This window comes from Haloferax sp. S2CR25 (assembly GCF_031624535.1).
In the GTDB taxonomy this organism is placed as follows: domain Archaea; phylum Halobacteriota; class Halobacteria; order Halobacteriales; family Haloferacaceae; genus Haloferax; species Haloferax massiliensis.
This window is the reverse complement of sequence record NZ_JAMQOO010000001.1, coordinates 112,352-167,316: the sequence shown is the minus strand read 5'-3', so window position 1 is coordinate 167,316 and position 54,965 is coordinate 112,352. Positions and strand designations below refer to the sequence as shown.

The window sequence follows — 54,965 nt, the reverse complement described above, 5'->3', positions numbered from 1 at the left end:
CTGTCGAGACGCTTTTGCCCCGCGCGGCGATACCCACGGACGATGCAGTTCGCCGAGTTCGCCGCCCGCGCCGCCGAGATAGAAGCCGAGCCAGCGGACCTCGCGGTCGTCTCGCTCCTCTCAGACCTCTTTTCTGACGCCGGCGACGACCTCGACACGGTCGCTCGGTTCGTCCAGGGCCGGGTCTTCCCGGCGTGGGACTCGACCACGCTCGACATCGGCCCGCGGCTCTGTCACGAGGCCATCGCCCGCGCCGCCGGCCCGAACGTCTCGGCCGACGACGTGGAAGACCGCCTCGCCGACCGCGGCGAAATCGGCGCGGTCGCCGCGAGCTACGACTTCGGCGGCCAGCGCGGCCTCGCCGCCTTCGGCTCTGGCGGACAGGACGGCCTGACCGTCGCCGAAGTCGATTCCGAACTCCGGGCGCTCGCGGCCGCCTCCGGTTCGGGGAGCGAGGAGACGAAGCTCAAGACGCTCTACGGCCTGTTCAACCGGACCGACCCCGACGAGGCGCGCTTCCTCGCGCGACTCGTCCTCTCGGAGATGCGCATCGGCGTCGGGGAGGGGACCGTCCGCGACGCCGTCGCCGAGGCGTTCTTGGTCGACCCCGCGGACGCCGCCGCCATCCGCGACGACGACGCCGACTCCGAGACTGAAGCCGCCGCCCGCGACCGCCGGAACGACGCCATCGCCGCCGTCGCCCGCGCCCTGCAGGTGTCGAACGACTACGGCATGGTCGCAGAACTCGCCCGCGACGAGGGCGAGGCCGGTCTCGACGGGGTCCGCCTCGAAGTCGGCCGCCCCGTGCAGGCGATGCTGGCGCAGGCCGGCACCGCCGCCGACGCGCTCGACGAGTGGGACACCGCCGCGGTCGAGACCAAGTTCGACGGCGCGCGCGTGCAGGTCCACCGCGACGCCGACGGCGAGGTCTCGCTGTTCTCGCGCAACATGGAGGACGTGACCGACGCGCTCCCCGAGGTGGTCGAGTTCGTCGCGGACGCGGTCGACGAACCCGTCATCCTCGACGGCGAGGTCGTGGCGATGGACGACGACGGCGAACCCCTCCCGTTTCAGGAGATTCTCCGGCGCTTCCGTCGCAAGCACGACGTGGGGCGGATGCGCGAGGAGGTCCGCGTCGAACTCCGGGCGTTCGACTGCCTGCACGCCGGCGGCGACGACCTCCTCACCGACCCGCTTTCCGCCCGCCACGATCGACTGACCGCGGTCCTCGGCGGCGACTCGGCGGCCGTCTCGGACCTCCTCCTCTCGGACGATCCGGACGAAATCGCCGCCTACGAGGCCGACGCCCTCGACGCCGGCCACGAAGGCATCATGCTGAAGAACCCCGACGCGCCGTACTCGCCGGGCGACCGCGGGAAGAACTGGTTGAAGCGCAAGCCCGACGTGGAGACGCTGGACCTCGTCGTCACCGGCGCGGAGTGGGGCGAGGGCCGCCGCGCGGAGTTCCTCGGGACGTTCCTGCTTTCGGCCCGCGTCGAAGCCGACTCGGGCGACGACGCCTTCGAGACCATCGGCAAGGTCGCCACGGGCATCACCGACGAGGAGTTGGCCGAGTTGACCGACCTCCTCGAACCCGAAATCGAACGCGAGGCGGGAAAGGAGGTCGACATCCGCCCGTCGGTCGTCTTCGAGGTCGGCTACGAGGAGATTCAGGCGTCGCCGACGTACTCCTCGGGCTACGCGCTTCGGTTCCCGCGGTTCGTCACCGTCCGCGAGGACAAGACCGCCGAGACGGCCGACTCGCTGGACCGCGTGGAGCGACTGGCCGACTCGCAGTGAGCGACGCTCGCCCCGGGTCGCGCCCAAAGGGATTTACTGTCCCAACAGACACGTTTTCAGACGGTTCCTACCATGAATCTCGACGCCCTCTGGAGACCGACCCTCCTGTATACGGGTCTCCTCGGACTGCTCACGGTCGGCGCGGTGTATCTCGCGACGCACTCGGGGATGTACATGCTGGCGTTGCTGGGGGCCGGCGTGCTGCTCGTCGTACTCGGCGGCGGGGCCGTGGGTCAGATGGGCCCCAGCAACGTCGAACACGCGGGCGAGAAAGGCGGGACGAACCGGGTCGTCTCGAACGCGGGGCTGTGGTCCCCCGTCGAGACGGACACCTCGCTCCGACTCGCCCTCCTGTTCTACGGGGCCGGCGTGTTCCTGTGGAGCCTCGTCGTGTTCGGCGTCCTGCGGGACACCCTCGTCTGAGTCGGACCCCCGCCGCGCACCCGCCACGTCACTCGTCCTCGCCCGAACCGGCCGATTCGCCCCGAGAGCCGCGCTTTTTACCCCTCGGTTCGAGGTGTCGCGTATGACCATCAAACACGACGGCCTCGACGTGTCGTGGCTCGGCTACGCGACCGTCAGAATCGAGTCGCCCGACGGCTTCGTCGTCTACTTCGACCCCGGCCGCTACGGCGTCCTCGACGACTACTACGCCCGCGACGGCGACCTGATTTTGGTCACGCACAACCACCACTACGACTCCGACGCCATCGAGCAGGTCGCCGACGCCGACGCGACCGTCGTCGCCTTCGAGGGCGTCGACGCCGCGACCATCGACCGCGACGTGGTGCCGGTCGAAGACCTCCCCTACGAGACGGTCCGCGTCGGCGAGGAGGACCACCTCACCGTCGGCGAGGTCGACGTGTGGTCGCTCCCGGCGTTCAACGACCCCGACGGCCCGCACCTCCGCGACGGCGACGTGGTCCACCCCCGCGGGTTCGGCTGTGGCTTCCACATCTCAATCGCCGACCGAACCGTCTTCTGGCCCGGCGACTCCGACGTGCTGGCGGGCCACGAACACCTCGAAGTGTCGCTGTTCCTCGCCAACATCGGCGGGTCGGTCGTGATGGACCGCCGCGAGGCCGCCGACCTCGCTGAGACGCTCGACCCCGACCTCGTGCTCCCGATTCACTACGACACCATCCCGCTTCTCGAAACCGACCCGGACGCCTTCGTCGTGGACGTGGCGAACCGCGGCATCCCGGTCGTCCTCGACGACCCCGACCAAGTCTGAGGGGGCGACCGCGGGACGGACAGCCGAACAGCCGGACGGGCTAGCGAATGGACAGAACGATTTTGCCGCGCCGGGCCGTCGGTTCGGGTATGGACCTCGACTACGGCATGCTCGGCGGCCGGCGGCCCTACTACCGCTTCGGCGACGCCGACGCCGACCCGCTCGTGGTGCTTCCCGGCCTCTCCGACGCCTTCCAGCGCATCGACCCGAACCGCGGAACTGCGGCGGCGCTCGCCGGTCTGTTCCGCGAGTTCGACGACCGCGACGTGTGGGTGGTCGGCCGGCCGCGACACCTCCCGGTCGGGTCGACCACGCGCGACATGGCCGCGGGCTACGCGGGCGTCATCGACGAACAGGACCTGTGGCCGGCGGACGTTATCGGCGTCTCGATGGGCGGTCTCGTCGCCCAGTACCTCGCCGCCGACTACGGCGACTACGTGGACTCGCTGGCGGTCGTCTCCGCCGGGACGCGACTCGGCGGCCACGGCGAGAACGTCGTGACGCGCTGGCGCTCGCTGGCGGGCAAGGGCCGCTGGGCCGAGGTCGTCGCCGACGCGGAACGGGAGTCCGCGACCGGCCTCGAAGCGACGGTCGCCCCGGCGCTCATCGAGGCGGCCGGCCGGGTCGTCGACCTCCGACCCGCCGTCCCCGCCGACGCCGTCGTCTCCTGTACGGCCTGTCTCGAACACGACTCTCGGGAGGTTCTCGGCGTCGTCGACGCGCCGACGCTCGTCGCCGCCGGGAGGTCCGACCGACTGTTCCCCGAACCGCGGGTTCGGGAACTCAAAGACGGCGTCGCGGACGCGACGCTCGCGCTGTTCTCCGGGGCGGGTCACAACCTCACGACCAGCGAGCCGCGAACGCTGAACGGCGTCGTCAGGCGCTACTTCGACGGGTTCCGCGGGAACGGGCTGTACCCGTAACTGCCCTCCGGAAGCTGACACCCCTGAAACACTCTCGGGGCAACAGGCTCATACAGCGGGCGGCCGTCGGACCGCCATGCGCGACGCCCTCCGGTCGAGCCCGCTTTTCAGCGTCCGTCGGCTCCTCGTCTGTCTCGTCGTCACGCTCGTCGTCGTGACGACCGACGCGCTGTTTTTTCACATCGAACCGACCCGAACCGCCGCGGAGTTCGCAACCGAGGTGGCGGTTCACACCCTCGGCTTCTACGGCGGCTACACGCTCGTTGCACTGTTCAATCGGTCCGGAGCAGGGCGGTAGAAAAGCGGTGACCGGGAGTGACCGGGGTTAGATGATGCCCATCTCGTCGAGGCGCGTCGGCAGGTACTCGTCGGTCACGAAGTCGAGACCGCGGGAGGCCAGCGCCTGCTGTTCGGCCTTCTTGCCGATGTCGAGTTGGAGCTCTATCTGTTCGGTCCAGTAGTCGCTCATGAACCGCGGGTCCTCCAGCTCGGACTGGAGCGCGTTAATGTCGGAATCTGCGAGCGGGTCGGTCGGGAGGTCGTAGTCCACGATGTCCTGCGGCTGGATGCCGACGAACTTCGCCTCGGGCGTGGCGAGATACTCCGAGAGGTGCGCGGACTTGATAGAGCCGTAGGCGACGGAGCCGAAGATGCGGTAGGACCACGGGTCGCCGTCTGTGAACACCACGACCGGCAGGTCGAGTTCGTCGTGCAGGCGCTTGGTGATGCGCCGGGTGGCGCGCGCCGGCTGGCCGCCGAGGTGGACGACGAGCGCGTTGTAGTCGTCGTCGAAGCCGTTCTCGACGAGTCGGTCGCGCATCCCACCGGTCTCGACGCACATGACGAACTCGACGTCGTGTTCGAGGAACTCGATGGTGTCGGGGTTGTTCGGAATCTGGTAGCCGCCCTGTCCCACGTCCAACTGGCAGTGAATCTCGCGGTCGCCGCGGTTCGTCTGCTCGCGGATTTTGAGGGGGCCCATGAGCTTCGCGCCGGACTCCTCCGGGCGCATGTGGAAGTCCTCGCGCTTGACCTCGCTGACGATTTCCAAGTCCTCGATGAGCTTGTTGGACTCGTCTTGGTCGGAGAAGTGCGCCTCCTCGTTGTCCCACGACTCGGAGATGTAGTACAGCTCACGCAGGGTAGAGGAGCGGTCCTCGTCCAACTGCCGCGCGAGGAACTCGATGGTGTAGGCGGCCTTCAGGAGCTTTCGCGCACCCCGGACGCTGTTCGCAGAGCGCTTCGAGGTCCGGTCGCCGTACACCCAGACGTTGGCGTCCTCGTCGTACTCGATGTTGCTTTTCGTCCGCGTCGGGAGCGTCATGTGCGGAATCTCCCCCGCGTCGAACTGGTCGTAGAACTCCGCCGCGAGGTCGATGAGACGCTCGCGGGTGCGTTCCTCGGATGTCTTCCGTTCGGATGCCATTATACGTTCACCGTGAGTTTCTCCGTCTCGACGCCGTCGACGTTGATGTCGAACGACGCGTCCTGTGCGACCGAGTACGTGAGCGTCGCCGTCTCACCGGACGACACCTCGGGGTTCCACTTGACGAACCACTCCCCGTCGAGGTCGACGACCGTCGCCTCGCCGTCGAGGCCGGCCGGCTCCGCCGAGACGATGTCCGTGATGTCCGGCGACTCGTTCGTGTTGGAGTAGTTTTTCACCGTGAGCGTCACCTCGCCGTCGTCGACGGCCCGCTCGACGGTCAGGTTGTTCATGATGCGGCCGAGCGCGCCGTCGATGTTGGGCTCCGGTCGGCCGGTGACCTCAGAGAGCTTCGTCGCCATCTGCGGGAGGATGCGGCCGAGGACGTCCTGTTTCTCGCGGCGCTTCTGGAGCGACCGCCGCTTCGAGAGGTAGGACTTGAGGTCTCGGGCCGCCTCGCGGATGGCGAGTTCGACCTCGTCTTGAATCGCCGGCACGTCCGCGAGCGCGTCCTTCGACTCGCTCGTAAAGGGGACGTTCGTGGAGGCGACGTGGACCATGAGGACCGCGGGACCGCTCGGCATGCCGGTACCGCCGGGTTGGTCGAGGCCGTAGTTCCGCCAGCCGATGTCCTTGACGACGTGGGTGATGGTACACGCCCCCTGCTGGTAGACGAGGGGCACGCGGTTGGCGAAGCGGAGCAGGTCGATTTTCCCCTCGGACTTCAGTTCACCGCCGTAGGCGATGCCGGCCTCGACGATGAACGGGTCGCCGCCGTGGACCTCGGCGTCGCGGGTCGCCGCGGCGTAGAAGTCGGCGTCGAACTCCTTTTTCAGGCCGGCCTCGACGAGGTCGGCGGAGATGGGCGACAGACAGTCCGTCGGCGGTGCGAGGATGTCCGTCTGGCGCATCGCGTCGAGCAGGTCGCGGGCCACGTCGCGGTCGTCCGAGACTTCCCGGACCTTCGGCACCTCGTCTGCGACGGTGCGCATCCGCGACCAGATGGCGTCGCCGATGTTCTCTTGGGCCGTCTCGCCGTAGGTCTCGTCCTCGCGTTCTTTGGTCCGCTCGGCCGCCCACGAGACGAACTCGGCCACGTCGTCGCGGGTGGCGCGGTCCGCCGGGCCGGTCGTCTCGGCGAACTGCGTGGCGATGGAGCGCGCCATCGACAGCTTGCCGGCGTCGTCTTTCTGCGTGGTCGTCACGTCGTCGACGATGGCGTACACGTCGCCCTCGCGGTCGTCGGTGAGGACGGGCCACAGCGCCTCGACGACGTTCTCGCGGACCGTCTCGCCGAACGAGGTGTCGGTGTCCTCGCCGACCGATTCGGCGACGTTTTCGACGATAGTGACGAGTTCTCCGTGGGCGATGCGGTCCTTGCCGACGACGATGCCGACCAGTTCGTCCGCGAACGCCGCGGTCGCCTCCCTGCCCTTGTTGGCGACGGCGTCCTCGACGACGGCGACGAGGTCGTTCGTCTCGGACGCGTCGGGCGTCCGCCACGTCATCTCGCGGCCGAAGTGCCGGTCGCGGAAGGCGTCGTGAACCTTGTCGGAGGTCTTCGCGCCGACGCGGGTGAACTCCTCTTGGAGGAAGCCGGAGACGGAGTACGATTCAGTGGCCGAGAGCATCTTCAGGAGCGTCCCGAGTTCGACGCCGTGAGGGTGGGGACGAATCTCCTTCGTCTGCTTCGGAAGCTGGTCGGTCGCCCGCTCGAACTTCATCGGCTCGTCGAGGCCGGGTTCCCGGAGTTCGAGTCGGGCGTGGGGATTGACGACCGCCGTGTGGAGGATGTAGTCGTGGAGCTGCTGGCGGGCGCGCATGTTGGCTTCCATCTCCAACTCGATGCGCGTGCCGTGGGGGCGGTCCCACGAGGTCGTCTTCTCGGTGCGAATCTCGGGTTCGTTCTGGTCCGTGTTGATGACGAGTTCGAAGTACTCGGCGTCCTCCGAGCCCTGCGTCCGGCTCGTCACCTTGGCGGGCTTGCCGCTCGTCAACTGCGAGTAGAGGACCGCCGCGGAGATACCGATACCCTGCTGGCCGCGGGACTGTTCGCGCGCGTGGAAGCGAGAGCCGTAGAGGAGCTTCCCGAACACTTTGGGCACCTGCTCTTTCGTGATGCCCGGCCCGTTGTCCTCGATGACGAGGCGGTAGTAGTCGCCCGCCTCGGCTATCTCCACGTAGATGTCGGGCTGGATGCCCGCCTCCTCCGTGGCGTCGAGCGCGTTGTCCACCGCTTCCTTGACGGCGGTGACCAACCCGCGGGCTCCGCTGTCGAAGCCCAACATGTGCTTGTTCTTCTCGAAGAACTCGGCGATGGAGATCTCCCGCTGGCCCTTCGCCAGCTCCTCTGCGATCCCCGGCTCGTCACCGAGTGTCGACTGGAACGAGGTCATTTCCTGATGCGCATCTACCCAGTCCCGCGTTAAGTACTCACCGGCAACGGAGTGAAAGTGAACACGGGACGTTGACGCGCTTCGAGGGGCGTTCGCGCCGGAACGACGAATCGTGTTACACAGAGTCACTCACGAAACACGGGTCAGCCGGTCGAAATCGCCGGACGCGGAAACCGCTACGCGGGACTCCAGTAAGTAGTACGCGCCCGCGCGTGCGAGGCTTTAAGGGACGGGCTATCCTAGGCCAGTTCAGATGTCTCAGGATAACGAGTACGGGGCCGGACAGATTCAGGTCCTCGAAGGGCTCGAAGCCGTTCGAAAGCGTCCGGCGATGTACATCGGGTCCACCGATTCTCGCGGGCTCCACCACCTCGTCTACGAAGTCGTCGACAACTCCATCGACGAGGCGCTTGCGGGGCACTGCGACGCCATCGAAGTCGCCCTCCACGAGGACGGCTCCGTCAGCGTCACCGACAACGGCCGCGGGATTCCGGTAGATACGCACGAACAGTACGAGCGACCCGCGCTGGAGGTCATCATGACCGTCCTCCACGCCGGCGGGAAGTTCGACAACAAGTCCTATCAGGTCTCCGGCGGCCTCCACGGCGTCGGCGTCTCCGTCGTCAACGCGCTGTCGAGCGAGCTCGAAGTCGAGGTCAAACGCGACGGCGCGGTGTGGACACACCGCTTCGAGTTCGGCGAGCCGCAGGTCGACGAGTTCGAGCGCGTCCGCGACCTCGAACCCGACGAGGACACCGGGACGACCATCCGATTTTGGCCGGACGACGGTATCTTCGAGACGACCGAGTTCGACTTCAAGACGCTCGAAAACCGCCTGCGCGAACTCGCCTTCCTCAACTCCGGCGTCGAGATTTCCCTCGCCGACGAGCGGACCGACGAGTCGAGTTCGTTCCTCTTCGAGGGCGGCATCCGCGAGTTCGTCGAGTACCTCAACGAGACCAAGACGTCCCTCCACGACGACGTCATCTACTACGACGACGAGTCGGAGGGCATCGAGGTCGAAATCGCCATGCAGGCGACCGACGAGCTACAGGGGTCGGTTCACGCCTTCGCCAACAACATCAACACGCGCGAGGGCGGCACGCATCTGACCGGGTTCAAGACCGCGCTCACCCGCGTCGTCAACGACTACGCGAACAGCCACGACATGCTGGCCGACCTCGACGGCGACAACCTCCGCGGTGAGGACGTCCGAGAGGGTCTCACCGCCGTCATCTCCATCAAGCACCCCGATCCGCAGTTCGAGGGCCAGACGAAGACGAAGCTCGGGAACTCCGAGGTCCGCGGCATCGTCGAGAGCGTCACCCACGAACAGCTCGGAACCTACTTCGAGGAGAACCCGGACACGGCGACGGCCATCATCTCGAAGGCCGTCGAGGCCGCCCGCGCCCGCAAGGCCGCCAAGCAGGCCGAGGAGCTCACCCGCCGCAAGTCCGCGCTCGAATCCACCTCGCTTCCGGGGAAGCTCGCGGACTGTCAGAGCCGCGACCCCTCGAAGTCCGAACTGTTCATCGTGGAGGGCGACTCCGCGGGCGGCTCGGCCAAGCAGGGCCGCGACCGCAAGTTCCAGGCGATTTTGCCCCTCCGCGGGAAGATTCTGAACGTCGAGAAACACCGTCTCGACCGCATCTTGGAGAACAACGAGGTCCGCGCGCTCATCACCGCCATCGGCGCGGGCGTCGGCGACGAGTTCGACATCGAGAAGGTGCGCTACCAGCGCCTCATCCTGATGACCGACGCCGACGTCGACGGCGCGCACATCCGGACGCTCCTGTTGACGCTCCTGTACCGGCACATGCGACCGCTCATCGAGGCCGGCTACGTGTACGCGGCCCAACCGCCGCTGTACCGCGTCCGCTACCGCGGCAACACCTACGACGCGATGGACGAGGCGGAGCGAGACCGCATCATCGAAGAAGAGTGCAACGGCAACCCCACGCAGGTCCAGCGGTTCAAGGGACTCGGCGAGATGAACCCCGACCAGCTGTGGGACACGACGATGAACCCCGAAAACCGCGTCCTCAAGCGCATCACCGTCGAGGACGCCGCCGCCGCCGACCGGATGTTCAACATCCTGATGGGCGACGCCGTCGGACCGCGAAAGCAGTTCATCAAGGACCACGCGAACGACGCCGAGTGGGTGGACATCTAACATGAGTTCTGACACACCGGATTCTTTCGAACCGGGCGCGGGTATCGCGGCCGAGGTCAAGAACGCGCGCATCGAAGACGAGATGGAGCAGTCGTACATCGACTACGCGATGTCGGTCATCGCGGGTCGGGCGCTCCCCGACGTTCGCGACGGCCTGAAGCCGGTCCACCGGCGCATCCTCTATGCGATGCACCAGGCCGGCGTGACCTCCAACTCGTCGCACCGCAAGTCCTCGTCCATCGTGGGCGAGACGATGGGTGACTACCACCCCCACGGCGACTCCGCCATCTACGACACCCTCGCGCGCATGGCGCAGGACTTCTCCATGCGCTACCCGCTCGTCGACGGGCAGGGTAACTTCGGCTCCGTCGACGGCGACCCGCCGGCCGCGATGCGGTACACGGAGGCGCGGATGGCCCCCATCGCCGAGGAACTCCTCGACGACATCGACAAGGACACCGTCGACTTCCAGTCGAACTACGACGACCGCAAACAGGAGCCGACGGTGCTCCCGTCGTCGTTCCCGAACCTGCTGGTCAACGGGTCGTCCGGCATCGCGGTCGGGATGTCCACGAACATCCCGCCGCACAATCTCGGCGAGGTCATCGACGCCACCGTCGAACTCATCGAGAACCCCGAGGCGACCGTCGCGGACCTGATGGAACACGTCAAGGGCCCCGACTTCCCGACCGGCGCGAACATCGTCGGCCGCAACGCGGTCCACAAGGCGTACAAGACGGGTCGCGGCCGCGTCCGCGTCCGCGCCGACTACGACGTGTCCGAGGAGGAGGGCCGCATCGTCATCAACGAACTCCCGTATCAGGAGAACAAGGCCCGCCTCATCGAGCGCATCGCCGACGACGTGAACGAGGGCAAAATCGAGGGCATCCGCGACATCCGCGACGAGTCCGACCGCGACGGCATCCGCGTCGTCATCGAGCTCAAGCGCGGCGCGATGGCCGAGGTCGTCAAGAACCAGCTTCTCGACAACCACCTCGAATCCACGTTCGGCGTCATCAACCTCGCGCTCGTCGACGGTCAGCCGCAGGTGCTGACGCTCAAGGAGACGCTCGAACACTACCTCGACCACCGCCGCGACGTGGTCCGCCGGCGCTCCGAGTACGAACTCGCCGAGGCCGAAGACCGCGCGCACATCCTCGAAGGCCGCCTGAAGGCCCTCGACAACATCGACGACGTGGTCGAGACCATCCGGAACTCCGAGAGCCGCGACGACGCGAAGGCCGCGCTCCGCGGCGAGGTCACGGTCGAAGTCGACGGCGAACCGCTGCCGGCGTTCGACTTCTCCGAGGACCAGGCCAACCACATCGTCTCGATGCAACTCGGCTCGCTCACCTCGATGGAGGCGGCCGAAATCGAAGACGAGTACGAGGAGGTCCAAGCGACCATCGAGCGCCTCGAAACCATCCTCGGCGACCGGTCTGAACTCGACGCCGTCATCGAGTCCGAACTGCTCGACATCAAAGACGAGTACGCCGACGACCGGCGGACCTCCTTCGTCGCCAACACCGGCGAGGTCACCCGCGCCGACCTCATCCCCGAGGAGGACGTGGTCGTCATCGTCAGCGAGGACGACTACATCAAGCGGATGCCGGTCTCGCGGTTCCGCGCCCAGCACCGCGGCGGTAAGGGCATCATCGGGACGGACCTCAAGGAGGGCGACAACGTCTCGTCGGTGTTCGTCACGAACACCCACGACGACCTGCTGTGTTTCACCAACCACGGACAGGTCTACCAGCTCAAGGCCTACCAGGTGCCCGAGATGTCCCGGACCGCCCGCGGGAAGTCGGCGGTCAATCTCCTTGAGTTCGACGACGGCGAGGAGATTACGGCCGTCGTCAACTGCGACGACCTCGAAGACATCGAGGGCTACCTGACGATGGTGACCCGGAACGGCTACATCAAGCGGACCGGCACCGACCGCTTCCAGAACATCCTCTCGACGGGCATCATCGCCACCAAGCTCGACGAGGGCGACGAACTCGTCGACGTGGAGGTCACCGACGGCGAAAGCGACCTCGTCATCGGTACCGAACGGGGGATGTCCATCCGCTTCGACGAGGACGAGGTGCGCGCGATGGGTCGCTCGGCCCGCGGCGTCCGCGGCATCAAACTCGAAGGCGACGACGTGGTCGCCGGCGTGGCCGCCATCGACGAGGCCCACCACAGTTGGATTCTCACCGTCACCGAGAACGGCTACGGGAAGCGCACGGACCTCGACGCCTACCGCAAGCAGTCCCGAAACGGCAAGGGTCTCATCGACATCAAGACCAACGAGCGAAACGGCCCGGTCTGCGCCATCAACACCGTCGGCGAGGGCGACCACCTCGTCGTCATGTCCGACGAGGGCCAGATTCTCCGGACCCCCGTCGAGGACATCTCGACGGTCGGCCGCAACACGATGGGCGTCATCGTGATGGACCTCGACGACGGCGACGACGTCGCCTCCGTCGACGTGATTCCGGCCGCGATGACGACCGAGGCCGAGGAACTCGACGACGTGGAAGGCGACTCGGAAGCCGACGCGGACGACGAGTAAGTCGGCTCTCCCCGACGACGGATTCCTCTTTTGCGGACCCCACCGGGGAGCCGCGGCTCCGGCCATCGCTCCCCGAAGACATTTACTTCGGCCGAGGGGTCGTCACGGTATGAGAGTGCGACCGCGGTCGAGAATTGTCGGCGTCTCGGCGCTCGCGTTCGTCGTCGTTCTCGGCGGCCTGACCGCGCTTCGGGCGTGGAACCTCGAACCGTCGACGGCCGCGCAGTCGCTCGTCGTCGACGCGGGCGCGGTGCTGGTCGTCGCCGTCGTCGCGGCACACGTCGCCAGAGGCGAGAACGTCGGCACGCGCGCCGGCGAGGGTATCGTGCTCGCCTTCGGGCCGTGTCTCGGGTTCGCGGGCAACCTGTTCGTCCCGGTTTCGACGATGGAGTCGCCGCTGTGGGTCGCGTATCCGCTCGTCGGCGGTGCGATGCTTGCACTCGTGCTCGGCGGTCTCGGAGCGGCCGTCGGTTACGTCGTTCGAATCGCGCGGAAAATCGGGACAGCCACCGGGCGAACCCCGTAGTCGGCTATTTCTCGACGTCCGAGGGTTCTCGCGTCAGGTCGTAGGTGTAGTGTCGCGGCTTGCGGTCCCGAAGCCAGTCGCGGAGCGGTTCGACCCGCGGCCGGTAGGTGAGCGTCGACCCGAGCGCGGTGAGCGGGAGGAACTTCGCCGCCTCGATTTCGTCGTCCGGGTCGCTCGGCGACGGGGTGGGGTCGTCGGCGACGGGCGTCGCGTGGTAGAACCGCTGGAGGTAGATGCGGCGGTCCGGGGCGCGAATCTCGCTCGTGAACGCGAGCGACTGGATTTCGACTTCGACGCCGGTCTCCTCTGCGGCCTCGCGGGCGGCGGTCTCGAAGAAGAACTCCCCGGGCTCTGAGCCGCCTTTCGGCAGTCCCCAGCGGTCCTTCTCGTAGACCGCGAGCACCGAGTTCTCTTGGAGGACGACGACGCCGGCGGCGAGGTCGTGCGGCGCGGGGGCTTCTCTCGGCGTCGACATCAGAGGATGCGCTTGCCGAAGGCGCTTGCGGCGAGTTCGGTCGCGAGCGTCGCGGTCTCGTTGTGCTCGTCGAGGATGGGGTTGACCTCCACGAGTTCGAACGAGCGCATGGCCTCCGAGCGGGCGACGAGTTCCATCGCCGCGTGGGCCTCGCGGTAGGTCACCCCGCCGCGGACGGGCGTCCCGACGCCGGGGGCCTCGCGGGGGTCGAGCCAGTCGAGGTCGAGGCTGACGTGGACGCCGTCGGTGCCGTCGGTCGCCACGTCGAGGGCGTCGTTCGTCACCTCGGTGACGCCGCGCTCGTCGATGTCGGACATCGTGTACACGGTCACGTCGCTGTCGCGAATCGCCTCGGCCTCCGCGCCGTCGACGGAGCGGAGTCCGACGATGGCGACGTTCTCCTCCGTGAGGCCGGCGGCGTTCGCCCACTCGACGCCCGCGAAGTCGCCGACGCCGAGCGCGGCGGCCAGCGGCATGCCGTGGACGTTCCCGGACGGCGAGGTGCTCGGCGTGTTGAAGTCGCCGTGGGCGTCGAACCAGATGACGCCGATGTCGGCGTCGCGGGCGCTCCCGACCAGCGACCCGATGGCGATGGAGTGGTCGCCGCCGAGCGCGAGCGGGGTCGTCCCCTCGGCGAGCGCGGTCGAGACGGCGTCGGCGAGGCTCGTCGTCACCTCTTCGACCTCCTGGACGTGCTTCGCGTTCGCCGCCCCGGCGTCCGCGTCCCGCGTCGCGTGGTGCGGGACCGCGAGGTCGCCGGCGTCCGTCGGCGAGACGCCCGCGGACTCCAGTTCCCCTGCGAGTCCGGCGTATCGAATCGCGGAGGGTCCCATGTCCACCCCGCGTCGATTGGCACCGTAGTCCGTTGGTGCACCCAGAATTCTGACGTTCCGTTCCATAGCTGATGCACTCGTTCGGGGCGTTTAGTGGCATCGGAAAAACACCCTTATCAATAATGCCGTGCGGCGCCCGACGGGTACGCCCACCTCGCTTTTGCACGGCGAGGTCGTACCGAGTCTCATGCGGCACTTACAGATTCGCGTCGAGGCGGGGGAACTCGACGCGGTCGTCGATGCGCTCCGAGGGGAGGACGTCGACCCGGTGACGCTGCCGGTCTACAGGGCCGACGGCGACGAACCCCAGTCGTATCTCGTCGAATTCCCGCTGCCGACGGAGGCGGTCGACAGAATCAGAGAGACGCTCTCCGAGGCGGGCTTCGAGGAGGACCACCTCGTCATCGGCAACATCGAGTCGGCGACGACGCCGCACTACGACCGACTCGTCGAGCGGTACGTCGAGGGCGACGAGGAGGAAGAACGCGTCTCGAACGAGGAGATTCTGACGAAGGCGCACGACCTCAACCCCCAGCCAACGGCGTACTACGCGATGACGGTTCTGAGCGCGCTCGTCGCCACCGCGGGGCTGTTGCTCGACTCGGCCGCGCTCGTCGTCGGGTCGATGGTCATCGCCCCGCAGATCGGCGCGGCGCTCATGGCCAGCGTCGGCGCGGCGCTCGGGGACGACGCGATGTTCACGGGAGGCGTTCGGTCGACGGTTATCGGACTGACCGTGGCCATCGCCGCCGCCGCGGCGTTGGGGTGGGGGCTCAAGACGGCGCAGTTCGTGCCGGCGGCGCTGAACGTGACCACGGTCCAGCAGTTAGCGAGCCGGTCGTCACCGGGGCTGTTGACGCTCGTCGTCGCGCTCTGTGCGGGAGCCGCCGGCGGCGTCGGGTTGGCGACCGAACTCCCGGTCTCCATCGTCGGCGTCGCGGTCGCGGCCGCGACCGTTCCCGCCGCCGCGGCCGTCGGTATCGGCGTCGCGTGGGCGATTCCGGCGGTCGCTATCGGCGCGCTCACCCTCCTCGCGGTCAACGTGGCGAGCATCATCCTCGCCGGGACGCTCGCGCTCTGGTATCTCGGGTATCGACCGAGCTTCTGGAACTCGACGGGGTCGACCAGACGGCGAGTTCGGGCGTTCTTCGGAACCAAAGCGACGTGGGTGGCGCTCGTGTTCCTCGGACTCACCGTCCTCGGACCGGGGTCGCTTCTCGCCTCGCAAATCGCGTTCGAGAACCAGTCGACGGCGGCCGTTCAGACCGTTCTCGACGATTCGGAGTACGACTCGCTGGAACTGCTGTCGCTCAGCGTCGAGTTCGGGACCCCCGGTATCGACGACGGCCCGCGAGAGGTGACGGTCACAGTCCAGCACCCGGTCGGTCGTCAGTACCCGCAGTTGTCGCCGCGAATCGAAGACCGAATACGCGAGGCGACGGGGCAAGACGTCGTCGTGACCGTGGAGTTCGAACAACAGAGTCGGTCGCGGGCGTCGTGACCGACTGAAACAGCGCGGCGGACGGTGGGACGACGAACCGACGAGCTACCCGTCGAGGTACGGTTCGCAGACGCGCCGGACGCCCTCCTCGAAGGAGATCCGGGGCTCCCAGCCGGTCGCCTCGCGAATCTTCGTGCAGTCGGCCTTCGTGTCGTGGACGTACACGTCGAGGGGGTTCTCGATGTACACCGGGTCGACGTCCGTCCCCAACACCTCGTTTATCATCTCGACCATCTCGTTGAACGAGTAGCTCTCGCCGGTGCCGAGGTTGTAGATGCCCTGCAGCCGGTGGTCGGCGGCGAGTTCGATGCCGCGGACGATGTCGTCGACGTGGGTGAAATCGCGGGTCTGGGTGCCGTCGCCGAACAGCTCCGGCGACTGGCCGTTGGCAATCTGGTCGGCGAACTGCGCGACCGTATTCGCAAATTCGCCTTTGTGTTCCTCCGCGCCGCCGAAGCCCTGATACACCGAGAAAAAGCGGAGTCCGGCCGTCCGCACGTCGTAGTGGTGGTGGAAGTACTCCGCGTAACGTTCCCGCGCCAGTTTCGACGCCTCGTAGCCCGTTCGCGCCTCGACGGGCATGTCTTCCGGCGAGGGCTCGGTCCGGGAGCCGTAGATAGAGGAGGTGGAGGCGTAGACGACGGTGTCGCAGCCGTCGTTTCGCGCCTGCTCGACCGTGTTGACGAAGCCTTCGACGTTGACGCGAGCGCCCTTCGTCGGGTTCTCCTCGTGCATCTTGTACGACGACAGCGCCGCCAGATGGAACACCGCGTCCACGCCCTCGGTCGGGAGGTCGTCGTCGAGCACGCTCATATCGTGGAATTCGACCGCGTCGTCGAGGTTGTCGGGCGTCCCGAGGTAGAGGTCGTCGACCGCGACGACCTCGTTGTCGTCGGCGAGGTGGTTCGCGAGATTCGAACCGATGAAGCCGGCACCGCCGGTCACGAGGACTCGTTTCCCGTTCATGCGCTACCGAACTCTCGTGAGCCGTATAGTGCTATCGACAGCATCGAAGGTGAATTAGAGTTCAAAATGAACATTCATGAGTGTGCCGTGGTTCCAAAGTAGACGAACGGCAGATTCGAGGCGTCATCCATCGGATTTAAGGACGTATGTAGCGAACCATTCTCCATGTCATCAATCGAGCTCACGTCGAGTCAGAAAACTATCTTGACTGCCCTCATCAACCTCTATCGGGACTCCGAAGACGCCGTAAAGGGTGAGGACATCGCGACCGAGGTCAACCGAAACCCCGGCACCATCCGGAACCAGATGCAGAGCCTGAAGGCGCTCCAACTGGTCGAGGGCGTCCCCGGCCCGAAGGGCGGCTACAAGCCGACCGCCAACGCCTACGAGGCGCTCGACGTGGACAAGATGGACGAGCCCGCGTTCGTCCCCCTGTTCCACAACGACGAGGAAGTCGAGGGCGTCAACGTCGACGAAATCGACCTCTCCAGCGTCCACCACCCCGAACTGTGCCGCGCCGAGATTCACGTTCAGGGCTCGGTCCGCGAGTTCCACGAGGGCGACAAGATTCGCGTCGGGCCGACGCCCCTCTCGAAGCTCGTCATCGACGGCACGCTCGACGGCAAGGACGACACGAGCAACATCCTCATCCTCCGCATCGACGACATGCAGGCACCCGTCGGCGAACCCCAGCACTAACCACGCACATCTCTTCGTCTTTTTCCGGGCACTCTCCTCGCACTCCGACCGGCTGGTTTGGCGTTCGGGCGAGACAGTCCGTCTGACGCCGGCGAGGCGGTCCGCGCCACCGATTGACCTCGGCAGTGCTCGGAGCGTCTAACGGAGCCGAAGAAACCGAAACTGAGTCGTCGGGCGTCGCGTCGCCCGGTGATCGTTCGAGGCGGCCGAGTTAGAGGTCGTTCCAGGCGGAGAGCGCGCGCTTCGGCGACGTGACGTCCGCAATCCAGTTCGCGGCGATGCCCTTCTTCAGCGTCCGCGCGAGCGGGCCGCCGAAGACGTTGACGGGGAACTCGCCGACGACGGGGAACTTCACGCCGTGGGCGACGGCGTCGTGGCCGATGGAGATGACCGTTCCCTTGTCGGTGAACGTCCAGCGCTTGAGCGGCTTGCCGGCGATGGCGCGGGCGATGTTCTCGCCGGCGACGTCCGCGGCGTCCCAGGCGGCCTGCGCCGTCGGCGGCGCGACGCTGTCGGGACCCTGCTCGACGAGGGCGCAGTCGCCGACCGCGAAGACGCGGTCGTCGCTGGTCTGGAAGTCCTCCTCGGCGAAAAAGCGGTGGGAGCGCTCGTCCTGTTCGAGTTCGACGTCGGACGCCTCGGGCTGGCCGGTGATGCCGCCGGTCCAGACGAGCACGTCGTAGTCGAGTTCCTCGGGGTCCTCGTCCTCGCCGCCGCCGATGAAGACGGTCTCCTCGTCGACCTTCGAGATGAAGTCGCCGGTGAGGATGTCGATGTCGAGGTCTTCGACGCGGCGGCGGAGCGCGCCCTGCAGTTCGGGGTCGTTGCCGGGGAAGATTTCGTCCATCCCCTCGACGAGCTTGATGTCGATGGGCGCGCGGTTGGTGTCGCGGTACTCGGCGACCTCGGCGGCCGTCTGGATGCCGGAGAGGCCCGCACCGCCGATGACGACCTGCGCGGGGTCGTCGCGGGAGGCGTCGGCGGCCGCCTCCTTGATGTCCTGGTGAATCTCGCGGGCGTCGTCAAGGCCCTTGAGCTGGTGGGCGAACTCCTCGAGGCCCTCGATGCCGAAGAAGGCGGTCGAAGAGCCGATGGCGACGAGCAGATAGTCGTAGTCGACGTCGTCGCCGCCTTCGAGTTCGACGACGCGCTCGTCGACGTTCACGTCGGTCGCGCGACCCTTGACGAAGTCGGTCGAGTCGGACTTGATGTCGTCGACGGGGATGGTGATGCTGGACTCGACGCTCGGGTCTCGGATACAGCGGTGGACCTCGTGGAGGACGAGGTGGTAGTCGTGTTCGGCGACCCACGTGAGTTGCGCGTCGTGACCGAGCTCTTCTTCGAGGGTTGTGACCGCGCCGGCCCCGGCGTACCCCGAGCCGAGAACGACGACCTGCGTGCTCATGTCGTCGTCTGTGCAGTCATCCGATAAAGGGGCTTTGAAACCGTCTCTACAGCCGGGGTAATTTTGGCCGCTACGCCCCCAGAGCGTCGAAATCCGGATTCGACGGTTGTCGGATTAGTCGAGACTGAGGCCCGCGTGCCAGCGGTCGACGCCCGCCTCGCGTTTGACTTCGTCCATCTTCGCGAGCAGGTGGACCGCGAGGCTGGCGGTTTCTGCCGCGCGCGACTCGCCTTCGGTGCGGAACTCGCCGGTGACGCGGTTCGCGTACACCGAGCAGACGGCCCCCGCTCGGAGGCCGTAGACGTTGGCGATGGTCAGGAGCGCCGCGGCCTCCATCTCGATGTTCTTCACGTTCGCTTCACGCAGTTCCTCGACCAGCGAGTCCGAGCCGGCGGCGCGGAACCCCTCGAAGCCGGGTCGGCCCTGCCCCGCGTAGAAGGAGTCGGCGCTCATCGTGAGGCCGACGTGGTAGTCGTAGCCGAGGCGTTCGGCGGCCGCGACGAGCGCCGAGACGACCTCGTGGTCGGAAACGGCGGGGTAGTCCTCGCGGACGTACTCCTTGGAGGTTCCCTCCTGTCGGACCGCGCCAGAGGTGATGACGAGGTCGCCCACCTCCATCTCGGGCTGAATCGCGCCGCAGGAGCCGACGCGGATGAAGGTGTCCGCGCCGACGCGGGCGAGCTCCTCCACGGCGATGGCCGCCGAGGGACTCCCGATACCCGTCGAGGTGACCGAAATCGGCGTCCCGTCGTAGCTCCCGGTCGCCGTCCGGTACTCGCGGTGGTAGGCCTTCTCCTCGTGGTCGTCCCACAGCGCCGTCACCTTGTCCACGCGCTCCGGGTTCCCGGGGAGCAACACCGCGTCGGCGAGGTCCGCGGGACCGACTTCGAGGTGGTACTGAACCTCGTCGTTCGGGTCCTCACTGTCGTTCATGAGTGTACTCGCGCGGCGGCGGTGGAAATTCTTGCGTTCTCTGAGGGGCTCCCCGTGGGCGTCGTCGCGTTCTCGGTCGCGTTCTCGGTATCGCGGTCGCGGTCGGCGAGGTCGTCGCGCGTGGGGTCGTCCGCCGTCTCGCCGGTGAGACCGCGCCACACCGGGTCGTCGGCGGGGTCGCCGTCGCGGAACGGCGGCGGGAGGTCGGCTCTCTCGTCGGCCGCCAGCAGGTAGCCGAGTCCCGCGCCGACGTACCAGTCGACCAGCGACGGGGCGAGGCCGGCGTCCACGACGAGGTCGCCGCCGGTGTACCACTCCAGCGCCGCGTCGTCGTCGGCGTCGATACCGGTCCGCCGCCAGCGCACGCCAGAACCACCGTCGCGGAACGCCGACACCGAGAGCGTCACGTCCGCCATCTCGGGGTCGGAAACGCGCTCGAACGAGCGGTTCGCGGGCGCGACGCCGTCGGCTCCGGCCTCGTAGTACGACAGCGCGTGGTCGATTTCGGCCTCGTAGGTCGCCCGCTCGCCGGGCGAGACGTTCGAGAGGTCGACGTGGACCGCGACGGTCGGCTCGCGGAAGGGCGACTCCCGCTCGTCGGCGTCCGGTTCCGGCAGTCGCGTCGTCTCGATGCGCTCTGACAGCGCGGGAAACGCGGCGGCGTCGTCGTGGGTCAGCCCGAGCAGATGGCCGAACTCGTGTTTCAGGACCGTCTCGGTCGTCTCGTCGTCGTAGCCGGCGGCGACGACCACCGAGGCAGACTCAGTTGGTGCGGTCGATTCGTCGCCGCCCAAGAGGGGCGCGCAGCCGACCGCGTCCGCGCCGGCGTAGTCGCCGCAGGCGTCGATTCGCTCGACGACCGAGACGGTCACGTCCGGCTCCGAGGCGTTCGGCACCACGGCGAACGCCGGGTCGTAGGCGACCGCCGACGCGTTCGCCCGCCAGTAGTCGACCGCCGATTCGACGAGCGAGGCGTAGTCGCGGCCGTCCGCGGGCGCGTCGATGCCGACGACGACGGGCGCGTGGCCCCACGGGTTGTCGGCGGGGCGCGTCTCCGGCACCGGCGACGGCCCGGTTCCACCGACGGCGGTTGAGACGGCCCCGTCGTCGCCGTCGGTCGCGTCGGCCGACTGGGTTCCGAGGGCGGCGTCCACGACCGGCGGGGACGGCGACAGCGACGCACACCCCGAAAGCCCGACGAGAAAAGCGAGCGCGAGCGCGACGATTCCGCGGTCGACGGCGAGCGACACGTTACTCGTCGGCGTCGCGCTTCGCCGCGGCGGCTTCCAGCGTGTCCAGCGAGATGGTGTTCGGGAGGAGTTCGCCCAGCGTGTACTCGGCGACGTCGTCGCCGCCGAGGTCGCAGACGACCGGGAGGTCCTCGTCGCAGAACTCCGCGAGCGTCTGGCGGCACATCCCACAGGGGGTGACGCCGTCGCGCGCCCCCGAGGTGACGACGAGGCGGTCGAACTCGGTGTGGCCGTTCTTCACGGCCTCCGCGACGGCGACCTCCTCGGCGTGGAGGCTGTTCGAGTAGTTCGCGTTCTCGATGTTACAGCCCACGTAGACCTCGCCGTCGGCGGTCCTGAGCGCCGCTCCGACGGTGTACTCCGAGTAGGGGACGTAGGCGTTGTCGAGCGCTTCGCGGGCGCGTTCGACGAGTGCTTCGGGCATTGGGCGCTCATTCGCGTGGGGTGGCTTAGTTCGTTCGGCTCTCCGAGACTGTCGGTCCGGCGGTCGACGGACGGGGCCGGCTCCGTGGCCACCTCCCATCGAATCGTCCCGCAAGCGACTATACGGCGCGGCCCTAACGCCGCGTCGTGAACGACACATCCGGCGGACGACGAATCCTGCTCCTCGTCGGCGCGAGCGTCGTAGTCATCTCGGGCGTCCTCGGCGTCTTCATCGGCGAGAACGGCGGCCAAGTCGCCGCCGAGATATCGCTGTTCGGCGTCCTCCCGCTGCCGACCAGTCCGCTCGCGTTCAGCCTCTACGGAATGGTGCTCTCGGCCGTCCTCCTCGCGGCGCTGTTCGCGCTCGTCGAGTACGCCTCGCGCGTGGAGAACGCCCGGTAAAACGGCGGTTCACACCGCGGCGAAACGCCCTATCAGTCGGGGAACCGCGACCGCAAGGCGGACCGCTTTTGCTCGTCCGGCCCCGACGGACCCGCATGGACGCGCCCTCGTCGACCTCGACCTCGGACGCCTCGGCCGGCGACGCCGCCCCCGGCCCGCTCCCGGAGGACACGGGCGGAAAGAACCGAAAGCGCGCCGCGCTGGCGACCGCACCGTTCCTCGCGCTCGGGCTGGCCGACGTGGTACTCATCCTCCTACAGGGGCTCGAACCGCTCTGGGGCTTCGCCATCCTCCCGCCGATTCTGTTCTGTAGCGTGCTGACCTGGATCGTCTTCAGCACCGACTTCCTCGACGACCGGACCTGAGTCGGGGGGCGACCCGACTCGGAGCCGGAACGTCAGCGCCGCAGGTTCGTGGAGTACTTCGTCGGCGTCTCCTCGTCGTAGCCGAAGTCCTCGGCGGTCAGTTCCGGTTCGGCGTCCCCGCCGCTCGCGGGGGCGGCGGCTTTGAACCGCTCGCGCAGTCGCTCGGGCATCGAGAACGCCTCGCGGTCGAGTCGGAGCGCGATGGCGTCGCCGTCGGCCTCTCTGACTCCGTCGAGTCGCTGCCGCGGCCCCGCCGGGAGGTCCTCGGCGTCGACCGCCTCGAAGCCGAACTGCGCGCAGTAGCCGTGGTCGGCGGTGAAGCCGTAGACGGTGTCGAACCCCTCGGCCGCGGCGCGGTCGACCAGTCGCTCGACGACGTGCGCCCCGACGCCCTGTCCGCGCCACCGCTCCGAGACGCCGACGCAGGTGACCTCGCAGAACGGCTCGTCGGCCTTGTTGACCCGGATGCGCCCGAAACCGGCCTTTTCGCCGGACTCCTCGTCGAGCGCGATGACGTAGTCGCGGGAGCGGAACGAGCCGTCGTCGAGTCCGAGTTCCTCCAGCGAGTCGAGCAACCAGACCTCGTCTCGGTTCTTCGCGTCTCGGACGTACATGCCTATCAGTAGCACACCGGCCGACAAAAACGCCTCGGGCCGGGTCGCCGATTCCCGCCGCGTCCGGCGAAGTCAACGAAAGAACAGTAAAGATTCATGGTCGCGGTCGCGGTACCTCGATTCATGGACGTGCCCGACACCGACACCGTGGTACACGAACCGGACCCGGCGTTCGTCGAGGACGCCAACGTCACCCGCTTCATGCGGGAACACGACATCGAGGACTACGACGAACTCATCGAGCGGACGACGACCGAGGTTCCGGGCGTCGGTGCCTCGGGCGTCGAGTGGTTCTGGGACGAACTCGTCGACTACCTCGACATCGACTTCTACGAGGAGTACGACGCGGTCCGCGACGATTCGGAGGGGCCGCAGTTCTCCCGCTGGTACCCCGGCGGCGAAATCAACGTCGCCCACAACACCCTCGACCGCCACGCCGCGGTCGGCTCCGGGAACCGGAACCGCGTCGCCTGCATCTGGGAGGGCGAAGACGGCGAGGTCGTCCAGCGGACCTATCACGACCTCTACCGCGAGGCCAACCGCGTCGCCAACGTCCTCGAATCGTACGGCGTCGAGACCGGCGACACCGTCGGCCTCTACATGCCGATGGTCCCCGAGGTCATCTCCATCCTCTACGGCTGTTTCAAGGTCGGGGCCATCGCGGTTCCCATCTTCTCCGGGTTCGGCGTCGACGCCACGGCGACCCGCCTCGAAGACCCCGAGTGCTCGGTGCTTTTCACCGCCGACGGCTTCTACCGCCGCGGCTCCGAGGTCCGACTGAAGCCGACCGCCGACGAGGCGATGGCGGAGGCGGGCTGCGTCGAGAACGTCGTCGTCTACCGGCGGTTCGGTGACGAAAGTGAGGATAGCGACGCCGACGTGCCGTGGACCGAGGGCCGCGACGAGTGGTGGGACGACACCGTCGGCACGGCCGACGCGGCGTACGAGACGAAGCGCCTGCCGTCGGACGCCGAGTCGATGTTACTGTACTCCTCGGGGACGACCGGCAAGCCGAAGGGCATCGTCCACACCCACGCGGGCGTGCAGATGCAGACCGCGAAGGAGATTCACTTCGGATTCGACCAGAAGCCCGAAGACCGCTTCTTCTGGGTCTCCGACATCGGCTGGATGATGGGTCCGTGGACGCTCATCGGGAACCACACGTTCGCCGGCACCATCTTCATGTACGAGGGCGCGCCCGACTACCCGAACCCGGACCGCTTCTGGGACATGATAGAGCGCCACCGCATCACCACCTTCGGCATCTCGCCGACGGCCATCCGCGCCCTGCGGAAGTACGGCGACGAGGAAGTCGAGAAACACGACCTGTCGAGCCTCCGCCTGCTGGGGTCGACCGGCGAGCCGTGGGACCCCGAGTCGTGGATGTGGTTCTACGAACACGTCGGCGGCGGCGACGCGCCCATCATCAACATCTCCGGCGGCACCGAAATCTGCGGCTGTTTCCTCATGCCGATGCCGACCCAACCGCTCAAGCCCTGCTCGCTCGGCGGCCCCGGCCTCGGGATGGACATCGACATCGTGGACTCCGCGGGCGAGTCCATCGCCGACACCCACGAACGAGGCTTCCTCGTCGCCCGCGACTCCTGCCCGTCGATGACCAAGAGCCTCTGGGAGGGCGACGAGCGCTACCTCGACACCTACTGGTCGTCGTGGGACGACCTCTGGGACCACGGCGACTGGGCGCAGAAAGACGAAGACGGCTTCTGGTTCCTCCACGGCCGCGCCGACGACGCCCTCAACGTGGCCGGCCGCAAGGTCGGCCCCGCCGAGGTCGAAGGCGCGCTCATCGAACACGACGCGGTGAATCAGGCCGCCGCCGTCGGCGTGCCCGACGACACCACCGGGACCGCCGTCGTCGCCTACGTCGTCCTCGAAGACGGCGTTGCGGAAAGCGACGACCTCCGCGAGGAGCTTCGCGGCGTCGTCGGCGAGGAGTTGGGCAAGCCGTTCCGCCCGCGCGAGATACTGTTCGTCGACGAGTTCCCGAAGACGCAGTCGGGGAAGATTATCCGCCGCGCCATCGCCTCGATTTACGCGGGCGAGGACCTCGGCGACATGAGCAGTATCGAGAACCCCGAGTCGCTCGAAAAGATAGAGAACGCGTCCTGAAGCGGTTTGTCCGGCTTTCGTTCAGTCGGACAGCGCCGCGCCGACGCCGTCGTTCCACGCGTCGGCGGTGAAGTCGACCGCGTCGTTCCACGTGGCGACGACGGTCGTCACCGCGAGGTCGCCGGTCACGTTCACCATCGTCCGAATCCGGTCGAGGATTGGGTCGACGCCGGCGACGAGCCCCACGATTTCCAGTGGGAGTCCCAACTGCGTCAAGACGAGCGTGAGCATGATGAGCCCCGACCCGGGCACGCCGGCGGTGCCGATGCTCGCCAGCACGGCGACCGCGACGACCGCGAACTGGTCGGCCAGAGAGAGGTTCACGCCGACGATGTTCGCCGCGAAGATGGCCGCGACGCCCTGGTACATCGCCGTTCCGTCCATGTTGATGGTCGCGCCGAGCGGGAGCGTAAAGCCGTAGATGCGCTCTTCGATGCCGAGGTTCTCGTCCGCGTCGGACATCGTGACCGGGAGCGTCCCGGACGACGACCGGATGCTCAGCGCGGTCACCATCGCGTCGCGCGCGCCGGAGAGGAACGCCGCCGGCGACCGCCCCGCGACCCCGACGACGAACGCGCCGAGGTAGACGAGTCCGATGTGGACGACGGCCGCGAAGAGCATCGTTCCGATGAGGAGCGCGAAGGGCAGGATTGCGTCCACGCCGGCGGTGCCGAAGACGTTCGCCATGAGCGCGAAGACGCCGAGAACGCCGAACTCCATCGCCCCCCAGACGACCTTGTACATCGCTTCCGCGCCCGCGTCGGCGAGATCGAAGAACGCCTCGATGCCGCGTTTGACCTGCTCGTCGTCGGTCTCCTCCCACGCCAGCGTGAGGCCGAGGCCGAACACGACGACGAAGAAGATGGTCGGGAGCACGCTGCCCTCGGCCATCGCGCCGACGGGGTTCGTCGGGACGATGTTGAGGACGACTTCGACGGCGTCGGGGGCCTCGGCGCTCTGTGCCTCGGCACCGGCGAGCAGTTCTTCGAGCCCGCGAGAGCCGGGGGAGACGAGGTTACTCACGCCGAGCCCGATGGCGACCGCGAACGCGGACGTGAGCGCGTACAGGCCCACGACCTGCGCGCCGACGCGCCCGAGCGACGCCGGCGAGAGCTGTCTGACGCCCATCAGGAGCGTGAACACCACGATGGGGACGATGAGCATCTCCAGCAGTCGGACGAACAGGTCGCCGACCGGTTTCAGGACCGTCGCGGGTTCGCCGACGACGAGACCGACGAGCGACCCGAGGACGAACGCGACCCCGATTCGGTAGACGATGCCGACCGAGCGATACCGATTCCAGAGAGACGCGATGCTAGACTGTGACATGTGACGTGTGTGAACCACACATATAGCCGAATTATAAATGTAGCGGTTGAGAATCGGAATTTAATACGAGGGTAGAAGTAAAACTCAAGAATCGAACGGATATTTGACTCTCCGACAATACGCCGCCGCGTCCGTCGTCACCACGCGTCGTCAGGCGCGAGGGCGACCGACTCGGGAACCCCGTCGCCGACCGAGAGCGCCGCCTCGACGGCCTCGTCGCCCGCGGGAATTTGAATCGTCCCGCCGGCGAGAAGCGGGGCGAGCACGCCGGCGACGACGGTGCCGGGACGGGAGAGCGACGACCGAACCGCGACCGCGTCGTCCGCTTCGAGGTCGAAGTCGGCGACGACCCCGCGGGCCGCGTCGAGCAGGTCGCCGTGGGTGACCTCGCGGTCGTCGGCGACGAGCGCCGGGTCGTCGGGCGCGACGACCTCCGGGTGGACCGCGGGGTTCTCGCTCCAGACCTCCTGTTCCCAGTGGGTCGTCGCGGGCGAACTCGGCGGGCCGCCGAACACGGCGAGTTTCTGCCCCGGCGGCAGGTCGTCGAACTCGGACTCGCGGGCGACGGCGACCACGGTCGCCCGCGCCTCGACCGCGGGGTCGAACGCGGACACCGCGCCGAGTTGGGCCGCCCCGAGGAACGTCAACAGCGGTTCGGGGAGCGACACCGGGTCGACCGCGACGCGAGCACCTTTGCGGACGCCGAGATAGCGGAGGACGTTCCCGGCCTTGTACGAGGTCGTGATGAGGTCGTGGTACGTGTAGGTCCGGGCGGGGCCGTCGACCCGGAGCGCGAGTCGGTCGCTCCGCCGGTCGCGGGCCATGAGGTCGCCGATAACGTCCATAGCCGACCGTACGGCGTCGGCGCGAAAAAAGCCCCCGAGGCGCGCTCGCGGGTCGAGAGCGCGACGGGAAAACGGCGTCGTCCCTCGATTCGAATCAGGGCGCGCCCGCGATGACGAACGTGCTCTCCTCGGGCCCGTTTCGGAGTTCTCGGGTGTCCTCCGGCGAGACGCGCACGGCGTCGCCGGGTTCGAGGTCGAGTTCCTTGTCGTCGACGACGAGCGTGGCCCCGCCGGAGACGAGGTAGTACACTTCCTCGTGGCCCTGTTCGGCGTGGTCGTGGGGCTTGCCGGACCAGTCGGGGTCCGCCTCCAACACGCTGAAGCCGAGTTCGACGCAGTCGAGTTCGTCCCGCAGGAAGTGGAGCCCGCCGCCGACCGCGTCTACGTCCTCGTAGTTCGCTTTCGTGTAGGACATCGACCGAACTGACGGCCGCCGGACAAGAGAGCGTGGCGGTGCCGGAAATCCGTTACAGGGAGTTCTTCAGCTTCTGGAAGAGGCCCTCTTTCACTTCTTCGCCGCCGGCCTCGGCGAACTCCTTGAGCGCCTCGCGCTGTTCCTTGTTGAGGTCTTCGGGCGTGACGACGTGGACCTCGACGTGCAGGTCGCCGTGGCCCCGACCGTCGAGGTGGGGCATCCCCGCGCCGGAGACGGTGAACGTCGACCCGCTTTGGGTGCCCGCGGGCACCTTCAGTTCCTCCTCGCCGTCGAGCGTCGGCACCTCGACGGTCGCGCCGAAGACGGCCTGCGGGAAGGAGATGGGATGGGTGTACCGGAGGTCGTCGCCCTCGCGCTCGAACTCCTCGTGGTCGCGGACGGTGACCTCGACGAACAGGTCGCCGTTGGGACCGCCGTTCTCGCCGGGTTCGCCCTCGCCGCGGTAGCGGAGGCGCTGGCCGTCGCGGAAGCCGGCGGGGATGGTGATGGTCACGTCGCGGGTGCGGCGGACGCGACCGCTCCCGCGGCACTCCGAGCAGTCCTCGCTGTACGTCTCGCCCTCGCCGCCGCAGGCGCGACAGGTCGTCGTCTGCTGGACGCGGCCGAAGGGCGTCTGCTGGACCGTCGTCTGCTGGCCCGAGCCGTTACACTCCGAACAGGTGTTCACCTCTGCGTCGTCGGGGTGGCCCTCGCCGTCGCACTCGGGACAGACCTCGCGGCGGCGAATCGTCACGTCGCGCTCGACGCCGTGGTAGGCGTCTTCGAGGTCGATGGAGATGCGCTGGGCCACGTCGCGGCCCTGCTGGGGGCGGTTGCGCTGTTGGCCGCCCGCGCCGCCGTTGAACAGGTTGTTGAAGATGTCCTCGAAGCCGCCGCCACCGCCGCCCATTCCACCGAACGGGTTGCCGCCGCCGCCGAAGGGGTTGCCCTGTCCGCGGCCGCCGCCACCGCCGCCGCGTTTCTGGGACTGCTGGAAGCGCTCGTGGCCGACTTGGTCGTACATCTGCCGCTTCTCGTCGTCCGTGAGCACCTCCTTGGCCTTCTGGACCTTCTTGAACTTCTCCTCGGCGTCGTCCTCGTCGGAAACGTCGGGGTGGTACTTCGCGGCCTTCTTGCGGTACGCGTTCTTGATTTCGTCTTTCGAGGCGTCCCGCGAGACCCCGAGTACGTCGTAGAAGTCCTCGCTCATCGGTTGCTATCTTGTAGCCGGTGAAGGTATTTGAAAAGTCCGTCTCTCGTATCGCGGCGAGCGCGAGCGGGGTCAAACCGGAGGTTTCGCCCGGATTCGACCGCCGGCGTCGGGTCCCTCGGCGAGCGCGAGCGTCAGCCGGGTGGTTAGTTGTCCTCGTCGCCCTCGGCGTCCTCGTCGAAGTCCGCGTCGGCGTCGACGAAGTCCTCGGGGTCAGCACCGCCGGGGCCGCCGGCCGCGCCCGCACCAGCGCCAGCGCCGCCGGCACCGCCGGCCTGCGCCTGCTGTTGGTACATGCGCTTGCCGATCTCCTGCAGTTCCTTCGAGAGCTCCTCGGTCACGTCTTCGAGTTCGTCCGTGGAGGCGTCGTCGTCTTCGAGGACGGCTTCGACGTCCTCGATGGCCGCCTCGATGTCGTCGCGGAGTTCGTCGTCGACGTTCTCTTCGTTCTCTTCGAGGAGCGTCTCCGCGCGCTGGACCGCGCCCTCGGCCTCGTTGCGGGCCTCGACGGCGCGGCGGCGCTCTTTGTCCTCTTCTGCGTGCTGTTCGGCTTCCTGCTGCATGCGGTCGATCTCGTCGTCGGAGAGACCCGCGCCGCCCTCGATGGTGATGGACTCGGCGTTGCCGGAGCCCTTGTCCTCGGCGGAGACGTTGACGATGCCGTTCTCGTCGATGTTGAAGCCGACTTCGATCTGCGGGGTGCCCGCGGGGGCCGGCGGGATGCCGGAGAGCGTGAACTCGCCGAGGAGCTCGTTGTCCTCGGCCATCTCGCGCTCGCCCTGGAAGACGCGGACCTGCACCGTCGTCTGGTTGTCGGCCGCGGTGGTGAATATCTTCGACTCCTCGGTCGGAATCGTCGTGTTCTTCTCGATGAGGCGCTCGAAGAGGCCGCCTTTGACCTCGATACCGAGCGACAGCGGCGTCACGTCGAGGAGGACGATGTCGTCGACCTCGCCTCCGAGGACGCCGCCCTGGATGGCCGCGCCGAGCGCGACGGCCTCGTCGGGGTTGACGGACTTCTTCGGCTCGGAGCCGAGCAGTTCTTCGACCTTGTCGCGGACCTGCGGCATCCGGGTGGAGCCGCCGACGAGGATGACGTCGTCGATGTCGCCCTTGTCGTAGCCGGCGTCTTCGAGCGCCTGCTCGGTCGGCTCGACCGTGCGGTCGATGAGGTCGGCGGTGAGCGACTCGAACTTCGCGCGGGTCAGGTCGTATTCGAGGTGGACCGGCCCGGAGTCCGTCGCCGTGATGAACGGGAGGTTGATGGTCGTCTCCTTGCGGGAGGAGAGCTCGATTTTGGCTTCCTCGGCCGCGTCCTTGAGACGCTGGAGGGCCTGTCGGTCCTCGCGGAGGTCGATGCCGTGGTCGTTTTCGAACTCCTGTGCGAGCCAGTCGATGATGGCGTCGTCCCAGTCGTCGCCGCCGAGGTCGTTGTCCCCGTTCGTGGCGACCACTTCGTAGACGCCGCCGCCGAGGTCGAGGACGGACACGTCGAACGTGCCGCCGCCGAGGTCGTAGACGAGCACGGTCTGGTTCGACTCGTCGTCGAGACCGTAGGCCATCGACGCGGCGGTCGGCTCGTTGACGATGCGCTCGACGTCGAGACCCGCGATTTCGCCGGCGTCCTTCGTCGCCTGCCGCTGTTTGTCGTTGAAGTACGCGGGGACGGTGATGACGGCCTTCTGCAGTTCGTCGCCGAGGTAGTCCTCGGCGTCGCGCTTGATCTTCTGGAGAATCATCGCCGAAATCTGCTCCGGCGTGTACTCCTCGCCCTCGATGTCGACGGTGTAGCCGTCCTCGCCCATGTGGCGCTTGATAGAGCGAATCGTGCGCTCTGGGTTCTGGATGGCCTGGTTCTTCGCCGGCTTGCCGACCAACCGCTCACCGTCGTCGGTGAACGCGACGACGGAGGGGGTGGTTCGGTCGCCTTCTGCGTTCACGATAATCTCCGGGTCGCCGCCCTCCATCACCGCGAACGCGCTGTTCGTGGTGCCGAGGTCGATACCCAGAATCTTGTTGCTCGCCATCTTGCCCGCAAATACCGTCTTTTGCCGGTTAAAGGTTACTAGATACTGCGACACACGGTGTGCATCGGGGTCGACGCCGTCTTGCGATTTCTACTTCTCGCGTCGAAACAGGTCGGTCGATTTATGTAGAACCGCCGACCGCGTCGCGGCGACGGCTCCGAGCGCGGTCGCCCGGCGGCGACCCGACGCCCGGTCGGCGACCAACCGCGCGGCTCTCGGAGCGTCAGTCGGTCGGCTGAGGTCGCTCGGTTCCGTCGACCGAGTCGGATTCGTCAGCGCCGTCGGACCGGAGCGACGACGCGTCGGCCCCGTCGAGGGCGTCGAGCACCGTCGAGAGCGTCCGCTCTCTGCCCTCGCTGGCGAAGAACTCGTGACCCCCGTCGTACGGGACGAGGTTCGACGCCGGCGTCCGGTCGCCGATTGCGCGGACGTCCACGACCCGGTCCGAAAGCGAGACGAACACCACGTCGTCGGGGCGGAACGGCGGCAGCGACTCCTGTGCGCCGTGAACCATGCGAAGGAACGCGGGCGAGGCGTTGGCCGGCGCGTCGGCCAGTTCGGCCGCGAGTTTCAGTTCGCCGAGGTCCTCGCGGGAGATGCCGGACGGGACGACGGGTTTGGTCGTCGGCAGTCGCCTGAGGAGGGGCAAAAGGACGGTGGCTACCCCCGACACCGCGGTTCCCCACCACGGGCTCAAGAAGACGTTCCGGACCGCGAGGTCGAGGTGGGCGGCGACGAGGCCGCCGGTGCTGTGGCTGAGGACGAGGTCGATGTCGCGGTCGACCGCGTACGCCCGCACCGGGCTCACGTACTGGCGCTCGAACTCCCAGCCGTTCGTCGGGAGCTCGACGGCGTGGACGTGATACCCCTCGTAGGTGAGGCGGTCGAGGAGCCACTCGACGCTCCGGTGACCCGGCTTGTTGCCCCACCCGAGGACGAAAAGCAGGTCGTCGTCGCCGGGGTCGCCGTGTTGGGTGACGCGCACGGTCGGCCGCCGCCGACGGGAACGAAGTCGCATGGCGTAGTGATAGCGAGGTGAGAACAAAAGTCCTCGCCGGTCGGAGGGAGGCGAGACCGCCCCCGACGGCGGCGAGCGCCCGGTCGACAGCGCGCTATTCGCCCTTGCTGACCGTGATCTGCGCGGCGCGGATGACCTTGTCGGCCATCTCGTAGCCGGGTTGGAACACGTCGGCGACGGTGTCCGCCGGCTGGTCGCTGTCGACGCGCATCATCACCTCGTGGCGGTTCGGGTCGACGTCGGTCCCCGGTTCGGGGTCGATGATTTCGACGTTCTCGTCTTCGAGGATGCGGTCGAACTCCTTGAGCGTCGATTCGAGGCCGCCGCGGATGTCGGCGTCGTCGTCCTGGTCGAGCGCGCGAACGAGGTTGTCGCGGACGGTGACGACGCGCTCGACGAAGTCCTCCGTGGCGCGCTCTTTGATTTGGGACTGCCGCTTCTTCGCGCGCTTCTTGTAGTTCTGGAAGTCCGCCTGCGTGCGCTTGAGACGGGACTGGAGTTCCTCGGCCGTCGCTTCTGCCTCGTCGCGTTCGGCTTCGAGGTCGGCGACGCGGGCTTCGAGCGCCGCGACTTCGGCCGCGAGGTCGTCGTCGTACTCGGCGACGCGGTCGGCGACGGTCGGGCCGTCGCCCGTCGCGTCGGATTGCTCGGCCGCCGACTCGGCGCTCGACGCCTCGCCGTCGGCGTCCGTCGCCGCGTCTTCGGCCGCCTGCGCCGCTGCGTCGGATGCCGCGTCAGTCTCGGATTCTGCGTTCGCGTCCGTGACCGACTCGGCAGGGTCGTCGCTCATGGGCGGGAGAAGTGTCCGACGCGGCTTAAACGTGTAGACTGCGGGTCGGCCGAAACCCTTCTCAGGGCGGAGCGGTCGCGCGGGCCGGGACTCCCCGCGACCGACGACCAGCGCCGCTTACTGGTACATCCCGAGCGGCCGCGCCTGCGTGCTCTCCTCGTCGGACTGCTGCATCCGCCGGGCCAACTGCTCTTTGGCCTGGCGAATCTCGGTGGCGCTGTCCACGAGGTCGTCCACGGGGACCTCGACGCCGACGAGCGGTTCGATGCCCTGTTTGATGATGACGCGAGCGGCCTCGGGGTCCGGGAACTGCGGGTCCGACTCGACGACCAGCGCGAGCGCCGGACGGCCGACCGAGACGGCGTTGCTCAGGAGCGCGCCCGTCGGCCCCGAGACGAGTCCCGTCTCCGTGGGGCGGTCGATGCCGGCGGCTTCGAGCCGCGACCTCGCGCCGTCGGTGCCGACGCCGTAGAGCGCCGGCACGTCCTCGGACTTCTCGCGGGCGATGCCCGAGAGGAACACGGGAAGCACGTCGAGGTCTTCGAACCACGGGCCGAGACAGGTGGCGAGTTCGGTCGCCGCTTCGGGGCGGATGGGAATGTCGCTCTGGAGGACGAGCAGGTCCCGCTCCGCGTCGGCGTAGAGCCTGACCGGCGGGTGCAACGCCGGGTCGTCTTTCATGTAGACCGCGACCTTCGGGACGCCCTCGCAGAACACGTCCGCGTAGTGGGTCATGTCGAAGGCCTCCACGAGATGGTCGGCCGCGATTTTGCCGACCAGCCCCACGCCCGGCAGCCCTTCGACCAGCGTCGGCGACTCCAGTTCGTCGGTGAGTTCCTCCGCGAGGACGCGAATGCGTGCCATACGTGAACATGGTCGCCCGGGCGAGGTAAAACCGACGGGCGAATGCGTCGCCATCGGCCGACTGGACGGCGCGACTGGTTCGGCCGGTCGTTTTCCGGCGACGACGCCAACGCCGCCGGCGACTCCGACGACGCTGACGACTCCGAAACCGACAAACGCGCCCGCGCGGAATCGAGTGTCATGAACCCGCTCCAGCGGTACGCGCCGCTCGTGGACGACGAGGAGGCCTTTTTCGCGGCCTGCGAGCGGCCGCTTCCCTCCGTCGTCCGCGTCAACACCATCAAGACGACGGTGGCGCGCGCCCGCGAGGCGCTCGACGACGAGGGCGTCGCCTACGAACCGACCGACTGGCACCCCGGCATCCTGAAGCTCGAAGACAGCAGTCCGGGGACGAACTGGCCGTACTTCCACGGCTGGCTCCACGGCCAAGAGGAGGTGTCGGCGCTCCCGGCTATCGCCCTCGACCCCCAACCGGGCGAGCGGGTGTGGGACACCTGCGCCGCGCCGGGGTCGAAGACGACCCAGATTGCCGCCATGATGGACGACGAGGGCGTCCTCGTCGGCAACGACAACAACCTCGGTCGGCTGTCGGCGCTCCGCCACAACGCCGAGCGCCTCGGCGTGACCAACCTCGTCGTGTCGAATCAGGACGCCCGCAACTTCTCGATGAAGCCCTACGGGGAGCGGACCCCGGAAAAGTCCGAATCGTTCGACCAGTTCGACCGCGTCCTCGTGGACGCGCCGTGTTCCTGCGAGGGCACCTGCCGGAAGAACCCCGACGTGCTCGACGAGTGGACGATGAACCACGTGAAAAGCGTCGCCGGCATCCAGAAGGGTATCCTCCGACGCGCCGTGCAGGTGACGAAAGCCGGCGGCACCGTCGTCTACTCCACCTGCACCTTCGCGCCCGAGGAGAACGAGGCCATCCTCGATTTCGTCCTCGAACGGGAGGACTGCGAGGTGGTCGAGTGGGACGTGCCCGACGGCTTCGAGACCGCGCCCGGCATCACCGAGTGGGAGGGCGACGAGTACGACCCCTCGGTGACCAAGGCCCGGCGCGTCTACCCGCACCACAACGACACGGGCGGCTTCTTCACCGCTAAACTGGAGGTGACCGCATGAGCGACGACACCGCCCCCGACGAGAACTGGGGCCAGCAGTTCGACCGCCTGCCGCCGACGGCCGACGACCGCGTCGTCGAGGGACGGCCCTCCCGCGAGGAGGTCATCGACTGGTGGGACGAGCGGTTCGGCGTCGACCCCGCCGTCTTCGACGGCTACACGTTCTGGGAGAAGGGCGCGGGGAAGATTTGGGCGTTCCACGGCGAGGTCGTCGACCCCATCGAAGTCGAGGGCCTCGGAATGCGCATCCTGCGGACCCGCCAGCGCCACTGGAAGCCCTCGACCAACGCGGTCCAGCGATTCTGCGGCGACGCGACGAAGAACGTCATCGAACTGAGCCCGGGCGAGGCGAAGGCGTTCGTCGACGGCCACGACCAACAGCTCGACCGATGGGAGGGCGACTGGGGCTACCTCACCGCCGCCCACGAAATCGCCGGCGAACTCGAACCGCTCGGCGTCGGCCTCTACCTCCACGGGGAACTCCGCTCGACCGTCCCCAAGGGTCGGCAGGAAGACCTCGTCAAACTCGACTGAGCCGTTCGGGGTCGTCCGCCGACGCGACGTCTCCTACTTCTCTCTGACCGTCCCGCCGGTCAGTCCCTCCCACTCGACCCGGTAGCCGAGCCGCGAGAGGACCGCGCTCGCGTCGTCGAGACCGCGGTCGTCGAGGGCGGCCTCGACCGCCGACAGCGACATCCCCGCCTCGATTTCTCCGGCGAGCGCGTCGAGGACGGCCGGCCGGACCAGCGTCCGCCCGACGAGTTCGTGTTCGGGAAAGACCACGTCGTCGAGCGCGTCGACCGAGACGCCGCGGGCGGCCGCGAGGTCGGACAAGGTCACCACGTCGGCGTCGGGGGCGAGTTCACCGGGAAGCGACGAGGCCGCGTCGGCGACGAGGTCCGACTCGTAGTCGCGCAACACGTCAACCACGTCCTTCACGCGCACGGAGCCGGCGTACGGGACGGCGCGGTGGTCGCGGGCGGCGATGTCCTCGCCGACGCCGAGCGACTCGTCCACGGCGACGACGAGTTCCACGTCCTCCACGTCGGCGAGTTGGCCCAGTTTCTTCTCGACGTACTCGGGCGTCCAAAAGCCCATAATCTCGAAGAAGACGCGGAAGTCGGCGTGCGCGTAGTCGAACGCGAAGTCAGGAATCATCACGCTGGTTCCCGTTTCGAGCGGTTCCGGCTCCCGGACGAGCGACCAGTCGAGGTCGAGGCCGCGGAAGCGGGCGGCGAAGTCGGCCTCCACGCCGCTGTCGAAGCCGGGTTCGGCCATCGGCTCGACGCCGGGGACCGACACGTCGTCGCTCGTGAGCGTCATCTCCCGGTCGGTCCCGCGGTCGTCGATGGTCGCCACGAGTCGCCAGTCGCCGGCGGTTGCGACCGACCGGAGCAGGCGGGCGAAGGCGGTTCCGTAGCGTCTGGTTCGCTGAAAGAGGGCGTCTGGGCCGGTGACGACGACCTCGCGGCCGGCATCGGTCTTCCGGACCTCGTACATCAGGCGGAGGCGCTTGACCGCCGAGACGACGGCCTTCGGGTCGGAGCTTCGGACCCGGACCTCGGTCGCGTCGAACAGGGCCGTCTGCGCCAGAGAGAGGTTGTACTGCGCGAGCAGTTCGTCGGGCGTCCACCGCGGGTCGAACTCGGAAAGCACCTGTTCGACCTCGCGGTCGGCCGTGAGCGAGTCGTCAACCGCCTCGGGCGACGACCCCAGCGAGGACGCCGCGCGGTCGAGCGCCGCGGCTCGCTCCTCGGCGGTCGTCACGCCGCCGACGGCCATCGCGGCCTCGAACGCGGCGCGGCGGGCGCGGGCGGGCGGCAGGGGAGCGGCCGTCTCGAACACCGCCTCGCGGTCGAGCAGCGACGCGAAGCCGCGGGCGAGTTTGAAGTCGTCGGCCTCGGCTTCGAGGTCGGCGAGGGCGTCGTCGAGGTCGGCCCGGGCGTCGCCGACGTGTCGCCGGAAGACGCCGATTGCCTTCGCGGCCAGCGGGCGGTCGCCCCGGTCGGCGAACTGCGGGTGGTAGCCGCCGCCCGCCCGCGACACGCGAAGCAGGTCCTTCGTCAGCACGCTCGCCACGAGGGGGCGGCGGGACAAAAGCGACTCGGGCGATGCGGAGGGGCGAGCGACGGCGTGCCGACAGCGGGGGCGTAGGTCGAGCGACGGCGCGACTGAGAGGCTGACGACGACACGGACGACAAGGTTCATTGCGCCCGCGGCGGACGCCACCGTATGGAGCGACGACGCCTCCTCGGACTGGTCGCGGTCGGCCTGTCGTCGGGCTGTCTCGGCTCGCTACCGGGCGCGACGGGGCCGCGAAACCCGCCCGAGGCACCGGCGGGCGACCCCCGAGACACGCCGGCGGTCTCCCCGGTCCGCATCGAAGATATCGACTACGAGGCGACCGACGACGGCCGCCTCCGGGTGTTCGGGTCGGTCCTCAACGACGGCGGGGCCGAGCGACTCACCACGGTCGAAGTCCGAGTCACCGTCGGCGGCGAGCGTTCGACGCGGTCGCAGGAACTCGCCGTCCCGGCCGGCGGAACTGCCGACTTCGCAGTCGAGTTCGAGTTCGGCTACGACGCCTTCAGAGAAGACGGCGACCTGAACGTTTCGCTGGTCTGAATCCGAAGACGACCGCGTTTTCGACGGAACCGACTCGCGTCAGCGACGCCGAGCGGCGACCCGTTCTTCCGCCGTCTCGACGCTCACGAGTTCGTAGAGCGTCGCGGTCGCGCCGTCGGCCTTCGGCCGGAGGATGCGGCCGAGCCGCTGGGTGAACTCGCGTTCCGACCCCGACCCAGAAAGCAGGATGCCGACGTTGGCGTCGGGCACGTCCACGCCCTCGTCGAGCACGTTGGCCGCGACGACGGTGTCGTAGGTGCCGTCGCGGAAGCGGTCGAGGATTTCGCGCCGCTCGCTCGTGCCGGTCTCGTTCGTTATCGGCGGGACGAGGAAGCGCCGCGAGATGCGGTAGACGAGGTCGGTCGAGGCGGTGAAGACGATGACGCGGTCCTCGCGGTGCCGCGCGAGCAACCGGGCCAGTTTGTCCACCTTCGCCTCGGAGTTCATCATCACGTCGCGGGCGCGCTGCTTGGCGAGCAGTGCCTGCCGCGCTCGCGGGTCGTTGCCCGACCGCATCACGAGCTTCTGGTAGTCGCTCCCCGACTGCATCGACAGCCCCGAGGTGCGCAGGTAGTTCACGAACGTCTCCTGTGCCTCGTCGTACGTCTCGCGCTCGTCGGCCGTGAGCTCCACCTCGATGCGGCGGACCTCGTAGTCCGCGAGGTGGTCGCCCGCCAAGTCGTCCACGTCGAGGCGGTACACCCGCGGGCCGACGAGTTCCTCGACGCGCTCGTGTGCGCCGTCGGGGCGCTCGAACGTCGCCGTCAGACCGAGGCGAGCGGGCGCGGCGAGAAACCGCGGGATGTCCTGATACCCCTCGCCGCCGAGGTGGTGCACTTCGTCGAAGACGACGAGGCCGAAGTCGCCGCCCACGCCGTCGGCGCGGAGGTACGCCGAGTCGTACGTCGAGACCGTGATGGCCTCCTGCGTCTGTTCGCCGCCGCCGAACCGGCCGACCGCCACGTCAAACTCGGTTTCGAGTTCGCGTATCCACTGGTCCTGTAAATCGATGGTCGGCACGACGACGAGCGTCGGCACCGAGCGGGCGACCATCGCGGCGACCGCGAGCACCGTCTTGCCCGCGCCGGTCGGCAGTTCCACGACGCCCGCTGCGTCTGCATCGAGCCACGCGTCGAGGGCGGCCCGCTGGTACTCTCGGAGGTCGTAGGTCGTCGAGAGCGAGAGGGGGGAGTCGAGCGCGGCCGCGACTCGGTCGTCGTAGTCGACGCCGGCCGCGTCGAGCGCGTCCCGAACCGCGGCGTACAGCATCGCAGGGGCGCGATAGCCGCCGCTTCTGGGGTCGGCTTCGACGCTCGGAACGTCGGCGAGGGCGGCCCGAACGTCGGCGTCGCCCTCGGAGCCGTCGCCGCCAGTGTCGACGTGGACGGTGCCGTCCTCGAAGCGGAGGGTCGTCACTACCGGCGCGTTGGCGGGGCGTGGTGATAAATCGACGGTCCTCGCTGTGGACGGCCGGGGAGGTCGGGGCGGTGCCACGAGGGTCCCGCCCTCGCCGACCTCGGGCCGAAGGTTCAAATCCGATGGCGGGGCTACGGACGTGTATGAGCGACGACCTCGACGACGCGGTCGCACAGTTCCTCAGCGACTACAACAGCGCGATAAAGGAGTACGATAAGGGCTACGTCGACGCCGACGCGACGCTGTCGGTCATCGACGCGCACATCGACGAGTTGCGAGAGGCGCGGGAGTAGGTACGAGAGGCGAGCGAGGAGAGACGCGAGAACCGAGAGCGGAGCAGAGCTACTCCCCGATGAGCCCGCGAATCCGCTCGACGTATTCCGCGAACTCGCTTTCGGTCCGCTCGCGCGGGCGGTCGATATCGACCGAGACGATTTCGCGGACGCGGCCCGGATTGGCGGCCATGACGACCACGCGGTCGGCGAGCGTGACCGCCTCTTCCACGTCGTGGGTGACGAACAGCACCGTCTTGTCCGTCTCCGTCCAGATGTCGAGCAGTTCGCCGTGGAGCATGTCGCGGGTCTGGGCGTCGACCGCGCCGAACGGCTCGTCCATGAGGAGGAGTTCGGGGTCGACCGCGAGCGCGCGGGCGATGCCGACGCGCTGTTTCATCCCGCCGGACAGCTCTTTCGGGTAGGCGTCGGCGAAGCCGTCGAGGCCGACGAGTTCGAGCATCTCGGTCACGCGTTCCGAGCGTTCGGGCTCCTCGACGCCCTGTTCTTCGAGGCCGAAGGCGACGTTCTCGGCGACGGTCCGCCACGGGAACAGCCCGTACTCCTGGAACACCATCCCGCGGTCGGTTCCGGGACCGGTGACGGGCGAGCCGTCGAGGGTGACCGCGCCCGACGTGGCGGCTTCGAGGCCGGCGATGATGCGGAACAGCGTCGTCTTGCCACAGCCCGAGGGGCCGACGATACAGACGAACTCGCCGTCCTCGACGGCGAACTCCACGCCGGAGAGGGCTTCGACCGTCCGCCGGTCGGACGCGTAGGTTTTGCCGAGCGAGTCGACGCGGACCGTCGCGGTCTCGTCGGGGTCGGCCGCGGTCGTGTTCGCGGACGCATCCGTATCCGCGTTCGCGTCGCCGCTCATGCTCTCCACTCCAGCACCCGCCGTTCGACCCGGCGGAACAGGCCGTCGCTCACGAGGAAGACGATGCTGATGACGAGCATGTAGGCGACCGACACGTCCATGGCGAGGTTCTGCGCCGTGTTGAGAATCTCGTAGCCGACGCCGACGCCGACGATGAGTTCGGCCGCGACGACAATCATCCAACACTGGCCGATGCTCGTCCGGATGCCGGTCATGATGGAGGGGCTGGCCGCCGGGATGACGACCTTCCGAATCATCGTCCAGTCGTCGTCGACGCCGAGGGTCGCGGCGACCTCCTTGAGGTCCTCCGAGACGCCTTCGACGCCGCCGTAGGCACTGTAGAAGTTAATCCAAAACGAGCCGATGGCGACGATGAACGTCGCGCCCTGGTGGTTGACGCCGAGCCAGATGACGGCGAAGCCGATCCACGCCAGCGGCGGAATCGGGCGGAGGAGGCGCGTGACGGGCGTGAAGACGCTGTCGACGCGGGTGTTCCAGCCCATGGCGACGCCCGCGAAGACGCCGAGCGACGTCCCGATGAGCAGTCCCGGCACGTAGTGGTAGAGGCTCTGAATCAGTTTGACCAGCAGTCGAGTCGCCGGGAGTTCCACGCCGGTGAATGGAATCGACAGCGAGGCCGGCGCGGTGAGCTCGACGACGAACGCCGCGAGCACCTCGACGGGCGACGGGAGGAGATACGTCGGTTGGAACAGTGCGGCGACGTACCAGACGGCGAGGAAGCCGACGAAGCCGGCGACCGCGAGCCCCGTCTGTTCCGAGGAGAACCCCGCGAGTCGGTCGAGCAGTCGCTCGTCCGCCTCGGTCTCCGAGAGGGTGACGCCCGCGCCGACTTCGTCGTTGCTCATAGCGAGTCGTAGATACCGTAGTCGAACATCTCGTCGATGCTCAACTGCGCTTCGGTCTTCCCGAGCGTCTGGGCGTAGTCGGCGAAGATTTCGGCCCCGCCTTCGATGTCGTGGGGGTCGGTGATGAAGTCGGACGCGGGCGAGTCGAGCGCCGCGCGGGCGGTCTCGACCGGGAGCGCGCTCTCGCCGATGACCGAGCTCGCGTGCTGGGCGGCGCTGTCGGGGTTGTCGGCGACGAAGTTCGTCGCCTGCCGGTGGAGTTCGACGAACTCCGTGGCGAGGTCGCGGTTGTCCTGCCGGAGGCGGTCGTGCATGAGCGTGACCGCCGCGGGCTGGCCGGGCATGAAGTCACCCGCCCACGCGATGGGCTGGAACGGCGCGTCGTTGGCCTCGATGACCGTCGGCACGGGTTCCATGATGCTCGTGCCGTCGACGTTGTTCGAGAGGAGCGCCTGCTGGACCGCGGCCGCGCCGCCGAGGCCCTTGACGTTCACGTCCTCCTCGGGGTCGAGGCCGAGCGTGTTCTGAATCCAGTAGCGGAGCAGGATGTCCGGGACCGACCCCGGCGGGAAGGTGCCGAACGTGAACTTACGTCCCTTCTGCGCCTCGAACTCGGCGAAGGCGTCTTTGCCGTGTTCCTCCCACAGCGCGGCGAACTCGTCGGTGGCGAGAATCTCCATCGCGTTCTTGATGTTCGCCGCGGTTATCTTCGCGGGGATGCCCTTGTCCATGACAATCATCGCCGGGACGATGCCGAACATCATCACGTCGAAGTCGCCCGTCGCCGACGCCTGCACGATGCTCGGACCGTCGGAGAACTTCTTGCCCGCCACAGGGACCGAAAGCTCGTCGAACAGCCCCTCTTCTTCCATCACGAAGTACTGCATGTCCGGGTAGATGGGCATGTAGGCGACGTTGAGTTCGTCCAGCCCGCTCCCGCCGGACCCGCCGAGACAACCCGCGAGGCCGGCGGTCGCCGCGAGTCCGGACCCCTGCAGGAAACGTCTACGGCTGATCGACGTCGAACGTGGTGCCTCTGTCATTGTCCTCGTTACGAATCAGCGCCTTATTCCGGGCGCGCACCCGGTAACGATAGACGCGGTAGATGACACTCGAAGAGTCGTTGAAGTCCCCATTACGGCCGTATTTCGGGTTAGAAACGCGTTTTTTCCGAGACTTACGTCTCCCAGATAGCGGCAGCAGCTTCCGACAAATGCCCCCGGTCACGTCACTGATTCGATGGGTCAGCGGCGACCGTGCGTGGGAAGAACTATCCCGAACGGCGACACCGGATAGGATATGACGCACTTCTCCGACCGGGTGGAGCGCATCTCCATCAGCGGCATTCGCAAGGTGTTCGAGGCGGCTGGCGAAGACGCTATCAACCTCGGGCTGGGTCAGCCCGACTTCCCGGCCCCGGACCACGCGCGACGGGCGGCCGTCGAAGCCATCGAGGCCGGCGAGGCCGACGGCTACACCGGGAACAAGGGCCTCCCGAACCTGCGCGAGGCCATCGCCGAGAAGCACCGCCGGGACCAGGGCGTCGACCTCGACCCAGACGACGTCATCGCCACGGCCGGGGGGAGCGAAGCACTCCACATCGCTATCGAGGCGCACGTGAACGAGGGCGACGAGGTCATCATCCCCGACCCCGGCTTCGTCTCCTACGACGCGCTCACCAAACTCGCCGGGGGCGACCCGGTTCCGGTCCCCCTCCGCGACGACCTGACGCTCGACCCCGAGGCGGTCGAAGACGCCATCACCGACGACACCGCGGCGTTCGTCGTCAACAGCCCCGGCAACCCGACGGGCGCGGTCTCGCCGCCCGACGACATCGCCGAGTTCGCCCGCATCGCCGACGAACACGACGTGCTCTGCATCTCCGACGAGGTGTACGAGTACACCGTCTTCGAGGGCGAACACCGCTCGCCCATCGAGTTCGCCGAGACCGACAACGTCGTCGTCGTCAACTCGGCCTCGAAGCTGTTTTCGATGACCGGCTGGCGACTCGGCTGGGTGTACGGCTCCACCCGCCGAGTCGAACGCATGCTCCGCGTCCATCAGTACGTGCAGGCGTGCGCCTCCGCACCGGCGCAGTTCGCCGCCGAGGCCGCGCTCAGCGGCCCGCAGGACCGCATCGAGGAGATGACCGAGACGTTCCGCGAGCGCCGCGACCTCGTCGTCGAGGGGCTGGAGGACATCGGCCTCACCGTCCCGTCGCCGGGCGGCGCGTTCTACGTCATGCCCGAGGTCCCCGAGGGCTTCGTCGACGAGTGCATCGACCGCGGCGTGATTATCGTGCCCGGCGAGGCGTTCGGCGAGCACGGCCGCGGCTACGCCCGCCTGTCGTACGCGACCGACACCGAGTCGCTCCGCGAGGCCATCGAAATCATGGGCGAAGCGTACGAGGCGGTCATATAATACCTAAACCGAGGCACAGTTATCTGATTTTGTTTCGATTTTAGATATCGCTCATTATTTAATTTCTGTCATCATGTTTGTTCCAATTGGATAGTCAAATACACAACAGTTGTGAAATGACTCTCGACTTGCCGCAGAATCGTACGGGATTGTCAGTTTGCTATTAGCACACTTCGCTATGTCCCTGACGTTAGTGAGAAGAGAGGTGTTCTCGTCAGGTACGGTCTAGTCTTCGAGATCCGTCGCAAAGCACTCGCTGAGCAAATCTTCGAGCACCACTCAAACCCACTCAATGACCCGGACGGTTCTCAAACCGGCTAACTAGGTTGTTTTCCGGCCACTAAGTCATGTTGCTATACAAACTATTTAATCGTGAATTCACTCTAATTATCGCCAGAATCTTTTTAATATGTCACTCGGAATGCATTATATGATGACAGAAGAAGACAATAGCAAGACACGGAATGGTCTGGTTGTTAACCGACGCTCAATCCTTCGAACCACGGGGGCCGCTTTGGCGACTAGTGGCTCTATTGCGGGTATTTCCGGTTCTGCAGCCGCGGAAAATGGTTGTCCCGAACCAGATAATGGAGAAAGCTATTGGGACTGTTGGGACGATTCAGAGACATGGGATGAAGCCAACGGAATGAATCATAACCCCGACGGCGACCGGTATCAAGCTCAGATAAAAACCTCAATTGGTGCCAAGAATACCGATTCAGACGACTGCGATAACTGCGTATATTACCATTTTGATATTGCATCGTCGGTTGAAGCACGTAAGAAATACGAGCACATGGAAAATAAGCCAAATATTTGGAGTTACGGTATCAGATGGAACGCTAGTGATAGTGTCACTGGTGATCCTCAACCCCTTGACTCTAACAATACTCAAAGTGGAATAAGCGACCCAGACGGGGACGCCTCTGCTGAAGATGATAAAGAAGAGGCCTTTCTTGCACTAGCTGATGTCATTGTGGCAGGTGGAACATTGCTTTACCCTGCTTACTCTGGTAGTGCCTTCCTGTATACTGTTGCCCGAACTTCGGATATGTTCGTCGAAGAGGAAGAGAACCAAGTTACGTTCAGTGATAATACTGACAAGCACAAGGCTGTGAATTTCGCCATGAATAATTTCCGGTTCCAAGTAGATGAATATGAGTCCGGGACTGTTGAGATTGAAACATTCGTAAATGCAACACACGAACACACGTTGACGTCGAAAACGTTCGATCTGGATCGGCACCTGTAGTTTTTCTTTTTAATTTATATTAATACACCAACTATGGTTTAATAACCACATAGGATTCGGTCTGGTAGGCCAAAGCGAATACTACGTCACTAAGTGAAGATTCGATGCAGAATTGTATTCACAACAATAGAAAAATAGATTTGGTATTAAATTAAAAATATCATACTATTTCGAGTAATACGGTCCCAGGCTGAAACGTTTCATCGACTGACGAATCCGGCCACGAGCACCGTCGCGTACGCCAAGAGCAACAGCCCGCCGAAGAGCCCCGCGGATTCGAGGCCCATGTTCGGGTAGACGACCGAGAACAGCGCCGTCGAGACCGCGTCGACGAGCATGCCGGGAACGACGAGCAACACCGCGGCCTCCCGCCGCGCGCCGCCGGACAGCCCGCGCCACCGGAAGACCCCGACCGCGAGCGCCCACATCACGGGGACCGTCAGCGCGAACACGACGGCCGTGACCAGCGGGCGAGAGGGGACCAACACGAGTTGGCCGACGACGCGGAAGACGAGTCCGGCGACGAGGGCAATCGCCAGCCCGACGCCGAGCAACACCCGCGTCTCGGGCAGCGGGAGCCGGCGGGCGTCGGCCTCGGAAACCTGTGAACCGATTGTCATGCATCCCGTACGCGGGCAGGGCGTATCAGCGTTCGTGCCGGCCACAGGATATTATGTCACCCCGGCATAACGATTGGTCGAATGTCAGTACTCTCGACCGCCGACGAAGGGAAGTTCCTCATGGACGAGGAGGCCGAACAGATCGGAATCGTGACCGAAGTCGACGCGGACGCCCAAGTCGCGTACGTCGAACCCGACCCGGACCTCGCCGAGGCGGTCCTGCAGGGCCTCGGCTTCGGCGACGCCGACGGCGACGACATCGAGGTCCCGGCCGAGTCGGTCGAGACGGTGACCGACACGGAACTTCGCGTCGCAAAGGACCTCTGAGCCGCCGGGACGAATCCTGTTTTCCGCCGTGAATCTCGACGCGTGAGCCGCGCGACAGTCGAACTGGTGGTGCGACTCCGCATTCTGTGTTCGGTCGACTATCGGTGACGTGGGATATCCAATTCTGTATAGCGAAATTTGATTTACGTGTGGCGTGGCAGACGAAGTACTGACCGAGGACAAACAACGAAATCCGGCAGAAAAGACGAACCGCTGACAGTTACTTCGCCGTCGAGACGATTTTGATGACGTCGCCCTCTTCGAGTTCGTGATCTTCGGCGATGCGGCGTTTCGCTCGCGCGTCGACCGCGTGGAGGTAGCCGTCGCCGATGTCGGAGTGGACCGCGTACGCGAGGTCCCGCGGCGTCGACCCCCGCGGGAGGAGGAAGGCGTCGGGGAGGACGTTGCCCGTGCCGTCGGTCCACTTCGACTCGTTCTGGACGGGGTAGACCGTGATGCGGTCGAGCACGTCGTAGACCGCGGTGTCGATGGCCTCCTGCGTCCCGGTGCCGCCGTGTTCGCCCATCAGGTCGCGGATTCGTTCGAGGCCCTTCCGCTGGGCGTCGCTCACGTCGCCGACGAGTTCGAAGTCGTCGTCGCCGGGGTGATAGTCGATGATGCCCGCCTCGCGGGCCCGCCGGAGCGCGAGTTCGCCATCCGCCGTGGCGGCGATGACGGGCTTTCCGGTCTCGGCGAGTCGTTCGAGGTTTTCCGGGGGCGCGATATCCACCTTGTTGGCGACGAGGACGATTGGCTTGGTCCGCTGGCGAATCGCGCGGGCGAGTTCGACGCGGTCAGCGTCGTCCCACTCCCTTGGGTTCGGCGAGTAGTCGAGGTCCCGCAGGACGGCGGCGATGTCGAACTCGCTCGCGCCGACGCCCGTCAGGAGGTCGGCGAGGGCGTCATCCATGTCGAAGTCGGGCGACCGCGACTTGCGGACCACGGACTCCCAGTTCTTGTGGACGATGCCCGCGAGCCACTGTTCGAGTTCCTCCTCGATGAAGTCGACCTCCTCGACGGGGTCGAAGCTCCCCACCTCGACGGGTTCGCCCTCGGCGTTCGTCCCGCCGGAGGCGTCGACCACGTTGACGATGGCGTCGGCGTTCGTCAGTTCGTCGAGGAACTGGTTGCCGAGGCCGCGACCCTCGTGCGCGCCGGGAACGAGGCCGGCCACGTCGACGAGTTCGACGGCGACGTAGCGGATGCCGTCCTCGCAGTTGCCGCAGCGCTCGTCGCGGTCGAAACAGGGACAGCGGGTGCGAGCGTGCGTGACGCCGCGGTTCGCGTCGATGGTCGTGAAGGGGTAGTTCGCCACGTCGACCTCGGCGAGCGTCGAGGCCGTGTAGAACGTCGATTTGCCGGCGTTCGGCTTGCCGGCTAACGCGAGAGAGAGCATGGCTCGACGATGGTCGCGGACGCGGAAAAACGCTCGCGTGCGAGGAAGCGCGAGCGACGGCGAGCGACGAAAGAGAGACCGGCGCGCAGTCAGTCCGTCAGTCGCCTGAAGGCGGCGCGGCCGGCGAGTACCACCCCGCTCCCGAGAATCGCGAGGAGGCCGCCGAAGACGACGAGGTACGGAGCCGCGTAGGCGACGGCGACGACGAGCGCCCGAAGGGCGACGAACGCGCCGTTGACCGACTCGGAGAACGCCTGTAAGACCGGCGTGTCGTACCACTGCGCCGGGCCGGGCGGTCGCTCCGACAGCGAGACGCGGACAGTCGAGAGGGCGACCCGGTCTTCGAGCGACTGCTTCTGGGCTTCGAGCCGCTCGATTTCGGTCTGGACTTCGGTCAGGCGCTCTTCGACCGCGAGCACGTCCTCGGTCGTGTTGGCCGACTCGTAGAGGTCGCGGAGGCGGTCGCGCTGGGCGCGGAGGTTGCTCAACCGCGCTTCGATATCGACCAGTTGGTCGGTCACGTCCTCCGAGTTCGTCTCGACGCGCTCGACCTCGCCGAGGTCCTTCATGTCGGTCATGAACGCCGAGAAGTCCTCTGAGGGGACGCGAACGACGAGCTGACCCGAGCGATAGGTCCCGCCGCTCCGGCGATTGACGTACTCGTTGGAGTCGCTGACGTAGCCGCCGTAGGATTCGGCGGTCGATTCGACCGCGTCGCGCGACTCGTTGAACTCGTCGACGGTCAGTTCTATCTGGCCGTTCCTGATGACCGCCCGCCGCTGGGCCTGCGGGAGGTCGTCGCCGCCCGTCTGTTCGGCCTCGGTGGAACCGCCCGCGTCGGCGGCGAGAGACACGCTCTCCGACCCGCCCGCACCGCCGTCCGCCGCGCCGCCGGTACACCCGGCGAGGACGACGAGGAGGGCGACCGAGAGAAGTTTCAGTCGATTGTCCATAGACGACACTCTCGACGTGAACGAATAATCGTTGGGTAGGCACAAACGGCGACTGTTGCTATCGCGGCGCACGGGTGGCCGCAGTCGCTCGGTCGGTTCCGACGCCGACTACTCGGCCTCGCGGGGGAGGTTGTCGCGGTGGATGCGCATCTCGCCGCGGGCGCGCATCGTGCCGTCGACGTGCGCGCCGGCTTCGAGCACGAGGTCGTTACAGGACACGTCGCCGAGAACGCGCGCGTCCTCGTGGATTCGGACCTCGCCGTTTCGCGTGGTCACGTCGCCGTGGATGCGCGTCCCGCTCCCGACGACGATATCGTCGCGGGCGCGGAGGCTCCCGAAGACGTTGTCGTCCTCGGCGAGGTCGATGGACTTCGCGCGGATGTTGCCGTGGATTCGGCAGTTGGAGCCGACGTGCGCGGGCGTCGAGACGCGCCACGCGTCGTCGGAGACGGTGGCGTTCCGGGGAATCACGAGCGGGTCGTGCGGCGACTCGCCGGAGAGGGTTTCTGCGAGTTCGTCGGCCGCCTCGTCCTCGCCGAGCCGAAGGAGCTGCGAGAGGACGATGAAGTAGAACACGAGCGTCGGAATCGGGTTGCGGATGACGATCCAGCCGTTTGCCTCGAACCCCTCTTCGATGTCGACGTCGTCGCCGATGTCGAGGTCGCCCGAGACCATCAGGCGGCCGGCGATGTGGACGCGCTCGCCGAGGTAGGCGTCGTTGCCGACGAGGACGTTGCCGGCCACGTCGTCGAGCATGTCGAGTCGGCAGTCGGCTTCGGCCTCGATGTCGCCGCCGAAGGTGACGCGCTCGCCCGCGAAGACGTTCCGTCCGCGGACGCCGAACTCGACGGTGCTCTGCCCGCCGACGACGACGTCGCCGTCGGTGACGAGGTCGTGTTCCTCGACCGTCGTCCCGTCGGGGATTTCGAGCGCATCGAGCGGGTCCGTACCCAGTGACACGCTCCGAACCAACACCCGTGCCGTAATAAACCGTCCGCAAGACGAGCGTCAGACGCGACGGAGGCGGCCGGTTTCGCGCCGACGACGCGTATTTAACTACGCGCGGGATACAACGAGAGGTATGACGATTCTCTCTTTCGACGACGACGGCGTAGACGTGGTCTACGAGGGAACGGAGTTCCGCCTCGAAAAGGCCCTCATCGAGGAGGCCATCGGGAAGTCCTACCCCGACGTGACCGACCACGAGGTGCTGAAAATCGTCGAGAAGGAACCCGCTCTCTCCGGCGAACCCCGGCGCGTCCGCGACATCCTGAACTCGTCGTAACCGCCGCCCAAAACTCCGTTTCTCCGCGTATCGCTCTCGAATCACGCGCTCCAAGCGCGAACTCAGAACCGAAGCCGTTCTTCCAGACAGACTTTGACGATGGATTTCCCGATGGCCGCGCCGCCGGCGAAGGGGTCGAGTTTCGTCTCGCCCGCGCGCTCGCGGTAGGGGATGGGAACTTCGGCGATGTTGTAGCCGCGCATCGCGGGGCGGATGAGGAGTTCGGCGGACAGCCCCGTGTTCTCGGTCCACTCGATATCGTGGAGGAGTTCGCGGCGGTACGCCCGCATGCCGGTGGTCGTGTCGTGGACGGTCGCGCCCATGAGAAAGCTGGCGAGGCGGGCGAACGCGACGTTGCCCGCGCGGTTGAGTCGGGGCATCGTCTCCGCGCCCGTCGTGATTCGGTCGCCGGAGACCACGTCGTAGCCGTCGTTGATGAGGTCGAGGAATTCCGGGAGATACTCCATCGGATAGGTGTCGTCGCAGTCCGTGGTGACGACGACCGGCCGGTCGGACGCGAGCACCGCGGCCTCGACCGCGACGCCGTACCCCTGCGGCTCCTGTTCGATGACGCGCGCGCCCATCTTCCGGGCGATTTCGGGCGTCCGGTCGTCCGAGCCGTCCACGCAGACGACCTCGGCGCGCCCGTCGGTAATCCGGTCGATGTCGGCCAGGACGGCCCCGATAGCCTGCTCTTCGTTGTACGTCCCCATCACGACCGCGAGGTCGTCGAAGGTGAACTCGGTCATTGGGCGGGGTTGTCGACGGCCGCTCTTGAGCGTTTAGGTTTGCCAAAACCGGAGGCGACGCGAGCGCCGGCGTTAGCTGAGCCCGCGGGTGTCGGGCTGGTCTTCCAGCTCTTTGGCGTGGTCGACGAGGTAGTCCATGAGGCGGGTCGCCGACGCCTCCACGTCGTCGAGCTCGTCGCTGGACTGCCCGCTGACGCGGACGGAGAGTTCGTAGAGGTCGAGTTCGACGTGCGGGACGGTCTCGTCGCCGTTGCCGTTGCCGTCGTCGCGCTCGTCTGTACCGCCGTCCGCCGCCTCGACGGCCGCATCGGCATCGACTGGCTCGTCGCCGTCGGTCGGCTCAGTCGCCTCGGCCGCGTCGGCTGTCGAGGTCGAATCGGCGGTGTCGTCCGCCTCGGGGTCGGCGTCGGGGTCGTCGGTCATGTGCGGCGCGTCGCTTCGGGGGATGAAAAAAGCGCGGGGTTCCGTCACGTTCGCTCGGGTCGGCTGTCGTCCGGCCGCGGGCGCGAGCGAATCAGGCGACGCCCGACTCAGCCGAGTTCGGCGTCGAGTCCCTCGCAGGCGCGGTCGTGGAGGCGTCCGGTGACGGTCTCCATGAGGCGTTCGAGGTTGACCGCGTCCTCGCGGTTGTACGAGACGAGCGTATCGAGCGACGACCGGTCGCCGCGCTCGTACTCCCGCCAGAGTCGGACGGCGTCGCGCCCGGAGATGTCGGGGCGGTCGCGGTCGATACCGACGTCCTTCTCGATTTGTTTCAGCCCGCCGGTGAGGTCGAGCGTCCGGCACGGGTACATCAAATCGACGTGCGGAACGTCGATGGAGACGTCGAACGAGGTTTCGAGGAACGGCACGTCGAAGCGCGCGCCGTTGAACGTCGCGATGAGTTTCGCGTCGACGAACTGCTCGCGGAGGGCGGCGGCGGTCAGATCCTCGCCGCTGACGAGCGTCGTGGTCTCGCCGTCCTGATGGAACGAGACGGTCGTCACCGAGTCGCGCTCGGGCGAGAGACCGGTCGTCTCGATGTCGAAAAAGCACGTCTCGTCGCGGAAGTTCTCGTACAGTCGCCAGCGCTCGCCCGAGGGGAAGCAGTCGTCGAAGAACCGCGAGTCGCCGTCGTCGAGGTGGGCGGCGGCGTCGGCGATGAACGTCTCGATTCGGTCGCCCGTCTTCGCGCCGACGAGCGAGGCGTCGAACTCGTCCCAGTGGGTCGACCCGGCCCGCCAGAGGTTCCGCTCCGTCCGCTCGCCCACGCCGCGGACGGGGATGAAGCTGTTCTCGATTCGCATGTCCGACAGGGGGGCGTCGGCGACCCTAAATGCGTCGTCGTGGGTCGGCGGCCGCGCTCCCGGCGCGCTCCCGCACTCCCCCGCCGCGGGCGTTTTACCCGCACGGCGCGAAGCCGGGGGTATGTGCGGTCGCTACACGCTGTTTACCCCACCGGAGGAACTCGAAACGCGGTTCGACGCGACGCCGACGCGCCCGCTTTCGGCGCGGTACAACTGTGCGCCCGGCCAGGAACTCCCGGTCGTGACAAACGACGCGCCGGAGGAGTTCCGCTTCCTGAAGTGGGGACTCGTCCCCTCGTGGGCCGACAGCGCGAGCGTCGGAAACGACCGAATCAACGCCCGCGCGGAGACCGTCCGCGAGAAGCGGAGCTTCGCCGACGCCTACGAGGCCCGCCGGTGTCTCGTTCCCTCGGACGGTTTCTACGAGTGGGTCGACCGCGGCGGGGACAAACAGCCCTACCGCGTCGCCTTCGAGGACGACCGCCCGTTCGCCATGGCCGGCCTCTGGGAGCGATGGACGCCCTCGACGAAACAGACCGGGCTCGGTGACTTCGGAAGCGACGGCCCCTCGCGCGAACAGGAGCCGCTGGAGACGTTCACCGTCGTCACGACCGAGCCGAACGACCTCGTCTCCGAGCTACACCACCGAATGGCGGTCGTCCTCGCGCCCGACGAAGAGGAGACGTGGCTCCACGGCGACCCCGACGAGGCGGCGGCGCTCCTCGACACCTACCCCGACGACGAACTCACGGCGTACCCCGTCTCGACGCGGGTGAACAGCCCCGCCAACGACGACCCCGAGCTGATAGAGCCAGTCGAAGCGTAGCGCGTCGGGTGAAATCGTCGGCGCTCGGCCGTCTCGACCATTTCGACGCGGGCCGAGCGGGTTCGACGGGACGCGACTGTTCCGAAATCGGGTGAGCTCGGGAACAGGAATTGGGTATAGCGAGATGCGATATACGAGTCTCGAATCGGACAATCGGCGACCGGGCAGAGAGACCCGAATCTCCGGATATTTGGCGACTGAGCCGCGTTGACGCAGAAAATCGGCACTCCAGCGGTCGATAGCGTTTGAGTCTTCTCAGCATCACAGCGCGACAGTCGCATCACGCTCCCGGTCGGGGGTGTATCGCAGTCGAGAGTACACAGGTGCATCGGCGGCGAGTCCGGTCGTGCAGACGGAGTACGCCATCGCATCCGGGATTCGAGGCAGCCCGTTCGAACGAGTCACCGGCCGAGAGACGGTTCGTTCGAACGGATCGTCCGCCGAACGAGTGAGTCGTCGAATCCGGCCGTGAGTGAGACACCGAAACCCCGGACTCATGGAACCCGTCAGGACGGCCACACCGCGCTCGAACGCCGCTTCACCTGAGAGGGGAGCCACACCCGAGGAACTGTTCTCACCGCGAGGAGAGGGCTGTGAAGGCGTCAAAAGAGAACGAATCGAGCCGGCAAGGACCTCGGTTGGGTTCGTCTTCGAGTGCATTCGGAACGGCGTCACCCGGGTGGTTGCGTGTTCGAATCAGACAACACTCACCGAATTTCTTCGAAATAGAACACGCATAATAGTAGATAGAATCAATTCGAAACGAAGGTCTGTCCGGCGACACATATTCGGAGTAGAATGGCAGATATAATCGGTGAAAAATACCGAGTTCATTTTAGTTGAAATATAGCCGTTCGAGAGAACACAGATGACGCGTCGCCAGCGAGTATATTTCTGAGAAAATATACAGAAATTATAGACAGAATAGTTCGTGTCTCGTTGAGAGAAATAAAACGGGGGCAAAACCAGCGCTGTCCAAATTATATAATAATTCAGTGAAATTATGTATGAAATAACGAAACTCGTGTAAGTGGTTCTTCCATACGTTACTCCAGGGTGAACAAGGTGAGAACCCCCATCCAAAATTGGGCATCCATAACAAAAATGAGGAGATGCTGCGCGTGGTTTGTCCTATCGAGAGCAACAAAAATCAGCCGAGTCTCAAATTCGCTCGAAACGCCCGAAATCGACATTCTCCGGCGAAATATAATATCCTGAATACTACATGCAAATTGCCAAAAATACGATTGTAGTATTCAGGATAACTCAGATTCGCCGCCGAAAATACGCATGTACTGCTCAGGATAATCTCTCTTATTCTGGACCGTGCCGGTAGATTGAATATCGACCCCCGTGTCGACCCGTTCATGAGCGACGAGGCCGACCGCGCGACGGTGCAAACCTACCTCCCGGCCCACCAGAAGGCCATCTGGAAGGACCACGCGGACCGACTCGGGATGAGCCAGAGCGAATTTGTCAGAACGATGGTACAGGCCGGTCGGCGCGATTTCGATGTCCCTCCGAGAGGCGATGAAGCGACCACAACCCCCGGGGTCGAAGGGGTGGAAACGGGTCTCCAGAACGACGGTTCAAATCAAGAAGAATCGAGAGAAAATAACGACGGGTTCGAGGCCCGGATCGTCGAGGCGCTCGCGGCCGATTCGCATCGGTCGTGGGACGACCTCGTCGCGGCGCTGACCGACGACATCGAAGACCGCCTCGAATCGACGCTTCAGGAACTGCAATCGAGCGGCCGAGTCGTGTACAGCGGGCGACACGGCGGCTACACGCTGGCGGAGCGCGATGGCCGCTGAAAACCCCGCCGAGGCGGAAGACCCCGTCGGCTACTTCCTGCAGGATATGACCTATCACGGGAAGACAGACCGAACCCGCGACGCCTACGAACGCGTCCTCCGGGCGTTCGAGTCGTTCCTCGGGGACCCCTCGCGGAACCCCTCCGGGACCGCTCGGTCGGTCGGCGACGCGACTCACCGCGACTGCATGGCGTGGATACACACCCTTCGAAACCGGGATGTCGCGCCGAGCACGGTGGCGACGTACGCCTCCTACCTCCACCGGTTTTACGCCTACATGGCGCAGGTCGGCGCGTTCGACTCCAACCCGATGAGCCTCGTGATGGAGGAGATGGACGAGCGAATCGACACGAACCCCGCCCGACGCGAGCTCTCGGTCCCGCAGATGCGGGAGTTCGTCCGCGGAATCGCCCATCCGCTGGAGCACGCGCTGGTAGTCACCCTCCTCAAAACCGGGATGCGCGTCGGCGAACTGTGCAATCTCGACCTTCGAGACGTGTCGTTGTCGGTGGATACACCCCTCTCCGGTGTATCGACTCGCGCCGCCCTCGACGGGCGCGGACCGTCGATGTACGTCGCCGCCGACCCGAGCGTCGGGAGCATTACAAACGGCGAGGAGCGAACCGCATCGAACAAGCGAAAGCGGTCGACGGTCGTCCCGGTCGACGACGAACTGGAGGACGTTCTCCTGCGTTGGCTAGCGGTTCGTCCGGATTCGCCGTCACCGGCCGAACCGCTTTTCGTCGGCACCGCCTCGGGGTGGGGCCGTCGGCTGGACCCCGACGCCGTCCACCACGTCGTCACCTCTCACGCCGCCGACGCCGGCTGGTACCGGGCGGGCGGTGACCGAGAGGAGAACGTCACGCCGCACTACTTCCGGCACTTCTTCACGACCCATCTCCGGGACCGCACCGGCGACCGCGGCATCGTCAAGTACCTCCGCGGCGACGTGGCCGGCGACATCATCGACACGTATACCCACAACTGGGGCGACAGAGTGCGCGAAACGTACGAATCGAACATTTACTCGCTCCGCTGAGGAGCGTGATAGCTGTTCGAAGTGCGACTTGTAAACTGTATCTCGCTATATCTAATTGGAGGGTTCGAACCTATCGTTTGACACCCGTCGCCTCGGTTTGGACGGGGGGGTCGTTCGGGAGTACGGAGACGCTGACGACGGTCATCGTCGGTCGTCGGGTGCCGAAGTAGGCGTCGTAGGCCGACTCGATGGCGTCGATTCGGTCGAGGTCGGTCGCGTACACCGTGGTCCGAAGCACGTCGTCCAGTCGGGTCCCGAGCGTTCGGCCACCGACTACACGCGTTCGAG

General features: G+C 66.7%; 56 protein-coding genes (1 of these 56 cut by a window edge). 24 read left to right on the top strand and 32 right to left on the bottom strand.

Annotated features, from left to right (window positions below; genetic code table 11):
• Window positions 1-42 precede the first annotated feature (42 nt).
• The 5 genes from ligA to NDI65_RS00800 all read left to right on the top strand — a co-directional run bounded on the left by ligA (window position 43) and on the right by NDI65_RS00800 (window position 4,255).
• Complete coding sequence (gene ligA, locus NDI65_RS00820) at window positions 43-1,800, top strand: ATP-dependent DNA ligase LigA (protein WP_089777774.1); 1,758 nt, start codon at window positions 43-45, stop codon at window positions 1,798-1,800.
• Window positions 1,801-1,872: 72 nt separating this feature from the next.
• Window positions 1,873-2,223: a hypothetical protein gene (locus tag NDI65_RS00815; RefSeq protein WP_042663295.1), complete on the top strand. Its 351-nt coding sequence runs from the start codon at window positions 1,873-1,875 to the stop codon at window positions 2,221-2,223.
• 103 nt (window positions 2,224-2,326) lie between these two features.
• The gene (locus tag NDI65_RS00810; RefSeq protein WP_042663296.1) at window positions 2,327-3,034 is read left to right on the top strand and encodes an MBL fold metallo-hydrolase; all 708 of its coding nucleotides are present in this window, start codon (window positions 2,327-2,329) and stop codon (window positions 3,032-3,034) included.
• Between the two features lie 89 nt (window positions 3,035-3,123).
• On the top strand, window positions 3,124-3,957 hold the full coding sequence (locus tag NDI65_RS00805) for an alpha/beta hydrolase (RefSeq protein WP_089777772.1): 834 nt from the start codon (window positions 3,124-3,126) through the stop codon (window positions 3,955-3,957).
• A gap of 76 nt (window positions 3,958-4,033) precedes the next feature.
• Complete coding sequence (locus tag NDI65_RS00800) at window positions 4,034-4,255, top strand: hypothetical protein (protein ID WP_042663298.1); 222 nt, start codon at window positions 4,034-4,036, stop codon at window positions 4,253-4,255.
• Between the two features lie 27 nt (window positions 4,256-4,282).
• Here NDI65_RS00800 and NDI65_RS00795 read toward each other — a convergent pair whose 3' ends face one another.
• Both NDI65_RS00795 and NDI65_RS00790 read right to left on the bottom strand, forming a co-directional pair.
• Window positions 4,283-5,383 carry a DNA topoisomerase IV subunit A gene (locus NDI65_RS00795; protein ID WP_089777770.1) on the bottom strand — a complete coding sequence of 367 codons (1,101 nt, stop codon included), beginning with the start codon at window positions 5,381-5,383 and terminating at the stop codon, window positions 4,283-4,285.
• A complete protein-coding gene (locus NDI65_RS00790) occupies window positions 5,383-7,779 on the bottom strand; it encodes a DNA topoisomerase VI subunit B (protein WP_089777768.1) in 2,397 nt (798 codons plus the stop codon). Before NDI65_RS00790 ends, NDI65_RS00795 begins: the two co-directional genes overlap by 1 nt.
• A 253-nt stretch (window positions 7,780-8,032) precedes the next feature.
• Between NDI65_RS00790 and gyrB the strand changes: the two genes are divergently transcribed.
• From gyrB to NDI65_RS00775, 3 genes are all read left to right on the top strand, one after another.
• On the top strand, window positions 8,033-9,952 hold the full coding sequence (gyrB, locus tag NDI65_RS00785) for a DNA topoisomerase (ATP-hydrolyzing) subunit B (protein ID WP_310893122.1): 1,920 nt from the start codon (window positions 8,033-8,035) through the stop codon (window positions 9,950-9,952).
• A gap of 1 nt (window position 9,953) precedes the next feature.
• Window positions 9,954-12,509, top strand: a complete 2,556-nt coding sequence (gyrA, locus tag NDI65_RS00780; protein WP_089777765.1) for a DNA gyrase subunit A — start codon at window positions 9,954-9,956, stop codon at window positions 12,507-12,509.
• A gap of 109 nt (window positions 12,510-12,618) precedes the next feature.
• Window positions 12,619-13,035 (top strand): hypothetical protein, encoded by a 417-nt coding sequence (locus NDI65_RS00775; RefSeq protein WP_089777763.1) that lies wholly within the window; start codon window positions 12,619-12,621, stop codon window positions 13,033-13,035.
• A gap of 4 nt (window positions 13,036-13,039) precedes the next feature.
• On the opposite strand, the gene NDI65_RS00770 is transcribed toward NDI65_RS00775, so the two are convergent.
• Together NDI65_RS00770 and rocF are read right to left on the bottom strand one after the other, a co-directional pair.
• A complete protein-coding gene (locus NDI65_RS00770) occupies window positions 13,040-13,510 on the bottom strand; it encodes an NUDIX domain-containing protein (protein ID WP_042663302.1) in 471 nt (156 codons plus the stop codon).
• Window positions 13,510-14,409, bottom strand: coding sequence for an arginase (gene rocF, locus NDI65_RS00765; RefSeq protein WP_089777761.1), 900 nt, complete (start codon window positions 14,407-14,409; stop codon window positions 13,510-13,512). The genes NDI65_RS00770 and rocF overlap by 1 nt, the downstream gene beginning before the upstream one ends.
• A gap of 121 nt (window positions 14,410-14,530) precedes the next feature.
• On the opposite strand from rocF, the gene NDI65_RS00760 reads away from it, so the two are divergent.
• On the top strand, window positions 14,531-15,844 hold the full coding sequence (locus tag NDI65_RS00760; protein WP_089777759.1) for a DUF389 domain-containing protein: 1,314 nt from the start codon (window positions 14,531-14,533) through the stop codon (window positions 15,842-15,844).
• Window positions 15,845-15,889: 45 nt separating this feature from the next.
• On the opposite strand, the gene NDI65_RS00755 is transcribed toward NDI65_RS00760, so the two are convergent.
• Window positions 15,890-16,810, bottom strand: a complete 921-nt coding sequence (locus tag NDI65_RS00755; protein WP_089777757.1) for an NAD-dependent epimerase/dehydratase family protein — start codon at window positions 16,808-16,810, stop codon at window positions 15,890-15,892.
• 165 nt (window positions 16,811-16,975) lie between these two features.
• On the opposite strand from NDI65_RS00755, the gene NDI65_RS00750 reads away from it, so the two are divergent.
• Complete coding sequence (locus NDI65_RS00750; protein WP_004063234.1) at window positions 16,976-17,509, top strand: Rrf2 family transcriptional regulator; 534 nt, start codon at window positions 16,976-16,978, stop codon at window positions 17,507-17,509.
• 211 nt (window positions 17,510-17,720) lie between these two features.
• On the opposite strand, the gene NDI65_RS00745 is transcribed toward NDI65_RS00750, so the two are convergent.
• The 4 genes from NDI65_RS00745 to cdd form a co-directional block, all read right to left on the bottom strand.
• Complete coding sequence (locus NDI65_RS00745) at window positions 17,721-18,914, bottom strand: NAD(P)/FAD-dependent oxidoreductase (protein ID WP_007273632.1); 1,194 nt, start codon at window positions 18,912-18,914, stop codon at window positions 17,721-17,723.
• A 114-nt stretch (window positions 18,915-19,028) separates the two neighbouring features.
• Window positions 19,029-19,847: a nucleoside phosphorylase gene (locus NDI65_RS00740; protein WP_310893113.1), complete on the bottom strand. Its 819-nt coding sequence runs from the start codon at window positions 19,845-19,847 to the stop codon at window positions 19,029-19,031.
• Entirely contained in the window at window positions 19,844-21,097 is a 1,254-nt protein-coding gene (locus NDI65_RS00735) for a hypothetical protein (RefSeq protein WP_139043112.1), read from the bottom strand. Before NDI65_RS00735 ends, NDI65_RS00740 begins: the two co-directional genes overlap by 4 nt.
• Before the next feature lies 1 nt (window position 21,098).
• Window positions 21,099-21,521 (bottom strand): cytidine deaminase, encoded by a 423-nt coding sequence (cdd, locus tag NDI65_RS00730; RefSeq protein WP_004041462.1) that lies wholly within the window; start codon window positions 21,519-21,521, stop codon window positions 21,099-21,101.
• A 146-nt stretch (window positions 21,522-21,667) separates the two neighbouring features.
• Between cdd and NDI65_RS00725 the strand changes: the two genes are divergently transcribed.
• Window positions 21,668-21,922 (top strand): hypothetical protein, encoded by a 255-nt coding sequence (locus NDI65_RS00725; RefSeq protein ID WP_089777749.1) that lies wholly within the window; start codon window positions 21,668-21,670, stop codon window positions 21,920-21,922.
• A 95-nt stretch (window positions 21,923-22,017) separates the two neighbouring features.
• Complete coding sequence (locus tag NDI65_RS00720; protein WP_089777747.1) at window positions 22,018-22,287, top strand: hypothetical protein; 270 nt, start codon at window positions 22,018-22,020, stop codon at window positions 22,285-22,287.
• A gap of 32 nt (window positions 22,288-22,319) precedes the next feature.
• On the opposite strand, the gene NDI65_RS00715 is transcribed toward NDI65_RS00720, so the two are convergent.
• A complete protein-coding gene (locus tag NDI65_RS00715) occupies window positions 22,320-22,901 on the bottom strand; it encodes a GNAT family N-acetyltransferase (RefSeq protein ID WP_089777745.1) in 582 nt (193 codons plus the stop codon).
• Between the two features lie 123 nt (window positions 22,902-23,024).
• Here NDI65_RS00715 and NDI65_RS00710 point away from each other — a divergent pair, with 123 nt between their 5' ends.
• Window positions 23,025-25,031 carry an AMP-binding protein gene (locus tag NDI65_RS00710; RefSeq protein ID WP_310893110.1) on the top strand — a complete coding sequence of 669 codons (2,007 nt, stop codon included), beginning with the start codon at window positions 23,025-23,027 and terminating at the stop codon, window positions 25,029-25,031.
• A 21-nt stretch (window positions 25,032-25,052) separates the two neighbouring features.
• On the opposite strand, the gene NDI65_RS00705 is transcribed toward NDI65_RS00710, so the two are convergent.
• The 8 genes from NDI65_RS00705 to NDI65_RS00670 form a co-directional block, all read right to left on the bottom strand.
• Window positions 25,053-26,360, bottom strand: a complete 1,308-nt coding sequence (locus tag NDI65_RS00705) for a dicarboxylate/amino acid:cation symporter (RefSeq protein ID WP_089777741.1) — start codon at window positions 26,358-26,360, stop codon at window positions 25,053-25,055.
• Window positions 26,361-26,497: 137 nt separating this feature from the next.
• The gene (locus NDI65_RS00700) at window positions 26,498-27,205 is read right to left on the bottom strand and encodes an AMP-binding protein (RefSeq protein WP_089777739.1); all 708 of its coding nucleotides are present in this window, start codon (window positions 27,203-27,205) and stop codon (window positions 26,498-26,500) included.
• Window positions 27,206-27,299: 94 nt separating this feature from the next.
• The gene (locus tag NDI65_RS00695) at window positions 27,300-27,620 is read right to left on the bottom strand and encodes a cupin domain-containing protein (protein WP_089777736.1); all 321 of its coding nucleotides are present in this window, start codon (window positions 27,618-27,620) and stop codon (window positions 27,300-27,302) included.
• 52 nt (window positions 27,621-27,672) lie between these two features.
• The gene (gene dnaJ, locus NDI65_RS00690) at window positions 27,673-28,830 is read right to left on the bottom strand and encodes a molecular chaperone DnaJ (protein ID WP_089777734.1); all 1,158 of its coding nucleotides are present in this window, start codon (window positions 28,828-28,830) and stop codon (window positions 27,673-27,675) included.
• Between the two features lie 146 nt (window positions 28,831-28,976).
• On the bottom strand, window positions 28,977-30,857 hold the full coding sequence (gene dnaK, locus NDI65_RS00685) for a molecular chaperone DnaK (protein ID WP_089777733.1): 1,881 nt from the start codon (window positions 30,855-30,857) through the stop codon (window positions 28,977-28,979).
• A gap of 223 nt (window positions 30,858-31,080) precedes the next feature.
• Complete coding sequence (locus NDI65_RS00680) at window positions 31,081-31,842, bottom strand: alpha/beta hydrolase (protein WP_193310946.1); 762 nt, start codon at window positions 31,840-31,842, stop codon at window positions 31,081-31,083.
• A 127-nt stretch (window positions 31,843-31,969) separates the two neighbouring features.
• The gene (locus NDI65_RS00675) at window positions 31,970-32,665 is read right to left on the bottom strand and encodes a nucleotide exchange factor GrpE (RefSeq protein ID WP_089777729.1); all 696 of its coding nucleotides are present in this window, start codon (window positions 32,663-32,665) and stop codon (window positions 31,970-31,972) included.
• A gap of 117 nt (window positions 32,666-32,782) precedes the next feature.
• Window positions 32,783-33,529 carry a PAC2 family protein gene (locus NDI65_RS00670; RefSeq protein WP_089777728.1) on the bottom strand — a complete coding sequence of 249 codons (747 nt, stop codon included), beginning with the start codon at window positions 33,527-33,529 and terminating at the stop codon, window positions 32,783-32,785.
• Window positions 33,530-33,709: 180 nt separating this feature from the next.
• On the opposite strand from NDI65_RS00670, the gene NDI65_RS00665 reads away from it, so the two are divergent.
• Together NDI65_RS00665 and NDI65_RS00660 are read left to right on the top strand one after the other, a co-directional pair.
• The gene (locus NDI65_RS00665; RefSeq protein WP_310893450.1) at window positions 33,710-34,651 is read left to right on the top strand and encodes an RsmB/NOP family class I SAM-dependent RNA methyltransferase; all 942 of its coding nucleotides are present in this window, start codon (window positions 33,710-33,712) and stop codon (window positions 34,649-34,651) included.
• Window positions 34,648-35,184, top strand: coding sequence for a hypothetical protein (locus NDI65_RS00660; protein ID WP_089777727.1), 537 nt, complete (start codon window positions 34,648-34,650; stop codon window positions 35,182-35,184). Before NDI65_RS00665 ends, NDI65_RS00660 begins: the two co-directional genes overlap by 4 nt.
• Before the next feature lie 33 nt (window positions 35,185-35,217).
• Here the strand turns inward: NDI65_RS00660 and NDI65_RS00655 are convergent, their stop codons facing one another.
• Window positions 35,218-36,720 (bottom strand): DUF790 family protein, encoded by a 1,503-nt coding sequence (locus NDI65_RS00655; RefSeq protein WP_310893449.1) that lies wholly within the window; start codon window positions 36,718-36,720, stop codon window positions 35,218-35,220.
• Between the two features lie 162 nt (window positions 36,721-36,882).
• Here NDI65_RS00655 and NDI65_RS00650 point away from each other — a divergent pair, with 162 nt between their 5' ends.
• Entirely contained in the window at window positions 36,883-37,275 is a 393-nt protein-coding gene (locus tag NDI65_RS00650) for a transcriptional initiation protein Tat (protein ID WP_089777726.1), read from the top strand.
• 39 nt (window positions 37,276-37,314) lie between these two features.
• Here NDI65_RS00650 and NDI65_RS00645 read toward each other — a convergent pair whose 3' ends face one another.
• Window positions 37,315-38,691: a DEAD/DEAH box helicase family protein gene (locus NDI65_RS00645; RefSeq protein ID WP_089777725.1), complete on the bottom strand. Its 1,377-nt coding sequence runs from the start codon at window positions 38,689-38,691 to the stop codon at window positions 37,315-37,317.
• Window positions 38,692-38,834: 143 nt separating this feature from the next.
• On the opposite strand from NDI65_RS00645, the gene NDI65_RS00640 reads away from it, so the two are divergent.
• A complete protein-coding gene (locus tag NDI65_RS00640; RefSeq protein WP_167344111.1) occupies window positions 38,835-38,984 on the top strand; it encodes a hypothetical protein in 150 nt (49 codons plus the stop codon).
• A 49-nt stretch (window positions 38,985-39,033) separates the two neighbouring features.
• Here NDI65_RS00640 and NDI65_RS00635 read toward each other — a convergent pair whose 3' ends face one another.
• From NDI65_RS00635 to NDI65_RS00625, 3 genes are read right to left on the bottom strand one after another with little or no spacing between them, the layout of a single operon-like run.
• The gene (locus NDI65_RS00635; protein WP_089777724.1) at window positions 39,034-39,852 is read right to left on the bottom strand and encodes an ABC transporter ATP-binding protein; all 819 of its coding nucleotides are present in this window, start codon (window positions 39,850-39,852) and stop codon (window positions 39,034-39,036) included.
• Complete coding sequence (locus NDI65_RS00630) at window positions 39,840-40,709, bottom strand: ABC transporter permease (RefSeq protein WP_042666216.1); 870 nt, start codon at window positions 40,707-40,709, stop codon at window positions 39,840-39,842. Before NDI65_RS00630 ends, NDI65_RS00635 begins: the two co-directional genes overlap by 13 nt.
• On the bottom strand, window positions 40,706-41,752 hold the full coding sequence (locus NDI65_RS00625) for an ABC transporter substrate-binding protein (RefSeq protein WP_089777723.1): 1,047 nt from the start codon (window positions 41,750-41,752) through the stop codon (window positions 40,706-40,708). Before NDI65_RS00625 ends, NDI65_RS00630 begins: the two co-directional genes overlap by 4 nt.
• A 256-nt stretch (window positions 41,753-42,008) precedes the next feature.
• Here NDI65_RS00625 and NDI65_RS00620 point away from each other — a divergent pair, with 256 nt between their 5' ends.
• Window positions 42,009-43,130, top strand: coding sequence for a pyridoxal phosphate-dependent aminotransferase (locus tag NDI65_RS00620; RefSeq protein WP_089777722.1), 1,122 nt, complete (start codon window positions 42,009-42,011; stop codon window positions 43,128-43,130).
• A gap of 433 nt (window positions 43,131-43,563) precedes the next feature.
• Window positions 43,564-44,382, top strand: a complete 819-nt coding sequence (locus NDI65_RS00615; RefSeq protein WP_139043111.1) for a hypothetical protein — start codon at window positions 43,564-43,566, stop codon at window positions 44,380-44,382.
• Between the two features lie 200 nt (window positions 44,383-44,582).
• Here NDI65_RS00615 and NDI65_RS00610 read toward each other — a convergent pair whose 3' ends face one another.
• On the bottom strand, window positions 44,583-45,002 hold the full coding sequence (locus tag NDI65_RS00610) for a DUF5367 family protein (RefSeq protein WP_089777720.1): 420 nt from the start codon (window positions 45,000-45,002) through the stop codon (window positions 44,583-44,585).
• 81 nt (window positions 45,003-45,083) lie between these two features.
• Here NDI65_RS00610 and NDI65_RS00605 point away from each other — a divergent pair, with 81 nt between their 5' ends.
• The gene (locus NDI65_RS00605; RefSeq protein WP_042666210.1) at window positions 45,084-45,329 is read left to right on the top strand and encodes a hypothetical protein; all 246 of its coding nucleotides are present in this window, start codon (window positions 45,084-45,086) and stop codon (window positions 45,327-45,329) included.
• 220 nt (window positions 45,330-45,549) lie between these two features.
• Here the strand turns inward: NDI65_RS00605 and NDI65_RS00600 are convergent, their stop codons facing one another.
• The 3 genes from NDI65_RS00600 to NDI65_RS00590 form a co-directional block, all read right to left on the bottom strand.
• Window positions 45,550-46,725: a redox-regulated ATPase YchF gene (locus NDI65_RS00600; RefSeq protein ID WP_089777719.1), complete on the bottom strand. Its 1,176-nt coding sequence runs from the start codon at window positions 46,723-46,725 to the stop codon at window positions 45,550-45,552.
• Window positions 46,726-46,814: 89 nt separating this feature from the next.
• Window positions 46,815-47,678, bottom strand: coding sequence for a DUF4349 domain-containing protein (locus NDI65_RS00595; protein ID WP_089777718.1), 864 nt, complete (start codon window positions 47,676-47,678; stop codon window positions 46,815-46,817).
• A gap of 108 nt (window positions 47,679-47,786) precedes the next feature.
• Entirely contained in the window at window positions 47,787-48,638 is an 852-nt protein-coding gene (locus NDI65_RS00590; protein WP_089777717.1) for a polymer-forming cytoskeletal protein, read from the bottom strand.
• Window positions 48,639-48,759: 121 nt separating this feature from the next.
• Between NDI65_RS00590 and NDI65_RS00585 the strand changes: the two genes are divergently transcribed.
• A complete protein-coding gene (locus tag NDI65_RS00585; protein WP_007274390.1) occupies window positions 48,760-48,963 on the top strand; it encodes a DUF5800 family protein in 204 nt (67 codons plus the stop codon).
• Window positions 48,964-49,025: 62 nt separating this feature from the next.
• Here the strand turns inward: NDI65_RS00585 and NDI65_RS00580 are convergent, their stop codons facing one another.
• The 3 genes from NDI65_RS00580 to NDI65_RS00570 form a co-directional block, all read right to left on the bottom strand.
• On the bottom strand, window positions 49,026-49,712 hold the full coding sequence (locus NDI65_RS00580) for a dolichyl-phosphate hexose transferase (RefSeq protein WP_089777716.1): 687 nt from the start codon (window positions 49,710-49,712) through the stop codon (window positions 49,026-49,028).
• A gap of 72 nt (window positions 49,713-49,784) precedes the next feature.
• Window positions 49,785-50,135, bottom strand: coding sequence for a hypothetical protein (locus NDI65_RS00575; protein WP_089777715.1), 351 nt, complete (start codon window positions 50,133-50,135; stop codon window positions 49,785-49,787).
• A 107-nt stretch (window positions 50,136-50,242) separates the two neighbouring features.
• Window positions 50,243-50,998: a ribonuclease H-like domain-containing protein gene (locus tag NDI65_RS00570; RefSeq protein WP_042666204.1), complete on the bottom strand. Its 756-nt coding sequence runs from the start codon at window positions 50,996-50,998 to the stop codon at window positions 50,243-50,245.
• A gap of 121 nt (window positions 50,999-51,119) precedes the next feature.
• Between NDI65_RS00570 and NDI65_RS00565 the strand changes: the two genes are divergently transcribed.
• From NDI65_RS00565 to NDI65_RS00555, 3 genes are all read left to right on the top strand, one after another.
• The gene (locus tag NDI65_RS00565) at window positions 51,120-51,824 is read left to right on the top strand and encodes an SOS response-associated peptidase (RefSeq protein WP_089777714.1); all 705 of its coding nucleotides are present in this window, start codon (window positions 51,120-51,122) and stop codon (window positions 51,822-51,824) included.
• A gap of 1,367 nt (window positions 51,825-53,191) precedes the next feature.
• Window positions 53,192-53,638 (top strand): DUF5805 domain-containing protein, encoded by a 447-nt coding sequence (locus NDI65_RS00560; RefSeq protein WP_089777713.1) that lies wholly within the window; start codon window positions 53,192-53,194, stop codon window positions 53,636-53,638.
• The gene (locus NDI65_RS00555; protein ID WP_089777712.1) at window positions 53,628-54,677 is read left to right on the top strand and encodes a tyrosine-type recombinase/integrase; all 1,050 of its coding nucleotides are present in this window, start codon (window positions 53,628-53,630) and stop codon (window positions 54,675-54,677) included. The genes NDI65_RS00560 and NDI65_RS00555 overlap by 11 nt, the downstream gene beginning before the upstream one ends.
• 70 nt (window positions 54,678-54,747) lie before the next feature.
• On the opposite strand, the gene NDI65_RS00550 is transcribed toward NDI65_RS00555, so the two are convergent.
• Both NDI65_RS00550 and NDI65_RS00545 read right to left on the bottom strand, forming a co-directional pair.
• Entirely contained in the window at window positions 54,748-54,915 is a 168-nt protein-coding gene (locus NDI65_RS00550) for a RidA family protein (RefSeq protein WP_244878209.1), read from the bottom strand.
• A gap of 35 nt (window positions 54,916-54,950) precedes the next feature.
• Window positions 54,951-54,965, bottom strand: partial view of a hypothetical protein gene (locus NDI65_RS00545; RefSeq protein WP_264371801.1) — the 3' end only. It continues 120 nt past the right edge of the window; only the last 15 of its 135 coding nucleotides appear in the window; its start codon lies off the right edge, out of view — the gene reads right to left on this strand; it ends in the stop codon at window positions 54,951-54,953.

What these genes read in the sequence shown, in the direction of transcription:
- NDI65_RS00790 (WP_089777768.1), bottom strand. Translation starts at nt 7,779, where the DNA reads ATGACCTCGTTCCAGTCGACACTCGGTGACGAGCCGGGGATCGCAGAG.
- rocF (WP_089777761.1), bottom strand. Translation starts at nt 14,409, where the DNA reads ATGGAACGGAACGTCAGAATTCTGGGTGCACCAACGGACTACGGTGCC.
- NDI65_RS00810 (WP_042663296.1), top strand. Translation starts at nt 2,327, where the DNA reads ATGACCATCAAACACGACGGCCTCGACGTGTCGTGGCTCGGCTACGCG.
- NDI65_RS00625 (WP_089777723.1), bottom strand. Translation starts at nt 41,752, where the DNA reads ATGACAGAGGCACCACGTTCGACGTCGATCAGCCGTAGACGTTTCCTG.
- NDI65_RS00555 (WP_089777712.1), top strand. Translation starts at nt 53,628, where the DNA reads ATGGCCGCTGAAAACCCCGCCGAGGCGGAAGACCCCGTCGGCTACTTC.
- NDI65_RS00570 (WP_042666204.1), bottom strand. Translation starts at nt 50,998, where the DNA reads ATGCGAATCGAGAACAGCTTCATCCCCGTCCGCGGCGTGGGCGAGCGG.
- NDI65_RS00650 (WP_089777726.1), top strand. Translation starts at nt 36,883, where the DNA reads ATGGAGCGACGACGCCTCCTCGGACTGGTCGCGGTCGGCCTGTCGTCG.
- dnaK (WP_089777733.1), bottom strand. Translation starts at nt 30,857, where the DNA reads ATGGCGAGCAACAAGATTCTGGGTATCGACCTCGGCACCACGAACAGC.
- NDI65_RS00600 (WP_089777719.1), bottom strand. Translation starts at nt 46,725, where the DNA reads ATGCTCTCTCTCGCGTTAGCCGGCAAGCCGAACGCCGGCAAATCGACG.
- NDI65_RS00565 (WP_089777714.1), top strand. Translation starts at nt 51,120, where the DNA reads ATGTGCGGTCGCTACACGCTGTTTACCCCACCGGAGGAACTCGAAACG.
- NDI65_RS00720 (WP_089777747.1), top strand. Translation starts at nt 22,018, where the DNA reads ATGGACGCGCCCTCGTCGACCTCGACCTCGGACGCCTCGGCCGGCGAC.
- NDI65_RS00620 (WP_089777722.1), top strand. Translation starts at nt 42,009, where the DNA reads ATGACGCACTTCTCCGACCGGGTGGAGCGCATCTCCATCAGCGGCATT.
- dnaJ (WP_089777734.1), bottom strand. Translation starts at nt 28,830, where the DNA reads ATGAGCGAGGACTTCTACGACGTACTCGGGGTCTCGCGGGACGCCTCG.
- NDI65_RS00700 (WP_089777739.1), bottom strand. Translation starts at nt 27,205, where the DNA reads ATGGACGTTATCGGCGACCTCATGGCCCGCGACCGGCGGAGCGACCGA.
- NDI65_RS00575 (WP_089777715.1), bottom strand. Translation starts at nt 50,135, where the DNA reads ATGACCGACGACCCCGACGCCGACCCCGAGGCGGACGACACCGCCGAT.
- NDI65_RS00815 (WP_042663295.1), top strand. Translation starts at nt 1,873, where the DNA reads ATGAATCTCGACGCCCTCTGGAGACCGACCCTCCTGTATACGGGTCTC.
- NDI65_RS00770 (WP_042663302.1), bottom strand. Translation starts at nt 13,510, where the DNA reads ATGTCGACGCCGAGAGAAGCCCCCGCGCCGCACGACCTCGCCGCCGGC.
- NDI65_RS00705 (WP_089777741.1), bottom strand. Translation starts at nt 26,360, where the DNA reads ATGTCACAGTCTAGCATCGCGTCTCTCTGGAATCGGTATCGCTCGGTC.
- NDI65_RS00760 (WP_089777759.1), top strand. Translation starts at nt 14,531, where the DNA reads ATGCGGCACTTACAGATTCGCGTCGAGGCGGGGGAACTCGACGCGGTC.
- NDI65_RS00630 (WP_042666216.1), bottom strand. Translation starts at nt 40,709, where the DNA reads ATGAGCAACGACGAAGTCGGCGCGGGCGTCACCCTCTCGGAGACCGAG.
- NDI65_RS00670 (WP_089777728.1), bottom strand. Translation starts at nt 33,529, where the DNA reads ATGGCACGCATTCGCGTCCTCGCGGAGGAACTCACCGACGAACTGGAG.
- NDI65_RS00805 (WP_089777772.1), top strand. Translation starts at nt 3,124, where the DNA reads ATGGACCTCGACTACGGCATGCTCGGCGGCCGGCGGCCCTACTACCGC.
- ligA (WP_089777774.1), top strand. Translation starts at nt 43, where the DNA reads ATGCAGTTCGCCGAGTTCGCCGCCCGCGCCGCCGAGATAGAAGCCGAG.
- gyrA (WP_089777765.1), top strand. Translation starts at nt 9,954, where the DNA reads ATGAGTTCTGACACACCGGATTCTTTCGAACCGGGCGCGGGTATCGCG.
- NDI65_RS00580 (WP_089777716.1), bottom strand. Translation starts at nt 49,712, where the DNA reads ATGACCGAGTTCACCTTCGACGACCTCGCGGTCGTGATGGGGACGTAC.
- NDI65_RS00750 (WP_004063234.1), top strand. Translation starts at nt 16,976, where the DNA reads ATGTCATCAATCGAGCTCACGTCGAGTCAGAAAACTATCTTGACTGCC.
- NDI65_RS00800 (WP_042663298.1), top strand. Translation starts at nt 4,034, where the DNA reads ATGCGCGACGCCCTCCGGTCGAGCCCGCTTTTCAGCGTCCGTCGGCTC.
- NDI65_RS00710 (WP_310893110.1), top strand. Translation starts at nt 23,025, where the DNA reads ATGGACGTGCCCGACACCGACACCGTGGTACACGAACCGGACCCGGCG.
- NDI65_RS00675 (WP_089777729.1), bottom strand. Translation starts at nt 32,665, where the DNA reads ATGAGCGACGACCCTGCCGAGTCGGTCACGGACGCGAACGCAGAATCC.
- gyrB (WP_310893122.1), top strand. Translation starts at nt 8,033, where the DNA reads ATGTCTCAGGATAACGAGTACGGGGCCGGACAGATTCAGGTCCTCGAA.
- NDI65_RS00665 (WP_310893450.1), top strand. Translation starts at nt 33,710, where the DNA reads ATGAACCCGCTCCAGCGGTACGCGCCGCTCGTGGACGACGAGGAGGCC.
- NDI65_RS00640 (WP_167344111.1), top strand. Translation starts at nt 38,835, where the DNA reads ATGAGCGACGACCTCGACGACGCGGTCGCACAGTTCCTCAGCGACTAC.
- NDI65_RS00715 (WP_089777745.1), bottom strand. Translation starts at nt 22,901, where the DNA reads ATGTACGTCCGAGACGCGAAGAACCGAGACGAGGTCTGGTTGCTCGAC.
- NDI65_RS00560 (WP_089777713.1), top strand. Translation starts at nt 53,192, where the DNA reads ATGAGCGACGAGGCCGACCGCGCGACGGTGCAAACCTACCTCCCGGCC.
- NDI65_RS00740 (WP_310893113.1), bottom strand. Translation starts at nt 19,847, where the DNA reads ATGAACGACAGTGAGGACCCGAACGACGAGGTTCAGTACCACCTCGAA.
- NDI65_RS00615 (WP_139043111.1), top strand. Translation starts at nt 43,564, where the DNA reads ATGACAGAAGAAGACAATAGCAAGACACGGAATGGTCTGGTTGTTAAC.
- NDI65_RS00695 (WP_089777736.1), bottom strand. Translation starts at nt 27,620, where the DNA reads ATGTCCTACACGAAAGCGAACTACGAGGACGTAGACGCGGTCGGCGGC.
- NDI65_RS00745 (WP_007273632.1), bottom strand. Translation starts at nt 18,914, where the DNA reads ATGAGCACGCAGGTCGTCGTTCTCGGCTCGGGGTACGCCGGGGCCGGC.
- NDI65_RS00660 (WP_089777727.1), top strand. Translation starts at nt 34,648, where the DNA reads ATGAGCGACGACACCGCCCCCGACGAGAACTGGGGCCAGCAGTTCGAC.
- NDI65_RS00585 (WP_007274390.1), top strand. Translation starts at nt 48,760, where the DNA reads ATGACGATTCTCTCTTTCGACGACGACGGCGTAGACGTGGTCTACGAG.
- NDI65_RS00775 (WP_089777763.1), top strand. Translation starts at nt 12,619, where the DNA reads ATGAGAGTGCGACCGCGGTCGAGAATTGTCGGCGTCTCGGCGCTCGCG.
- NDI65_RS00795 (WP_089777770.1), bottom strand. Translation starts at nt 5,383, where the DNA reads ATGGCATCCGAACGGAAGACATCCGAGGAACGCACCCGCGAGCGTCTC.
- cdd (WP_004041462.1), bottom strand. Translation starts at nt 21,521, where the DNA reads ATGCCCGAAGCACTCGTCGAACGCGCCCGCGAAGCGCTCGACAACGCC.
- NDI65_RS00605 (WP_042666210.1), top strand. Translation starts at nt 45,084, where the DNA reads ATGTCAGTACTCTCGACCGCCGACGAAGGGAAGTTCCTCATGGACGAG.
- NDI65_RS00755 (WP_089777757.1), bottom strand. Translation starts at nt 16,810, where the DNA reads ATGAACGGGAAACGAGTCCTCGTGACCGGCGGTGCCGGCTTCATCGGT.
- NDI65_RS00595 (WP_089777718.1), bottom strand. Translation starts at nt 47,678, where the DNA reads ATGGACAATCGACTGAAACTTCTCTCGGTCGCCCTCCTCGTCGTCCTC.
- NDI65_RS00610 (WP_089777720.1), bottom strand. Translation starts at nt 45,002, where the DNA reads ATGACAATCGGTTCACAGGTTTCCGAGGCCGACGCCCGCCGGCTCCCG.